The 55,355-nt window shown below is 65.8% G+C and carries 63 protein-coding genes (1 of these 63 running past the window's edge); 40 read left to right on the top strand and 23 right to left on the bottom strand.

Annotated features, from left to right (window positions below):
• A protein-coding gene (gene sthA, locus VJV41_RS04105; RefSeq protein ID WP_325331416.1) for a Si-specific NAD(P)(+) transhydrogenase crosses the window boundary here: on the top strand, positions 1-161 show its 3' end. Its footprint begins 1,246 nt before the window's first position; only the last 161 of its 1,407 coding nucleotides appear in the window; the start codon falls outside the window, past its left edge; it ends in the stop codon at positions 159-161.
• On the opposite strand, the gene VJV41_RS04100 is transcribed toward sthA, so the two are convergent.
• On the bottom strand, positions 158-967 hold the full coding sequence (locus tag VJV41_RS04100; protein WP_325331364.1) for a trypsin-like serine peptidase: 810 nt from the start codon (positions 965-967) through the stop codon (positions 158-160). The two genes, sthA and VJV41_RS04100, sit on opposite strands and share 4 nt — an antisense overlap.
• Positions 968-1,192: 225 nt before the next feature.
• Here VJV41_RS04100 and VJV41_RS04095 point away from each other — a divergent pair, with 225 nt between their 5' ends.
• Genes VJV41_RS04095 through VJV41_RS04085 form a run of 3 tightly spaced genes read left to right on the top strand, consistent with a single transcriptional unit; the run spans position 1,193 to position 3,965 of the window.
• Positions 1,193-2,164, top strand: a complete 972-nt coding sequence (locus VJV41_RS04095; RefSeq protein WP_325331362.1) for a PAC2 family protein — start codon at positions 1,193-1,195, stop codon at positions 2,162-2,164.
• Positions 2,165-2,224: 60 nt separating this feature from the next.
• A complete protein-coding gene (locus VJV41_RS04090; protein ID WP_325331360.1) occupies positions 2,225-3,247 on the top strand; it encodes an alpha/beta hydrolase in 1,023 nt (340 codons plus the stop codon).
• A gap of 34 nt (positions 3,248-3,281) precedes the next feature.
• Positions 3,282-3,965 carry a PhzF family phenazine biosynthesis protein gene (locus VJV41_RS04085; protein WP_325331358.1) on the top strand — a complete coding sequence of 228 codons (684 nt, stop codon included), beginning with the start codon at positions 3,282-3,284 and terminating at the stop codon, positions 3,963-3,965.
• 11 nt (positions 3,966-3,976) lie between these two features.
• Here VJV41_RS04085 and nrdR read toward each other — a convergent pair whose 3' ends face one another.
• Together nrdR and VJV41_RS04075 are read right to left on the bottom strand one after the other, a co-directional pair.
• A complete protein-coding gene (nrdR, locus tag VJV41_RS04080) occupies positions 3,977-4,441 on the bottom strand; it encodes a transcriptional regulator NrdR (protein WP_325331414.1) in 465 nt (154 codons plus the stop codon).
• 163 nt (positions 4,442-4,604) lie between these two features.
• A complete protein-coding gene (locus VJV41_RS04075; RefSeq protein ID WP_325331356.1) occupies positions 4,605-5,054 on the bottom strand; it encodes a LysM peptidoglycan-binding domain-containing protein in 450 nt (149 codons plus the stop codon).
• A gap of 209 nt (positions 5,055-5,263) precedes the next feature.
• Between VJV41_RS04075 and lexA the strand changes: the two genes are divergently transcribed.
• The gene (gene lexA, locus VJV41_RS04070) at positions 5,264-5,968 is read left to right on the top strand and encodes a transcriptional repressor LexA (RefSeq protein WP_325331354.1); all 705 of its coding nucleotides are present in this window, start codon (positions 5,264-5,266) and stop codon (positions 5,966-5,968) included.
• A 3-nt stretch (positions 5,969-5,971) separates the two neighbouring features.
• On the opposite strand, the gene VJV41_RS04065 is transcribed toward lexA, so the two are convergent.
• Together VJV41_RS04065 and VJV41_RS04060 are read right to left on the bottom strand one after the other, a co-directional pair.
• Entirely contained in the window at positions 5,972-7,918 is a 1,947-nt protein-coding gene (locus VJV41_RS04065; RefSeq protein WP_325331352.1) for a hypothetical protein, read from the bottom strand.
• A gap of 124 nt (positions 7,919-8,042) precedes the next feature.
• On the bottom strand, positions 8,043-9,203 hold the full coding sequence (locus VJV41_RS04060; protein WP_325331350.1) for an acyl-CoA dehydrogenase family protein: 1,161 nt from the start codon (positions 9,201-9,203) through the stop codon (positions 8,043-8,045).
• Positions 9,204-9,326: 123 nt separating this feature from the next.
• On the opposite strand from VJV41_RS04060, the gene VJV41_RS04055 reads away from it, so the two are divergent.
• Both VJV41_RS04055 and VJV41_RS04050 read left to right on the top strand, forming a co-directional pair.
• Complete coding sequence (locus VJV41_RS04055) at positions 9,327-11,612, top strand: molybdopterin guanine dinucleotide-containing S/N-oxide reductase (RefSeq protein ID WP_325331348.1); 2,286 nt, start codon at positions 9,327-9,329, stop codon at positions 11,610-11,612.
• On the top strand, positions 11,609-12,112 hold the full coding sequence (locus VJV41_RS04050; protein ID WP_325331346.1) for a hypothetical protein: 504 nt from the start codon (positions 11,609-11,611) through the stop codon (positions 12,110-12,112). The genes VJV41_RS04055 and VJV41_RS04050 overlap by 4 nt, the downstream gene beginning before the upstream one ends.
• Before the next feature lie 69 nt (positions 12,113-12,181).
• On the opposite strand, the gene hflX is transcribed toward VJV41_RS04050, so the two are convergent.
• From hflX to VJV41_RS04025, 5 genes are read right to left on the bottom strand one after another with little or no spacing between them, the layout of a single operon-like run.
• Complete coding sequence (hflX, locus tag VJV41_RS04045; protein WP_325331344.1) at positions 12,182-13,597, bottom strand: GTPase HflX; 1,416 nt, start codon at positions 13,595-13,597, stop codon at positions 12,182-12,184.
• Between the two features lie 45 nt (positions 13,598-13,642).
• Positions 13,643-14,515, bottom strand: coding sequence for a diaminopimelate epimerase (dapF, locus tag VJV41_RS04040; protein WP_325331342.1), 873 nt, complete (start codon positions 14,513-14,515; stop codon positions 13,643-13,645).
• Positions 14,516-14,519: 4 nt separating this feature from the next.
• On the bottom strand, positions 14,520-15,428 hold the full coding sequence (gene miaA, locus VJV41_RS04035) for a tRNA (adenosine(37)-N6)-dimethylallyltransferase MiaA (RefSeq protein ID WP_325331340.1): 909 nt from the start codon (positions 15,426-15,428) through the stop codon (positions 14,520-14,522).
• Complete coding sequence (locus VJV41_RS04030) at positions 15,425-16,111, bottom strand: hypothetical protein (protein ID WP_325331338.1); 687 nt, start codon at positions 16,109-16,111, stop codon at positions 15,425-15,427. Before VJV41_RS04030 ends, miaA begins: the two co-directional genes overlap by 4 nt.
• A gap of 17 nt (positions 16,112-16,128) precedes the next feature.
• Entirely contained in the window at positions 16,129-17,007 is an 879-nt protein-coding gene (locus VJV41_RS04025) for a DMT family transporter (protein ID WP_325331336.1), read from the bottom strand.
• Positions 17,008-17,165: 158 nt separating this feature from the next.
• On the opposite strand from VJV41_RS04025, the gene VJV41_RS04020 reads away from it, so the two are divergent.
• Entirely contained in the window at positions 17,166-18,485 is a 1,320-nt protein-coding gene (locus VJV41_RS04020) for a DUF349 domain-containing protein (protein ID WP_325331334.1), read from the top strand.
• On the opposite strand, the gene VJV41_RS04015 is transcribed toward VJV41_RS04020, so the two are convergent.
• The gene (locus VJV41_RS04015) at positions 18,482-19,093 is read right to left on the bottom strand and encodes a hypothetical protein (protein ID WP_325331332.1); all 612 of its coding nucleotides are present in this window, start codon (positions 19,091-19,093) and stop codon (positions 18,482-18,484) included. The two genes, VJV41_RS04020 and VJV41_RS04015, sit on opposite strands and share 4 nt — an antisense overlap.
• A complete protein-coding gene (locus tag VJV41_RS04010; protein WP_325331412.1) occupies positions 19,081-20,697 on the bottom strand; it encodes a MiaB/RimO family radical SAM methylthiotransferase in 1,617 nt (538 codons plus the stop codon). The genes VJV41_RS04015 and VJV41_RS04010 overlap by 13 nt, the downstream gene beginning before the upstream one ends.
• A gap of 157 nt (positions 20,698-20,854) precedes the next feature.
• On the opposite strand from VJV41_RS04010, the gene VJV41_RS04005 reads away from it, so the two are divergent.
• The 5 genes from VJV41_RS04005 (at position 20,855) to VJV41_RS03985 (ending at position 25,000) form a co-directional block, all read left to right on the top strand.
• Positions 20,855-21,583, top strand: a complete 729-nt coding sequence (locus VJV41_RS04005) for an amino acid ABC transporter ATP-binding protein (RefSeq protein ID WP_325331410.1) — start codon at positions 20,855-20,857, stop codon at positions 21,581-21,583.
• Positions 21,584-21,613: 30 nt separating this feature from the next.
• Entirely contained in the window at positions 21,614-22,426 is an 813-nt protein-coding gene (locus VJV41_RS04000; protein ID WP_325331330.1) for a glutamate ABC transporter substrate-binding protein, read from the top strand.
• 15 nt (positions 22,427-22,441) lie between these two features.
• Complete coding sequence (locus VJV41_RS03995) at positions 22,442-23,122, top strand: amino acid ABC transporter permease (RefSeq protein ID WP_325331328.1); 681 nt, start codon at positions 22,442-22,444, stop codon at positions 23,120-23,122.
• Positions 23,123-24,007 (top strand): amino acid ABC transporter permease, encoded by an 885-nt coding sequence (locus VJV41_RS03990; RefSeq protein WP_325331326.1) that lies wholly within the window; start codon positions 23,123-23,125, stop codon positions 24,005-24,007. It abuts the gene before it with no gap.
• A 168-nt stretch (positions 24,008-24,175) separates the two neighbouring features.
• Positions 24,176-25,000: a hypothetical protein gene (locus VJV41_RS03985; protein WP_325331324.1), complete on the top strand. Its 825-nt coding sequence runs from the start codon at positions 24,176-24,178 to the stop codon at positions 24,998-25,000.
• Here the strand turns inward: VJV41_RS03985 and recX are convergent.
• Both recX and recA read right to left on the bottom strand, forming a co-directional pair.
• Complete coding sequence (gene recX, locus VJV41_RS03980; protein WP_325331322.1) at positions 24,997-25,521, bottom strand: recombination regulator RecX; 525 nt, start codon at positions 25,519-25,521, stop codon at positions 24,997-24,999. The two genes, VJV41_RS03985 and recX, sit on opposite strands and share 4 nt — an antisense overlap.
• Positions 25,487-27,619 carry an intein-containing recombinase RecA gene (gene recA / locus VJV41_RS03975; RefSeq protein WP_325331320.1) on the bottom strand — a complete coding sequence of 711 codons (2,133 nt, stop codon included), beginning with the start codon at positions 27,617-27,619 and terminating at the stop codon, positions 25,487-25,489. Before recA ends, recX begins: the two co-directional genes overlap by 35 nt.
• Positions 27,620-27,856: 237 nt before the next feature.
• On the opposite strand from recA, the gene hypA reads away from it, so the two are divergent.
• The 19 genes from hypA to hypD all read left to right on the top strand — a co-directional run bounded on the left by hypA (position 27,857) and on the right by hypD (position 43,704).
• Positions 27,857-28,186 (top strand): hydrogenase maturation nickel metallochaperone HypA, encoded by a 330-nt coding sequence (gene hypA / locus VJV41_RS03970; RefSeq protein ID WP_325331318.1) that lies wholly within the window; start codon positions 27,857-27,859, stop codon positions 28,184-28,186.
• A 2-nt stretch (positions 28,187-28,188) separates the two neighbouring features.
• On the top strand, positions 28,189-28,962 hold the full coding sequence (hypB, locus tag VJV41_RS03965) for a hydrogenase nickel incorporation protein HypB (protein WP_325331316.1): 774 nt from the start codon (positions 28,189-28,191) through the stop codon (positions 28,960-28,962).
• Positions 28,963-29,072: 110 nt separating this feature from the next.
• Entirely contained in the window at positions 29,073-30,128 is a 1,056-nt protein-coding gene (locus tag VJV41_RS03960) for a hydrogenase expression protein HypE (protein ID WP_325331314.1), read from the top strand.
• 87 nt (positions 30,129-30,215) lie between these two features.
• Positions 30,216-32,012 (top strand): nickel-dependent hydrogenase large subunit, encoded by a 1,797-nt coding sequence (locus VJV41_RS03955; RefSeq protein ID WP_325331312.1) that lies wholly within the window; start codon positions 30,216-30,218, stop codon positions 32,010-32,012.
• A gap of 3 nt (positions 32,013-32,015) precedes the next feature.
• On the top strand, positions 32,016-32,909 hold the full coding sequence (locus VJV41_RS03950) for a NifU family protein (protein WP_325331310.1): 894 nt from the start codon (positions 32,016-32,018) through the stop codon (positions 32,907-32,909).
• Positions 32,906-33,538 (top strand): DUF5947 family protein, encoded by a 633-nt coding sequence (locus VJV41_RS03945; protein ID WP_325331308.1) that lies wholly within the window; start codon positions 32,906-32,908, stop codon positions 33,536-33,538. The genes VJV41_RS03950 and VJV41_RS03945 overlap by 4 nt, the downstream gene beginning before the upstream one ends.
• Positions 33,535-34,179, top strand: coding sequence for a DUF6084 family protein (locus VJV41_RS03940; RefSeq protein ID WP_325331306.1), 645 nt, complete (start codon positions 33,535-33,537; stop codon positions 34,177-34,179). The genes VJV41_RS03945 and VJV41_RS03940 overlap by 4 nt, the downstream gene beginning before the upstream one ends.
• The gene (locus VJV41_RS03935; protein ID WP_325331304.1) at positions 34,176-35,513 is read left to right on the top strand and encodes a hypothetical protein; all 1,338 of its coding nucleotides are present in this window, start codon (positions 34,176-34,178) and stop codon (positions 35,511-35,513) included. The genes VJV41_RS03940 and VJV41_RS03935 overlap by 4 nt, the downstream gene beginning before the upstream one ends.
• Complete coding sequence (locus tag VJV41_RS28935) at positions 35,504-35,623, top strand: DUF6893 family small protein (RefSeq protein WP_414684877.1); 120 nt, start codon at positions 35,504-35,506, stop codon at positions 35,621-35,623. Before VJV41_RS03935 ends, VJV41_RS28935 begins: the two co-directional genes overlap by 10 nt.
• Positions 35,589-36,122 carry a hydrogenase maturation protease gene (locus VJV41_RS03930; protein WP_414684876.1) on the top strand — a complete coding sequence of 178 codons (534 nt, stop codon included), beginning with the start codon at positions 35,589-35,591 and terminating at the stop codon, positions 36,120-36,122. Before VJV41_RS28935 ends, VJV41_RS03930 begins: the two co-directional genes overlap by 35 nt.
• A 3-nt stretch (positions 36,123-36,125) precedes the next feature.
• On the top strand, positions 36,126-36,380 hold the full coding sequence (locus VJV41_RS03925) for a HypC/HybG/HupF family hydrogenase formation chaperone (protein WP_325331300.1): 255 nt from the start codon (positions 36,126-36,128) through the stop codon (positions 36,378-36,380).
• The gene (gene hypF / locus VJV41_RS03920; RefSeq protein ID WP_325331298.1) at positions 36,377-38,665 is read left to right on the top strand and encodes a carbamoyltransferase HypF; all 2,289 of its coding nucleotides are present in this window, start codon (positions 36,377-36,379) and stop codon (positions 38,663-38,665) included. The genes VJV41_RS03925 and hypF overlap by 4 nt, the downstream gene beginning before the upstream one ends.
• 31 nt (positions 38,666-38,696) lie before the next feature.
• A complete protein-coding gene (locus VJV41_RS03915; protein WP_325331296.1) occupies positions 38,697-39,395 on the top strand; it encodes a DUF6390 family protein in 699 nt (232 codons plus the stop codon).
• A gap of 84 nt (positions 39,396-39,479) precedes the next feature.
• Complete coding sequence (locus VJV41_RS03910) at positions 39,480-39,686, top strand: hypothetical protein (protein WP_325331294.1); 207 nt, start codon at positions 39,480-39,482, stop codon at positions 39,684-39,686.
• 109 nt (positions 39,687-39,795) lie between these two features.
• The gene (locus VJV41_RS03905; RefSeq protein ID WP_325331292.1) at positions 39,796-40,518 is read left to right on the top strand and encodes a hydrogenase assembly protein HupF; all 723 of its coding nucleotides are present in this window, start codon (positions 39,796-39,798) and stop codon (positions 40,516-40,518) included.
• Complete coding sequence (locus VJV41_RS03900; protein ID WP_325331290.1) at positions 40,518-41,195, top strand: SIS domain-containing protein; 678 nt, start codon at positions 40,518-40,520, stop codon at positions 41,193-41,195. The genes VJV41_RS03905 and VJV41_RS03900 overlap by 1 nt, the downstream gene beginning before the upstream one ends.
• Positions 41,192-42,277: a hydrogenase expression/formation protein HypE gene (gene hypE, locus VJV41_RS03895; protein WP_325331288.1), complete on the top strand. Its 1,086-nt coding sequence runs from the start codon at positions 41,192-41,194 to the stop codon at positions 42,275-42,277. The genes VJV41_RS03900 and hypE overlap by 4 nt, the downstream gene beginning before the upstream one ends.
• A 14-nt stretch (positions 42,278-42,291) precedes the next feature.
• Entirely contained in the window at positions 42,292-42,564 is a 273-nt protein-coding gene (locus VJV41_RS03890) for a HypC/HybG/HupF family hydrogenase formation chaperone (protein WP_325331286.1), read from the top strand.
• Positions 42,565-42,576: 12 nt separating this feature from the next.
• Positions 42,577-43,704, top strand: a complete 1,128-nt coding sequence (gene hypD / locus VJV41_RS03885) for a hydrogenase formation protein HypD (RefSeq protein WP_325331284.1) — start codon at positions 42,577-42,579, stop codon at positions 43,702-43,704.
• Between the two features lie 78 nt (positions 43,705-43,782).
• Here the strand turns inward: hypD and VJV41_RS03880 are convergent, their stop codons facing one another.
• Together VJV41_RS03880 and VJV41_RS03875 are read right to left on the bottom strand one after the other, a co-directional pair.
• Positions 43,783-43,974: a DUF3046 domain-containing protein gene (locus VJV41_RS03880; RefSeq protein WP_325331282.1), complete on the bottom strand. Its 192-nt coding sequence runs from the start codon at positions 43,972-43,974 to the stop codon at positions 43,783-43,785.
• A 10-nt stretch (positions 43,975-43,984) separates the two neighbouring features.
• On the bottom strand, positions 43,985-45,157 hold the full coding sequence (locus tag VJV41_RS03875; protein WP_325331280.1) for a glycosyltransferase: 1,173 nt from the start codon (positions 45,155-45,157) through the stop codon (positions 43,985-43,987).
• Positions 45,158-45,199: 42 nt separating this feature from the next.
• On the opposite strand from VJV41_RS03875, the gene VJV41_RS03870 reads away from it, so the two are divergent.
• Positions 45,200-45,640, top strand: a complete 441-nt coding sequence (locus VJV41_RS03870) for a limonene-1,2-epoxide hydrolase family protein (RefSeq protein WP_325331278.1) — start codon at positions 45,200-45,202, stop codon at positions 45,638-45,640.
• Positions 45,640-46,056 carry a DUF5313 domain-containing protein gene (locus tag VJV41_RS03865; RefSeq protein ID WP_325331276.1) on the top strand — a complete coding sequence of 139 codons (417 nt, stop codon included), beginning with the start codon at positions 45,640-45,642 and terminating at the stop codon, positions 46,054-46,056. The genes VJV41_RS03870 and VJV41_RS03865 overlap by 1 nt, the downstream gene beginning before the upstream one ends.
• Here VJV41_RS03865 and pspM read toward each other — a convergent pair.
• The 5 genes from pspM to pgsA all read right to left on the bottom strand — a co-directional run bounded on the left by pspM (position 46,053) and on the right by pgsA (position 49,371).
• A complete protein-coding gene (pspM, locus tag VJV41_RS03860; RefSeq protein ID WP_325331274.1) occupies positions 46,053-46,874 on the bottom strand; it encodes a phage shock envelope stress response protein PspM in 822 nt (273 codons plus the stop codon). The two genes, VJV41_RS03865 and pspM, sit on opposite strands and share 4 nt — an antisense overlap.
• An 11-nt stretch (positions 46,875-46,885) precedes the next feature.
• Positions 46,886-47,698, bottom strand: coding sequence for a phage shock protein PspA (pspA, locus tag VJV41_RS03855; protein WP_325331272.1), 813 nt, complete (start codon positions 47,696-47,698; stop codon positions 46,886-46,888).
• Positions 47,699-47,808: 110 nt separating this feature from the next.
• On the bottom strand, positions 47,809-48,135 hold the full coding sequence (gene clgR / locus VJV41_RS03850; RefSeq protein ID WP_325331270.1) for a transcriptional regulator ClgR: 327 nt from the start codon (positions 48,133-48,135) through the stop codon (positions 47,809-47,811).
• 170 nt (positions 48,136-48,305) lie between these two features.
• Positions 48,306-48,797 carry a CinA family protein gene (locus VJV41_RS03845; RefSeq protein ID WP_325331268.1) on the bottom strand — a complete coding sequence of 164 codons (492 nt, stop codon included), beginning with the start codon at positions 48,795-48,797 and terminating at the stop codon, positions 48,306-48,308.
• A complete protein-coding gene (gene pgsA / locus VJV41_RS03840) occupies positions 48,775-49,371 on the bottom strand; it encodes a CDP-diacylglycerol--glycerol-3-phosphate 3-phosphatidyltransferase (protein ID WP_325331266.1) in 597 nt (198 codons plus the stop codon). Before pgsA ends, VJV41_RS03845 begins: the two co-directional genes overlap by 23 nt.
• A gap of 56 nt (positions 49,372-49,427) precedes the next feature.
• On the opposite strand from pgsA, the gene VJV41_RS03835 reads away from it, so the two are divergent.
• A complete protein-coding gene (locus VJV41_RS03835) occupies positions 49,428-49,940 on the top strand; it encodes an amino-acid N-acetyltransferase (protein ID WP_325331264.1) in 513 nt (170 codons plus the stop codon).
• A gap of 4 nt (positions 49,941-49,944) precedes the next feature.
• Entirely contained in the window at positions 49,945-50,187 is a 243-nt protein-coding gene (locus tag VJV41_RS03830) for a hypothetical protein (protein WP_325331262.1), read from the top strand.
• Here VJV41_RS03830 and VJV41_RS03825 read toward each other — a convergent pair.
• Positions 50,184-52,670 (bottom strand): DNA translocase FtsK, encoded by a 2,487-nt coding sequence (locus VJV41_RS03825; protein WP_325331260.1) that lies wholly within the window; start codon positions 52,668-52,670, stop codon positions 50,184-50,186. The two genes, VJV41_RS03830 and VJV41_RS03825, sit on opposite strands and share 4 nt — an antisense overlap.
• Before the next feature lie 132 nt (positions 52,671-52,802).
• On the opposite strand from VJV41_RS03825, the gene VJV41_RS03820 reads away from it, so the two are divergent.
• From VJV41_RS03820 to VJV41_RS03805, 4 genes are all read left to right on the top strand, one after another.
• The gene (locus VJV41_RS03820) at positions 52,803-53,117 is read left to right on the top strand and encodes a putative quinol monooxygenase (protein WP_325331258.1); all 315 of its coding nucleotides are present in this window, start codon (positions 52,803-52,805) and stop codon (positions 53,115-53,117) included.
• A gap of 31 nt (positions 53,118-53,148) precedes the next feature.
• Positions 53,149-53,967 (top strand): mycofactocin-coupled SDR family oxidoreductase, encoded by an 819-nt coding sequence (locus VJV41_RS03815; RefSeq protein ID WP_325331256.1) that lies wholly within the window; start codon positions 53,149-53,151, stop codon positions 53,965-53,967.
• Complete coding sequence (locus tag VJV41_RS03810; RefSeq protein WP_325331254.1) at positions 53,967-54,842, top strand: SAM-dependent methyltransferase; 876 nt, start codon at positions 53,967-53,969, stop codon at positions 54,840-54,842. The genes VJV41_RS03815 and VJV41_RS03810 overlap by 1 nt, the downstream gene beginning before the upstream one ends.
• A gap of 150 nt (positions 54,843-54,992) precedes the next feature.
• The gene (locus VJV41_RS03805; protein WP_325331252.1) at positions 54,993-55,220 is read left to right on the top strand and encodes a hypothetical protein; all 228 of its coding nucleotides are present in this window, start codon (positions 54,993-54,995) and stop codon (positions 55,218-55,220) included.
• Here the strand turns inward: VJV41_RS03805 and VJV41_RS03800 are convergent.
• Positions 55,221-55,355 (bottom strand): hypothetical protein (locus tag VJV41_RS03800; protein ID WP_325331408.1); only part of this gene is annotated, 135 nt, incomplete at its 5' end. It abuts the gene before it with no gap.

Here is a 55,355-nt window from a genome sequence, read left to right as displayed (position 1 = left end):
CTGAACTGGTGCACATCGGCCAGGCGGTGATGGGCTGCGGCGGCACCGTCGAATACCTCGTCGACGCGGTCTTCAACTATCCGACGTTCTCGGAGGCCTACAAGGTCGCGGCGCTTGACGTGATGAACAAACTGCGCGCACTGAGCCAGTTCCGCAGCTAGCCGCAGTCGTCGTCGAACACCGTCGGCGCCGCATCTGCCGGACCACCGGCTTCGGCGCGTGTCAGCAGCTGCCTGATCGCGTCGTCGAAAGGTGGTGAGTACGAGACGCTTTCGTCACAACCACCCCCCTCCAGTCCGCCGATCAGACCCACTGCCGTCGAGCCGGTGATCCAAGGAGACCCCGACAGACCATCGGCCACCGCGCCGCATGGAAAGGACGGAAAGCCCTTGGCGGCCGGCGCTGTAGCGCCCTGACAGCCGATCGGCCCGCCGCCCTCGCCCATTGCATAGCCGGTGACGGTGACGACGGTGCCTGGCTTTGGGGCCGGACCCAGTGTCAGGCCGCCGCCGGCCTGCGCCTGGATCGTTCCGCCCTTATCGCGGCTCACCCGTGCGATCGCGAAGTCGGCGATCGGGTCCTGGTTGGCCACCCAGCGAGGGTCCAGGTAGACCGCGTCGATGTGCCAAACATCTTCCGGCGGGGCGTCATTGAGCAAACCAGCGACGAAGTTGACGTCGAGACCCTCGGCCACGCAGTGCGCGGCGGTGAGGATCAGATCACCTCCGGCGGAGTCAAGCACGGCGCCGGTACAGGTGTGCAGTGAGCCACCACCCAGGAACACCGCGCCGACCCGCGGATCCGGCGGTACGGGGTTGGCCGTCGGCCCTGTGGCCGAGTGCACTGGGCTGGCCGCCGTGCTTGAGCGCGACGACGGCGCTGCCGGAGCGGGGCGCGCGCAGGACGAAGTCAGCCCGACGAGCAGTGCGGCCGCCAGCGCCATAGGGGCGACCGCGGATGTGCGCATCTGACGATCTTGCCCGAACCCGGCGGCCGCGGCATTTGGCAAACATTGCACCGGTGCGTTCAGTACTGCCGAAAACGGGCATCAGACGTGGAATGCGGCGTGTTGAGTGTCGCGTTGGCACAGGTAGGCGGGGCCGCAATAGCATCCTCCGCAAAATGCGCGACACTAGTGGTCTCGGTGACGCGGCCGGCTGGTCGCGGCATCGAGGCGAGGAGGCAAGGCGAAATGTCTGACAACGCAGATGGCCCACAACAGCACTACCAGCCCGAACAGACCGGGATGTATGAGCTGGAGTTCCCGGCCCCGCAACTGTCGTCCGACGACGGGCGCGGACCGGTGATGATCCACGCCCTGGAGGGCTTCTCCGACGCCGGGCACGCGATTCGGCTGGCCGCCGAGCACCTCAAGAACACGTTGGACACGGAGCTTGTGGCGTCGTTCGCGATCGACGAACTGCTCGACTACCGGTCGCGGCGCCCGCTGATGACGTTCAAAACCGACCACTTCACCCACTATGAGGAGCCCGAGCTCAACCTCTACGCCCTGCACGACAGCGTGGGAACACCGTTTCTGCTCCTTGCCGGCATGGAGCCAGACCTGCGCTGGGAGCGGTTCATCACAGCCGTACGGCTGCTGGCCGAGCGGCTCGGCGTCCGGCGGGTCATCGGTCTGGGCACCATCCCGATGGCGGTGCCGCATACGCGCCCGATCACGATGACCGCCCACTCCAACGACAAGGAGCTGATCGCCGATCACACACCGTGGGTGGGCGAAGTGCAGGTGCCCGGAAGTGTGTCCAACCTGCTCGAGTTCCGGATGGCCCAGCACGGCAACGAGGTCGTCGGGTTCACCGTGCACGTTCCGCACTATCTGGCACAAACCGACTATCCAGCCGCCGCGCAGGCACTGCTGGCGCAGGTCGCCACGAGCGGCTCGTTGCAGATTCCGCTGGCCGCGCTGACAGAAGCTGGTGTGGAGGTGCACGACAAGATCAACGAGCAGGTCGAGGCGAGCCCCGAGGTCGCTCAAGTGGTGGAGGCGTTGGAGCGACAGTACGATGCCTTCGTCGCCGCTCAGGAGAACCGGTCGCTGCTGGCACGCGACGAGGACCTGCCCAGTGGCGACGAACTCGGCGCCGAGTTCGAACGGTTCCTCGCCCAACAGGCCGGCGACAAGTTCAAAGAGGACGACAAGTAGCCCTCACCCGGCCCGACAACGAAGTTGGCGAATTATGACCGCGACAGCCCAGTGGGCGAAATGAGCGAGCGAAAACCCAACCTGCGCCCCGTGCGTGAACTCACCCCCACGCTGCAGTTCTGCACCCTCCACGGGTACCGGCGCGCATTCCGGGTGGCCGGCTCCGGGCCAGCGATTCTGTTGATCCACGGCATCGGCGACAACTCCACCACCTGGAGCACGGTGCAGACCAAGCTGGCGCAGCGGTTCACCGTCATCGCCCCCGATCTGCTGGGCCACGGCAAGTCCGACAAGCCGCGCGCGGACTACTCGGTCGCGGCCTACGCCAACGGCATGCGCGATCTGCTCTCGGTGCTCGACGTCGACCACGTCACTGTGATCGGCCATTCGCTGGGCGGCGGAGTGGCCATGCAGTTCGCCTACCAATTCCCGCAATTGGTGGACCGGCTGATCCTGGTGGGCGCCGGCGGGGTGACCCACGACGTCAACATCGCGCTGCGGTTCGCGTCGCTGCCGATGGGTAGCGAGGCGCTGGCGCTGCTGCGCCTGCCACTCGTGCTGCCGACTCTGCAGGCGGCCGGCCGCGCCGCAGGTGCGCTGTTCGGGTCGACGGGCTTGGGTCGCGACCTTCCCGACGTGCTGCGCATCCTTGCCGATCTGCCGGAGCCCACCGCGTCGTCGGCGTTCGTTCGCACTTTGCGCGCGGTGGTGGACTGGCGCGGCCAGGTGGTCACCATGCTGGACCGATGTTATTTGACGCAATCCGTTCCGGTTCAATTGATTTGGGGCAGCCGGGATTCGGTGATTCCGGTGAGCCACGCCCGGATGGCACACGCCGCAATGCCGGGTTCGCAGTTGGAGATCTTCCAGGGCTCAGGGCATTTCCCGTTCCATGACGATCCGGACCGCTTCGTCGAAGTCGTCGAGCGGTTCATCGATTCCACGGAGCCCGCGAAATACGACCAGGAATACCTTCGCAGTCTGCTGCGCGCCGGCATCAGTGAAGGCGCCATCACCGGATCCGTCGACACCCGCGTCGCGGTCCTTGACGCGATGGGCGCCGACGAGCGCAGCGCCACCTGACTAGGCGTCTCGCCTCACCACGTAGCATCGGCGCATGGCCATCGACGTGACAGTGTTGCGCGTTTTCACCGATCCTGACGGCAACTTCGGAAACCCCCTCGGCGTCGTCGACGCCAGTGCAGTCGAGCCTGGCGATCGGCAGCGGATTGCCACCCAATTGGGTTACAGCGAAACGATATTCATCGATGTGCCGCAGCCGGGAGCTAACACGGCACACGCGCGGATCTACACCCCAGCCACCGAGCTGTCCTTCGCCGGACATCCGACCGTTGGCGCTTCATGGTGGCTGCGCGATCGAGGTACACCCATCCACACGCTGCAGGTGCCGGCCGGCATCGTCCAAGTCGCCTACGAGGACGATGTGACGGCTGTAAGCGCGCGCTCCGAGTGGGCGCCGGAGTTCGCGATCTACGAATTGACGTCAACCGATGAGCTGTTCGCCGCGGATCCCGACGACTACCCCGACGACGTTCAGAACTACCTGTGGACATGGACCGATCGCGACCAGGGTGAGCTACGCGCGCGCATGTTCGCGGCGAATCTGGGCGTACCCGAGGATGAGGCGACCGGCGCCGCCGCCGTGCGGATCACCGACTACCTCAGCCGCGACCTGACGATCGTGCAGGGCAAGGGTTCGGTGATCTACACCCAGTGGAGCCCGGAGGGTTGGGTCCGCATCGCCGGTCGCGTAGTCAGCGACGGCATCAAACAGATCTGACGGCGGGGCGGTCAGCCCTGCGTCGCGACGTTGCGGGCCGCGCGCAGCGCTTCGATCTCGCGTTCGAAGTCCTCCGCCGATTCGAACGAGCGGTACACCGACGCGAAGCGCAGGTACGCGACCTCGTCGAGCTCACGCAGCGGCCCCAGAATGGCCAGACCGACTTCGTGGCTGGCCACCTCGGGTGAGCCCGTCACCCGCACGGCGTCCTCCACCTGCTGGGCAAGGAGGTTCAGGGCGTCGTCGTCGACCTGTCGGCCCTGGCAAGCCCGGCGCACGCCCCGGATCACCTTCTCTCGGCTGAACGGCTCGGTGACGCCGCTGCGCTTGACGACGGCCAGTACCGCGGTCTCGACCGTGGTGAAGCGACGACCGCACTCCGGACACGACCGTCGGCGCCGAATCGCTTGACCCTCGTCGGTTTCGCGGGAATCGACCACCCGAGAGTCGGGATGGCGACAGAACGGACAGTGCATCACCGCTCCTTCGCCGCGCCGACGGACAACTACCTCGAACGTCTCTGAGCGTACCTGCGCGGCCCCCGAGTAGCCCAGCACCGCGGAGTTTGGCCTGCATACGACCGAAGCAGTCACCAGAGCCGTTGTGCGGCAGCATCTTTCACTGCTCACCGGCCCGCCGTCAGCCGATCGGCGCGATCAGGGTTTGACCGGCGTCCAGCGCCACGGAGTCGAGCCGGTTGAGTTCGCGGATGCGCTCTACGACCTGACCCACCGGTGCGTCCGGGGCGACACGATGCGCGACCTGCTGCAACGTCTCCCCCATCTGGACCTGGACCACGGCCAACCGGTCCGGTACCGCGGCCGTCCCGGACGCCATCTCACCGAACTGCGCGATCAGTCCGAGCCACACGGTGATGGCCGCCGCGATGAGCGCCAAAACCACCGTCGTCGCCGGGGTGATCGGCCGCCGGCGATGCGAGGCCCGCGACACCAGGACGCCGCTGCCCCTGTACCTCATCGGCGCCCCGCCCGGACGATGCGACTTCGGCCGCCGGCGGGTGTCTGCCGGCCGGAATCCCGGCCTGACCACCGGAGTCGCCTGGAAATCTCGGGTGTCGAGGATCGTCATGTGCCTGCCTTCCGCTCCGCTGCTCTCGCTCTTGTGTTCGAATATACTCGATCACATGTTCGATTAATAGAACGTGTGATCGAACTGTTGCCAAACGATAGAGCGACCCACCGACAAATTTCGGCGGCCGATTGCAGGGCAGACCGGGAACGCGACACGCCTCGAACACATGTTTGATTATCTTCTCGGCGCGGACTAGATTCGGCGCCATGAGCGACGACAGCAGCGACAGCGGGGCCGGCACGGTCGGCACTGGGCGCAGGAGCCCCAGCGAAGGACTGACCGAGCGTCAGCGCACCATTCTGGAGGTCATCCGCTCCTCGGTCACCTCGCGTGGGTATCCGCCCAGCATCCGGGAGATCGGCGACGCGGTAGGCCTGACCTCGACGTCGTCGGTGGCCCATCAGCTGCGCACGCTCGAGCGCAAGGGCTATCTGCGGCGCGATCCGAACCGGCCAAGGGCAGTCGACGTCCGCGGCTCGGAGGACTCCGTGACGCCGATCGTCACCACCGACGTGGCCGGTTCCGACGCGCTACCGGAACCGACGTTCGTGCCGGTGCTCGGCCGAATCGCCGCAGGCGGACCGATTCTGGCCGAAGAAGCCGTGGAGGACGTCTTCCCGCTGCCGCGGGAGCTGGTCGGCGAGGGCTCGCTGTTTCTGCTCAAGGTGGTCGGCGACTCGATGGTCGACGCGGCCATCTGCGACGGCGACTGGGTCGTCGTGCGTCAGCAGAACGTCGCCGACAACGGCGACATCGTCGCGGCGATGATCGACGGCGAAGCCACGGTGAAGACGTTCAAGCGCACGCGTGGTCAGGTATGGCTGATGCCACACAACCCCGCATTCGACCCGATTCCCGGCAACGACGCTGCCGTGCTCGGCAAGGTCGTCACGGTCATCCGCAAGATCTAGCGATCAATTCGCCCTGACGAAGCCGTTCGTGATGGCGAATTCCTCACTGGCGAACCAGACTTCAGCCCGCGCATCGTCGTAGAGCTCGCTCCCCGGGGCCCAGTAAAGCCCGGATTTGGTGTCCGCCTTGATCGGGTAGCCCTCCGGTGCCTGTTCGGGGTCGTCCAGTGGCAGCCGTAGCGCGATATCCGAGGGCGCCGGTTCTTCGATGACGATCCGGGTATGGCGGCCTGTATCGGTGAGAGGGTCGCGCTCGACGCGGGTCGGCGTCGTGTCGACCTTGTCGGGATCATCCTCCTGCGCTCGCGCGGCAACCGGTTCCTGCGGCTGTGCCACAACGGGTTCCTGCGTCGTGACTGCGTCGTCGGCGTGATCGGTGTGCTCGGGTGATCCCCACATGCTCATAGACGCCGGCGGATAGTCGTGACTCACCGATGAGGGCGGCGGTAGCGAGCCCAGCCCCTCCTGCGCATAGCGGTCACCGAACAGCGCGGTGGCCTGCTCGCCGTCGGACGATTCGTACCCGGCCATTGCCGGAACCGCGTCATATGAGGGCGGCGCGTCGAGGCCGGCACCGGCATCGTCGATCTCCGGCCGGTCTTCGCCTCGGCGGCGGCCGCGGTTGCGCGTCACCGCGAAGGCGACGAGTACGACCAACACAAGAATCGGGATGATGGCCAGCAACCACCACCAGTTGGGCTCAAACCACTTGTGATCCTTGGTATTTGAGGCCGCAGGACTGTTGGGCGCCTTGGGGACGTCCTGTCCAGGCACCTGCAGACCGGCGAGCTTGGACGCCAGATTGGCCGGCTCGGTACTGAACGTGTTCTTCGACCGGTCCCAGTTGATCACCCCGCCGCTGAATCGCTGTGTGATGACATTGCCGCTCTCGGTCTGGTCGGCCATCGGCGCGCCGAGCGGACCCTTGGCTCCGTCCAGCTTCTGCCAGGCAGCGTTCATGGCGCCGCGCACGATGACCGCACCGTAGTCGGGCGTCCAGAAAATGACCGGCTTGTCCTTGGCGGCGAAGCTGGTCATCCGGCTCTCGGTCGGCAGGCCGCCGTCGACCTCATCGGAGGCCGGGAAGCCCAGGTCGCCCTGCGGCCCTCCAACGCTCTCGTATTTGGCGAGCACCTGACCCGTGACGACGTTGGCGCCGGTGGCAGGGCTGTAGAAGATCTTGCCGCCGGCAAAGTTCTGGCCGAGGCCGTCCTTGCCGACCGGATACGGCGCGCCCTGGGCGGCGCCCAGCGGACCCAGCGCCCCGCCAGCGGCGCGCCGCGCAGCGTTGATGGCCGATGTCGGGTCTTCAGGGATGGTCAGCTCGCCCAGCTGGCCGGCCAGTTCGGGCGGAACAGTGGTGAACGTCTTGGCCTTGGTGTCATAGGACAGCTCGCCGCCGGTGAACGCCTGCGTGACGGTGCCGCTGCGGTACATCTCGTCCTCTGCCGGCACCCCGAGCTGTCCTGCCGAGCCTCCGAGTTTGTCCCAGGCGGCGTTGATAGCCCCGCGAACCACCCGCGCGCCGGTGCCGGGGGTCCAGAAGATCACGGGATTGTCGGCCGCGCTGAACGTGGTGTTGCGGCTGTCGGGTGCGCGTCCTGCGCCCTCGTCGATGGTCGGAAATCCGAGGTCGCTGTCGGCGGGCCCGCCCAGCGACAAGTACTTCTCGAGGATCGCGCCGGTCATGACGTGGGCGCCGGCGGCCGGGGTGAAGAAGATCTTGCCCCCGGCGAAGTTCTGGCCGAAGCCTTCGCCGACGGGATAGACGTCACCGTCCTTGGGGCCGAGTGCACCGGTGGGGCCGCCGCCGGCGTCATACGCGGCGTTGATCGCGTCGTTGGCGTCACTCTCCGGTGTTGCCGCCGCGACCGGCGCCAGCAGAACGGCCGCTCCGAATGCGAGCAGGCCGATGGCCACCCGCACGAGCACCCCGCTACGCCCGCTCATTTATCCTCCCCGCAATCGGCACAAAAAATTCCTTGAAAAGTATCGCGCCCGTCAACTCTGCGTCAGCAGACGTCGAATACCAAGGAGCATCGCCGATCTTGGACAGAAAATACTCTGGCCGGGTCTAGACCCCCATACTGCGCCCGATGATCTCTTTCATGATTTCAGTCGTGCCGCCGTAAATGGTCTGCACGCGCGAATCGAGATAGGCCCGAGCAACCGGATATTCACGCATATAGCCATAGCCACCGTGCAATTGCAGACAGCGATCGATCAGATGCACCTGCTTTTCGGTGGAATACCACTTGGCCATCGCGGCCTGCTCGGCGGTCAGCTTCTCGTCGAGGTGCAGCTTGAGAAACTCGTCGACCATGATCCGCACGACGGTGGCCTCGGTCGCCAGCTCGGCGAGCAGGAATCGGCTGTTCTGCTGGCTGCCGATCGGACGTCCAAATGCCTTGCGCTCCTTGGCATATTGCAGTGTGTCCTCGAGCACGGCTTCCATCGCGGTAGCGGCCATCACCGCAATGCTGATGCGCTCCTGCGGCAGGTTCTGCATCAGGTAGACAAAGCCCATGCCCTCCCCGCCGAGCAGGTTCTCGGCAGGCACCTTCACATCGGTGAACGACAACTCGGCGGTGTCCTGCGCGTCGAGGCCGATCTTGTCGAGTTTGCGACCGCGCTCGAAGCCCTCCATGCCCCGCTCGACGACGAGCAGAGAGAAGCCCATCGCACCCTTGTCAGGGTCGGTGCAGGCCACCACGATCACCAGGTCGGCGTTGATGCCGTTGGTGATGAAGGTCTTCGCGCCGTTGAGCACGTAATGGTCGCCGTCCTTGACGGCGCGGGTTTTGATGCCCTGCAGGTCGCTTCCGGTGCCCGGCTCGGTCATTGCGATCGCCGTGATGATTTCGCCGGTGCAGAACTGCGGCAACCACCGCTGCTTCTGCTCCTCGTTGGCCAGCCGCAGCAGATAGGGGGCGACGACGTCGTTGTGCAGCCCGAATCCGATGCCGCTGTATCGGCCCGCGGTCGTTTCCTCGGTGATGATCACGTTGTATCGGAAATCGGGATTGCCGCCGCCGCCATATTCCTCGGGCACGGCCATCCCGAGAAAGCCCTGCTTACCCGCCTCGAGCCACACACCGCGGTCGACGAGCTTGTCGGCTTCCCACTGGTCGTGGTTCGGCGCGACGTGCCGGTCCAGGAACGCGCGATAGGACTCGCGGAACAGATCGTGCTCGGGCTCGTACATTGTGCGCTCGTAGTGGACGACGCCGCCCATGGGCTGACCTCCGGTGACTGGTACGGGCTGTTACCGCGAACTTACCCCATCCAACCGGATGGTTGGTCGGGAGTCGTGTCGTAGGCGGCGCGGTGCCGCCGGTCGCCAATAGACTCTGGCCTCATGGCCGCCCCCACAAGCCTCACGCATTGGGGCGCCTTCGCCGCGGGGATCGAAGCCGGTGACATCGCGTCTGTCACACCGTTCGACGGCGACACCGATCCATCGCCGCTACTGGGCAACCTGCCCGGTTCCATTCGGCACCGCTCGCGCATCGCCACCCCGGCCATCCGGCGGGGCTGGCTGGACGACGGGCCAGGCCCGACCACACGACGCGGCGCCGACGAATTCGTGGCCGTCTCGTGGGACGAGCTCACCGAACTGCTGGCCACCGAGCTGCGGCGGGTCGTCGATACCCACGGAAACGAAGCCATCTACGGCGGCTCATACGGCTGGGCCAGCGCGGGCCGGTTTCACCACGCGCAGAGCCAGGTGCACAGATTTCTCAAACTCGTTGGCGGCTATACCTTTTCGCGGCATTCCTACAGCCTTGGCGCCACCGGAGTGATCATGCCGCGAGTCGTCGGTGCCCACGACGATCTGTTCAAACGGTCCACCGAGTGGGACGTCATCGTCGAGCACACCGATCTTTTGGTGTGCTTCGGCGGGCTCGCGCTGAAGAACACCGCCATCAATCACGGCGGTACGACGGCACATCCGGCGCGTGACGCGCTGCGGCGATTCCGTGAGCGCGGCGGCCGCATCGTCTCGTTCTCACCGCTGCGTGACGACGTCGAGGGCGACTGCGAGTGGCACGCGCCGGTACCGGGCACCGACGTGGCGATCATGCTGGCGCTCGCATACGTGTTGGCACGAGAATGGCTGGCCGATCGTCAGTTCTTGAGCACCTACTGCACCGGTTATGACCGCTTCGAGCGCTATCTGCTCGGCACCGAGGACGGTGTGCCCAAGTCGCCGCAATGGGCGGCGAAGATCTGCGGGCTGGCAGCCGAAGACCTCACTGCATTGGCACGGCGGATGGCGGCCAACCGCACGATCGTCACGGTCAGCTGGTCGCTGCAGCGCATCCGGCACGGCGAACAGGCGCCGTGGATGGGGCTTACCCTGGCCGCCATGCTGGGCCAGATCGGCCTTCCCGGAGGCGGTTTCGGACACGGCTACGGCTCGATGAACGAGCCGGGGCTGGCTCCGCTGCGGTTCCGGTTGCCGAAGCTCCCGCAGGGCCCCAATCCGGTTCAGACGTTCATCCCCGTCGCGGCAGTCAGTGACATGCTGCTGCACCCGGGTGAGGAATTCGACTACAACGGGCGACGGCTGACGTATCCCGACATCAAGTTGGTCTACTGGGCGGGCGGCAATCCGTTTCACCACCACCAGAACATTCCGCGCTTGCGTCGGGCGCTGAGCCGCGTCGACACCATCGTCGTGCATGACCCGTACTGGACTGCCATGGCCAAACACGCCGACATCGTGGTGCCGTCCACCACCGCGTTCGAACGTGACGACTACTCCGGCTCACGCAACGACCCGATGTTGATGGCCATGCCCAAGCTGACCGAGCCGTACGCGCAATCCCGTGACGACTACACGACGTTCGCGGCGCTGGCTGAGGTGCTCGGCTTCGGCGAGCAGTTCACCGAGGGCCGCACCGCGCGGCAGTGGCTGGCGCACCTGTACGAAAAGTGGTCAGCGGGACTGGATTTCGCGGTGCCTACGTTCGAGGAATTCTGGCGGCGTGGCGAGCTTCGGCTGCCGACCGAGAACGGGCTGACGCTGCTGGCAGACTTCCGGGCCGATCCACACACGCATCGGCTGACCACGCCGAGCGGACGCATCGAGATCTTCTCCGAAGACATCGACAGCTTCGGGTACGACGACTGCGCCGGCCACCCGAAATGGTACGAGCCGTCGGAATGGCTGCGGGGCCAGCGTGCGCAGCGCTATCCGCTGCACCTGCTGGCCAACCAGCCCTCGTCGCGGCTCCACGGCCAACTCGACGGCGGAGCCGTCAGCCAGGCCTCGAAAGTGCAAGGGCGCGAGCCGATCCGGATGCATCCCATCGACGCCGCAGCCCGCGGTCTAGTCGACGGCGACGTGGTTCGCGTGTTCAACGACCGCGGCGCATGCCTGGCAGGTGTGGTGATCGACGATCGTCTGCGTCCCGATGTGGTTCAGCTGGCGACAGGTGCCTGGTTCGACCCGGTCGACCCCGCCGATCCGGATGCGATGTGCGTACATGGCAACCCGAACGTGCTGACCGACGATGTCGGCACGTCGTCGCTCGCGCATGGCAGCACCGGTGCGCACGTCCTTGTCCAGGTGGAGAAGTTCACCGGACCGCTGCCGCCGGTGCGGGCGCACGAACCGCCGGTGATCGTCGAATCGTGACCGAGTCGCTGACGGTCGAAGAGCGCGGGCAGACACTCACGTTCACGTTCGACGACATGATGCGCTACCACGGCGGCCACTCGCCCGCTGGTGTTGCCATGGCGTTCAAGGTCATGCAACGCGCCTTCGCTGTTCTCTCCCCCGACGTGGCGCCGCAGCGCCGGTCGATCAATGTGCACACCGCGTTTCGCGGACCGGGAGCACGTGACGGCTTCGAGGCGGTGACGCGCGCCGTCGCCGACGGCCGTTACATCGTCGACCGCTCGCTGGTCCGACCCGATCTGGGCCGGCGACGAGAGGACTTCGTGTTCGTGGTCGGCATCGGCGACCGCACCGCGACCCTGGCGCTGCGCGACGGGTTCGTCACCGACGAGTTTCTCGACCTTGCCCGCGCACCGAACCGCACAGACCCCCAGGAGCGACGGCTCGACGAGCTGAAAGCGCAACTAGCCCAAAAGGTGATGGCTGTACCGGCGGAGAAGGTCTACGACGTCACCTGACGGCGCGAGCAGACGCGAAGGTCCCCAGAATTGCAGCGTGTCGGGGGCCTTTACGTCTGCTCGCGCTGATCAGAAGGTGGCGAATTCGCGCAGGCTCGCCGCCAATGGAACCGGCACCCGCGCCTTGATCCTCGTGCCGTCAGCGGTGTGCTCGGTCGCATCGACCCGCCCGTCGGCGTGCACGCGGTTGACCAGATCCCCGCGGTCGTACGGAATCGTCACGTCGACCATCGTGTCGGTCGGGGTGATCAATTCGGCCATTCGCTGCTGCAAGCGATCCAGACCATCGCCGGTGCGCGCCGAGACGAACACCGCGTCCGGCAGCGCCCGGCGCAGCTGAGCCAGCGCCAGCGCACCCGCGGCGTCGATCTTGTTGACGACCAACAGTTCTGGCGGATGCCGACCATCATGTTCGGCAATGACCTCGTTGACCACCTGACGCACTGCGTTGATCTGGGCCAGCGGGTTGACGTCGGATCCGTCGACCACATGCACGAGCAGGTCGGCGTCGACTACCTCTTCGAGCGTGGAGCGGAACGCCTCCACCAGCTGCGTCGGCAAATGCCGCACAAACCCGACCGTGTCGGTGAGTACGAACGGTCTGCCATCGGCGAATTCTCCACGGCGCGTGGTGGGTTCGAGGGTCGCGAACAACGCGTTCTCCACGAGGACACCGGCACCCGTCAGCGCGTTGAGCAGACTGGACTTACCGGCGTTGGTGTATCCGACGATCGCGATCGACGGCACGTCGCTGGCCAGCCTGCGGCTGCGCTGGGTGTCGCGGACCTTCTTCATGTCCTTGATCTCGCGGCGCAGCTTGGACATTCGTTCGCGGATACGACGCCGGTCGGTCTCGATCTTCGTCTCACCCGGGCCGCGAAGACCCACACCGCCACCGCTACCGCCCGCTCGTCCGCCGGCCTGCCGCGACATCGATTCGCCCCAACCGCGCAGCCTTGGCAGCATGTACTCCATCTGCGCCAGCGCGACCTGCGCCTTGCCTTCCCTGCTGGTGGCGTGCTGGGCAAAGATGTCGAGGATCAGCGCGGTGCGGTCGACGACCTTGACCTTGACCGCCTTTTCTAGCGCGGTGAGCTGGGCGGGGCTCAGTTCGCCGTCGCAGATCACGGTATCGGCGCCGGTCGCCAACACGATCTCCCGCAGCTCCTGAGCTTTACCCGAGCCGATGTACGTCGACGTGTCCGGCTTGTCGCGGCGCTGAATCAACCCCTCGAGCACTTCGGAGCCTGCCGTTTCGGCGAGCGCAGCGAGTTCGGCCATGCTGGCCTCCGCGTCGCGGGCGCTGCCTTCGGTCCATACGCCGACCAGCACCACGCGCTCCAGTCGCAGCTGGCGGTACTCGACCTCCGAAACGTCGGCGAGTTCGGTCGACAAACCGGCCACGCGGCGAAGTGCCGTGCGGTCTTCGAGGGCGAGCTCGCCCGCGCTGGGTACGTCGTTGACGGGAAAATCGGGATGAGTCATAAGCGATTACAGATTTGCACGGCTACAGCGGCTCGTGCACCCGAATTAACGTTGCGCAGCACGCCACCATTCCTCGGATAGCTCGCCGTGCGCCACCAGAACTGACGGCCCACGCAGATAACTGGTCGCGTCGGTGACGGTGACGGTGACTTCCCCGCCGGGGATGCGCACGCGCAGCGTCCCCGTCGTCGTGCCGGTGAACGCCAGCGCCGCTGCCGCAGCAGCGACTGTTCCTGTGCCGCAGGATCGGGTTTCACCGACACCCCGCTCGTGTACCCGCATCGACACGGCGCCATCCACCGGCGCCGTCAGCACTTCGACGTTCACCCCTTCGGGAAACTGCGTGGGGTCGAACGCCACCGGCGCCGCGACGTCGAGCGTGGCCAATTCGTCGAGGGTGAGGTCGGGGTCCACGCATGCCAGATGCGGGTTTCCCACGTCGATCGCCAGGCCCGCAAACGGGCGTCCGCCGACGATCGCCTCGCCAGCGCCGATCTGATTGGTCTTGCCCATCTCGACTGTGACGTCGGCCGTGGTGGTGTCCCACTCATGCAGCACGACGGGCCGCGGCCCGGCCAGCGAGCCGACCACGAACTCGTCGCGGCTTTCCAGTCCGCTTGCCCGCAGATAGTGGGCGAACACCCGAACGCCGTTGCCGCACATCTGCGCGATCGAGCCGTCGGCGTTCCGGTAATCCATGTACCAGTCGCCGGGCTGCACACCCTCGGGCAGATGGTCGAGCACGCCCGCCGTCAGCGCGGTCGCCGCGGTCGTCACGCGAAGCACACCGTCGGCACCCAGACCCCGGCGCCGGTCGCACAAGGCCGCCACCGCGGCAGGCGTCAGCGTGAGCCTGGCTTCCGGGTCGGGCAGCAGCACGAAATCGTTCTGGGTGCCGTGCCCCTTGGCGAACATCACCTGCTCAGAATACGTGTCGCCACACCCGCAGTGTGGTCTCGACGTTGTCGGACGCCGCGCCGTCGAGCCAGGTGATGCGGTGGTCGCGACGAAACCACGACCGCTGCCTGCGCACGTAGCGGCGAGTACCGATGAACGTCGGTTCACGAGCGGCCGTGCCGTCCCCACCGCTGTCGAGGTCCGCGATCACCTGCGCGTAGCCCAGTGCCCGCGACGCGGTCACGCCGTCACGCAGGCCGCAGCCCAACAGTGTCTGCACTTCCTCGACAAGGCCGTCGGCGAACATCTTGTCGGTGCGTTGCGCCAGACGCTCGTCGAGAACCGAAGTGTCCCAATCCAATCCGATGATTGCAGTACCCCACCGGGGTTCGCCGATCTGCGGTGCCGAAGCCGCGAAGGGCTGACCGGTCAGCTCGACCACCTCCAGCGCACGCACGATGCGCCTGCCGTCAGTGGGCAGGATCGACGACGCTGCCTCGGCGTCGACGCGAGCCAGTTCGCGGTGCAACGCGCCGACGCCAACCTCGGCGAGGCGCTGCTCGTATTTCGCCCGCACCTGCGGGTCGGTCGCGGGGAACGACCATTCGTCGAGCAGCGACTGGATGTAGAGCATCGACCCGCCGACCACGATCGGCACCGCCCCGCGCCCGGCGATGGCCTCGATATCCGCGGCCGCGGCGTCGTGGTAATGCGCGACGGTCGCGGTCTCGGTGACCTCGAGCACGTCAAGCTGGTGATGCGGGATTCCGCGGCGTTCGGCCACCGGCAGTTTGGCGGTGCCGATATCCATGCCGCGGTAGAGCTGCATGGCGTCGGCGTTCACGATTTCGCCACCGACCTGTTCGGCCACCGATAGTGCCAGCGCGGATTTTCCGGTGCCGGTCGGGCCGATGATCGCGATCGGCCGCGTCATGGCTGCCATACGCCGGCGAAATAGCCGACGCCGTATGGCGCGCCGCGGTAGAGCTCCTTGGCCGCCCGCGGGCCCGGTTCGGCGAGCCCGGCCAGCACTTGATAGGCGACCCGTCCGACGATCGTGTGCGGCAGGCGTGTCAGTGCGGCGGCATCACCGGCGGCAAGCACGTCGTCGAGTGCGGCCTGCATCGCGATGGAGTCCGGATCGTAGCCGCCGGGCGCCGATGGGGTCAGGGTGTTGGCGCCGTCGGCCACCACCAGCACGCCGACCGGGTTACCAGCCTCGTCGATCTCGGCGCGCAACCGCCGGCCGCGGGCCACCGCGGCGTCGACGTCGTGGTCGGTGGCATACACCCGCACCTCTGCGCGTGCTTCCGGTTTCGCCTGCCCGCGGATCCAGCCGGCGATCAACGCGCAGAGCGGCATCTGGGCCGGCTCTTCGGCGGGTTCGGGTGACAGGGTGATCCGCACATCGACGCCGTAGCCGCCGAAAGTTCCGACGCGCTCGTGACCGACGACCACGTCGTTCTGCCCGACGCCGATCGCGATCCACCGGTCGGGCAGCGACGCTGCGGCTGTGAGTACCGCGTCGCGAAGCTCGGCCAGCTCGGCGGCCGCGCCGGACGCCAGCTCGGGCACCATGACCGGTGCCGACGGGACGATCGCGATGGCGCTCAGCACGCCACCAAACTAACGGCTTACACCAGCTGCTTGGCGGTCGCCGCCTCGCCGAGGGCCAGCGCGGCTGTCGCCACGACCATCACCACCACCGCGACGATCAGGGTGAGCCAGCCGGCGTCGCCGGGCCGCAATGTCTCACCGAGCACGACGATGCCCAGCATGGATCCGACCACTGGCTCGGTCACGGTCATCGTCGGCAACGACGCGGTCAGCGATCCCGCACGGAACGACGACTGCTGCCACGCCGTGCCGGCGATCGCCACCAGCGCCCATGCGTAGAGCTCGGGCGTCCGCAGCAGCTCCCAGATCCCAGCCCAACTACTGAAGTCGAGCCGGTCCACGACGCCTTTCGTCAGCACCGCGAACAGACCCCACAGCGAGCCCGACACCACCGCCAGCAGCACGGCGCTGGTAGGTCCGGACCAGATCCGCGCGCCGACGATGCACAGCACCAGGGCGGGCCCGAGCACGGCGATCACCGTCGTCCACGTCTCCAAGGACGCCCGGCTGTGTCCGGCGGTCGGATTGCCGACGGTGACGATGACGGAGACCGAAACGGCCAGCAGCGCGGCCCACGTCCATTCCCATCGGGTCACCCGGCGATGCGTCATCCGCGCGTTGATCGGTAGCGCGAACAGCAACGACGTGACGAGCAGCGCCTGCACCAACAGCACCGAACCAAAGCCCAGCGCTGCCGCCTGCAGCGCGAATCCGACGGCCGACACCAGGCTGCCCAGCCACCACTGACCGTCGCGCAGTAACCGCATGAACAGTGCGACATGACTGACCGGTTCGTCGGTGACCTCATGGGCGGACCGCTGGTGGATGACGTCGCCGATCGCGATGAAGAAGGCGGCGCCGAGGGCGAGCAGGGCGGCGATATCCGCCTTGTCCATCGGCAACTCCCCTCGCTGTTGGCAAAAGCCTAGGCAATGCATCGCCCAAGGCGTGGGCGCAAGGCGCCGCAACCTGTTTGAATAGCGGTCGAGCTATCAGGCGCCGCGTCGCGCGGCAGGTGCGCGGATTCCCGCGCGGAGGGTTACGAGGAACGGATATGACAACCAGCGAACCGGGTGGAGTGCCCACCCCCAAACCCGCTCCCCGGCCCGGCCCGCCGCGCCCCGTCCCCCACCCCGGTCCGCGCACGCCGACCATTGCAGGGCCGCCCGCCAGCGACCCGCATCGGTTCGGCCGCGTCGATCCCGACGGCACGGTGTGGCTCATCACCGGTTCCGGCGAGCGCGTCATCGGCACATGGCAGGCCGGCGACACCGAAGCCGCATTCGAGCACTTCGGCAGGCGCTTCGACGACCTGCACACCGAGATCGCCCTGATGGAGACACGCCTGGAGTCGGGCACCGGCGATGCCCGCAAGATCAAGTCGGCGGCCGCGGCATTGGCGGAGACCCTGCCGGAGGCGCACGTATTGGGTGATGTCGACGCACTGGCGGCGCGACTGGCAGCGATCGCCGAACACGCCGACGAAGCTGCGCAGGCGGAGAGGGCGAAGCGTGAGGAGTATCGCGCCGCCCAGACCACGCGCAAGGAGGCTCTGGCGGCCGAGGCCGAGGAGCTGGCCTCCAATGCGACGCAGTGGAAGGTCGCGGGCGATCGGCTGCGCGAAATCCTCGAGGAATGGCGGACCATCGGCGGGCTCGACCGCAAGACCGACGACGCGCTGTGGAAGCGGTATTCGGCTGCCCGCGAAACCTTCAATAGGCGCCGCGGTTCACATTTCGCGGAGCTGGACCGTGAGCGCGCCGGTGCCCGGCAAACCAAGGAGGCGCTGTGCGAACGCGCCGAGGAGCTGGCCGACTCCACCGACTGGGGCGCCACCGGCGCGGCGTTCCGTGACCTGCTGACGCAGTGGAAAGCGGCCGGTCGCGCCGCCAAGGACGTCGACGACACCTTGTGGCACCGCTTCAAGTCGGCGCAGGACAAGTTCTTCGGTGCCCGCAATGCGGCCAGCGCTGAACGTGACGCCGAGTTCCGCGCCAACGCCGAGGCGAAGGAAGCTCTACTCGCCGAGGCCGAAAAGCTCGATACCTCCGACCTGGACGCGGCCCGGGCCGCGCTGCGCGCTATCGGCGAGCGCTGGGATGCGATCGGCAAGATTCCGCGGGAGCGCGGGGCCGAGTTGGAGCGGCGGCTGCGCGCGGTCGAGAAGAAGGTCCGCGACGCGCCCTCCGGTGGCGTCGATCCTGAGGCTCAGGCGCGGGCCGACCAATTCCGCGCTCGTGCAGAACAATTCGAGCGGCAGGCCGAAAAGGCAGAAGCCGCCGGTCGAAGCAAGGACGCCGAGGAGGCACGGGCCAACGCTGCACAGTGGCGTCAGTGGGCCGAGGCCGCGGCCGACGCGCTGGGCAGGCGCTAAGGCTTTTCCGGCCCCTGGTCGTCGTTGTCGTCGTCGATGCTGTCCAGAAGGCCCTTCTTCTGACGTTCGCCGGCCACCCGGCGACGCTCCTCTTCGGCTGCGAGCTGCAGCGCGGTGCGCGCCCATACCGCGCGCGCCCAGTTGATGGTCAGCGCGATCACGGCGAGCCAGGCGACGATCAGACCGATTCCAGGTCCGGGGAGGTGTTCGGGCGCGGTTTGGCGCGACCAGACCGCCAGCAATCCAACGAAGGACGCCACCGTCGAGCCGGCCAGTGCGACCCATGCCAGCGCCCAGCGCCGCGTCAGCAGTGCGAGCATCGAGAACCCGACGCCGAACACGAGGACGAGCCACGTGAACACGCGCGACGGCAACGCGATCCCGTTGCGCAGCGCCGTGTCGTCACCGACCAGCACATCCCATCCGCGAGCGCCGCCGGTGTGCGGCAGGATGAACGTCAGCAACAGCACGAACACGCACACGGCGATCACCAAAGCCCGTGCGCCTGGGTCGATTTCCCCTGCGATGCGGCGTTCGGCGGCCTCGATGTCGCCCTTGAACTCTTCGAAGTCTCCGTTGCCGTTGTTCCCGGCGCTCACCTGGCACATCCGGTAGCCGTCGGCTGTTCGGCGGGTATGCCGATACCCGGCATGCCCAGACCGACTCCGGTGCGCGGTTTCCGGCCCGTTGCGTGCGCGTCGCCCGCTGTGGTGTGCCGATGAGTGTGCAGTTCGGCGTCGGCGATCAGGTGGTGAGGCGCCGCGCTGGTGACCGTGGTGGTGACCACGTCGCCGGGCCGGATGTCACGCCCCGCGGGATTGAAGTGCACCAGCCGGCCATCGCGGGCACGTCCGGACATGCGCGCGGTGGTGGCGTCCTTGCGGCCCTCGCCGGTGGCGACCAGAAGTTCCACCGTCCGCCCGATCTGCGCGGCATTCTCCTCCAGCGAGATCTTCTCCTGGAGATCGATGAGCCGCTGATAGCGTTCGGCCACAACGGTTTTCGGGATCTGATCGGCCAACTCGGCGGCCGGTGTACCCGGCCGTTTGGAGTACTGGAACGTGAACGCACTGGCGAACCGCGCCTGCGCCACCACGTCGAGCGTGGCCGCGAAGTCATCCTCGGTCTCGCCGGGGAATCCGACGATGAGGTCGGTGGTGATCGCGGCGTGCGGAATGGCTGCGCGCACCCGGTCGATGATGCCGAGGTACTTCTCGGCGCGGTATGACCGGCGCATCGCGCGAAGGATGCGGTCGGAGCCCGATTGCAGCGGCATGTGCAGTGTCGGGCAGACATTCGGCGTTTCAGCCATCGCCTCGATCACGTCGTCGGTGAACTCGGCCGGATGCGGCGAGGTGAACCGCACCCGCTCGAGGCCGTCGATGCGCCCGCATGCGCGCAGCAGCTTCGCGAACGCGCCGCGGTCGCGCGGCTGGCCCGCCCATGTCGTCGGGTCTCCCCCTGCGCTGCGCGCGGGAGGTGCCCCCACGCGCAAGCGCTCGTCCGTGGCGAACGACACCCCGTAGGCGTTGACGTTCTGGCCCAGCAAGGTGACCTCCAGGACACCCTGGTCGACGAGCGACTGCACTTCAGCCAGAACATCGCCGGGCCTGCGGTCGACTTCCTTGCCGCGCAGCGCGGGCACGATGCAGAAGGTGCACGTGTTGTTGCAGCCGACGGAGATTGAAACCCATGCGGCATAAGCGGATTCACGCGCCGCGGGCAGCGCGGACGGGAATTCCTGCAGTGCCTCGACGATTTCGACTTGAGCGGCCCGGTTGTGTCGGGCACGGTCGAGCAGTGTGGGCAGCGAACCGATGTTGTGTGTGCCGAAAACGACGTCGACCCACGGCGCCTTCTTCAGCACAGCGTCGCGGTCTTTCTGCGCCAGGCAGCCACCGACGGCGATCTGCATGTCGGGATCGGACTGCTTGCGAGGCGCGAGGTGGCTCAGATTGCCGTACAGCTTGTTGTCGGCGTTCTCCCGCACCGCGCAGGTGTTGAAGACGACGACGTCGGCATCGGAACCCTCGGGCGCGCGTTCGTATCCGGCGGCCTCCAGCAACCCGGCCAGCCGTTCGGAGTCATGCACATTCATCTGGCAGCCGTAGGTGCGGACCTGATAGGTGCGACGTACCTGGCGAACGTCCGATGAGCGCTCGCGCGAAGAGGTGACGGCGCGACTGGCTCCGTTCGCTTGCGGCGTCACCATTGAAGTCACGGCACCATGGTACGGAGGTCCCGACGCGGCGACTTGAGTGGATTCTCGAGTTCCAGGCAAGCTGGGCGTTCCCTGGGTAAGGTCTGCACACATGGAGCGCGGCGGGGCGGACGTAAGGGATGCCGGTTCGACTCTTACAGGCGTCCCGATGGTCTCGATGAAGGCGGTCAACAAGCACTTCGGTGCCCTGCACGTGCTCAAGGACATCAACCTGGAGGTCGATCGCGGAGAGGTGATCGTCGTGCTGGGGCCGTCTGGGTCGGGTAAGTCGACGTTGTGCCGCACCATCAATCGTCTCGAACCCATCGACTCGGGAACGATCGCGATCGACGGTGAGGTGCTGCCCGCCGAAGGAAAGAAGTTGGCGCAGCTGCGGTCCGATGTCGGCATGGTGTTCCAGTCGTTCAATCTGTTCGCGCACAAGACGATTCTGCAAAACGTCACGCTTGCGCCGATGAAGGTGCGCAAGAAGTCGAAGGCCGAGGCCCGCGAAAAAGCGATGGCACTACTGGAGCGGGTTGGCATCGCCAACCAGGCGGACAAGTATCCGGCGCAACTGTCCGGAGGCCAGCAGCAACGGGTGGCGATCGCGCGGTCACTGGCGATGAACCCGAAGGTCATGCTGTTCGACGAGCCCACCAGCGCGCTGGATCCCGAGATGATCAACGAAGTCCTCAACGTGATGACGTCGTTGGCCAAGGAGGGGATGACGATGGTGGTTGTCACCCACGAGATGGGTTTCGCCCGCGGCGCCGCGAACCGCGTCGTGTTCATGGACGGCGGGGCAGTCATCGAGTCCGCCGAACCGGCTGAATTCTTCGGCAACCCGAAAACCGATCGCGCCAAAGACTTTCTCAGCAAGATTCTCAAGCATTGAAAACCTGAAGCCCGGCGAAAGGAACCGAACATGCCGTCCCTCAAAGTGCGTGTCGCAGCGGCCATTGCACTCGCGATCGCATTGCCCTTCTCGGCAACCGCTTGCGGCGGCGGTGGTGGCGGAGGCGACAAGATCGTCATCGGCACGAAGTTCGATCAGCCCGGCCTCGGGTTGAAGAACCCGGACGGCACGATGAGCGGCTTCGACGTCGACGTCGCCAAGTACGTTGCCCAGCAGCTCGGGTACGGCGAGGACAAGATCGAGTGGAAGGAATCGCCTTCCGGGCAGCGCGAGACGCTGATCCAGAACGACCAGGTGAAGTTCATCGCCGCCACATACTCGATCACCGATGCCCGCAAGCAGAAGGTCGACTTCGCCGGCCCGTATCTGCTGACCGGTCAGAGCCTGCTGGTGCGCTCGGACAACACCGACATCACCGGACCGGAGTCCCTGCAGAACAACAAGAAGCTGTGCTCGGTTTCGGGTTCGACGCCGGCGCAGCGCATCAAGGACAAATACCCCGGGGTGCAGCTGCAGCAGTACGACACCTACTCGGCGTGCGTCGAGGCGCTGAAGAACGGCGCGATCGACGCGGTGACCACCGACCAGGTGATCCTGGCCGGCTACGCGGCACAGAGCCCGGGCGCGTTCAAGGTCGTCGGTGGGACGTTCTCCGAGGAGCGCTACGGCATCGGCCTGAAGAAGGGCGACACCGAACTGCGGACCAAGATCAACGACGCGATCACCAAGATGGAGCAGGAAGGCGCGTGGAAGGCGGCCTGGGACAAGAACCTCGGCCCGGCGGGCATCCCCGCCCCGACGCCGCCGCCCGTCGACAAGTAGTCGAGCCGCCCCCACGTGGAGATCTTCACCAAGTACCAAGACCAGATCTTCGAGGCGTTCTGGACGACCATCCAGCTGACGGCTTTCTCGGCCGGCGGAGCGCTGATCCTCGGCACAGTGCTTGCGGCCTTCCGGCTGTCCCCGGTGCCGATGCTCAGCTGGATCGGGACGGCTTATGTCAACGTGGTGCGCAACACGCCGTTGACGCTGATCATCCTGTTCTGCTCGTTCGGGCTGGCGCAGACGTTAGGGATCACGCTCGTCGATTCGAAGTCGCTGACGTCGATCGAGGACAGCAACTTCCGGCTGGCCGTGCTCGGGTTCACCGTCTACACCGCGGCGTTCGTGTGTGAGACGGTGCGGTCCGGTGTGAACACAGTCCCGCTGGGCCAGGCGGAGGCGGCGCGGTCGCTGGGCCTGACATTCGCGCAGAATTTGCGAATCGTGCTGCTGCCGCAGGCGTTTCGCGCTGTGATCAGTCCGCTCGGCTCGGTGCTGATCGCATTGACGAAGAACACCACGATCGCGTCGGCGATCGGCGTCGCGGAAGCGGCGTTGCTGATGAAGACGATGATCGAGAACGAGGCCGCGCTGATTTACATCGGCGCGATCTTCATGGTCGGGTTCGTCATCTTGACGCTGCCGATGGGCCTGTTCTTCGGCTGGCTGGGTAAGCGACTGGCGGTGGCACGGTAGATGGCGGGTTCGGTTCTCTTCGACGCACCAGGACCGCGCGCACGGGCACGGAACCGCATATTCAACGTCGTCACGGCGCTGGTCATCGCGCTGGTGATCTGGGTGGTGTACTCCCGGCTGAACGCGAAGGGGCAACTAACTGCCGCGAAGTGGGAACCGTTCCTGACGGTCAACCTGTGGAAGACCTACATCCTGCCCGGTGTGCAGGGCACGCTCACCGCCGCCGCGGTGTCGATCGTGTTGGCGCTGGCGCTGGGCTTCCTTCTCGGCGTAGGCAGGCTTTCCACTCACGCCGCGATCCGCTGGCCGTCCGCGGTGTTCGTGGAGTTCTTCCGCGCGGTGCCCGTGCTGATCATGATGATCTTCGCGTACTTCCTGTACGCGCAGTACGACGTTTTCCCGTCCAAGCATCTGGCGCTGGCGGGCGTCATCACCGGCCTGACGCTGTACAACGGCGCCGTCATCGCCGAGATCGTCCGCGCCGGAATCAACGCGCTGCCCCGCGGACAATCGGAAGCCGCGTCGGCGCTCGGTCTGCGCTGGGGGCAGACCATGCGGTCGATCCTGCTGCCGCAGGCGGTCACCTCGATGTTGCCGGTGCTGATCTCGCAGATGGTGGTGGTCCTCAAGGACACGGCGATCGGCTACCAGATCACCTTCCTCGAGATGGTGCGCCAAGGCACCCAGGTCGGCGCGTCGTACGGCAACTACGTCCCCGCGCTGATCGTCATCGCGGTGTTGATGATCAGCGTCAACTTCACGCTGTCCTGGTTCGCGACATGGTTGGAGGGCCGAATGCGCCGCTCCCGTAAGGGCCCGGAGCCCATGCATATCCAGCCCGTCACGCAGGGCACATTCGGCGCCGGCGCCGGCGGCACAATTTGAGCACCAATTGAACCCAGCGATCGTCTGGTTCGTGCCCAGAGAGTGGTTCGGGCCGTTTCGATTGTCGCCATCGTCGCAGTGATCGCGCTGAGCGGCCTTGTTCGAACACCGTCAGTGCCGCGCAGCCCTCTAACCGGGCCTTCTCGGCCAGCTGTTGCGCTGACCGCGGTGACGCAGCCGCTGACGGCACCCACGACGCTCGCACCGATGCCACCTCAGGACCCGCTCACCCAGCAGATCAACTTCCACATCGCATTTGTCGGGGACTTCCTTGCGACAGGCGCAGCACTCTTCGCGCGCGAGTTTGCGATACCCACCACCCTGCTGCAGAACATCCAGCAAGGCACTCCGATACCCGACGCACTCGGCCGGGCACTCGTGGACTTCGCGCAGGTCGAACTTGACGCCGGCCGCGAGTTGGTGAGATTTGCCGTGCAGTACGTGAGCTTTCAGATTGGATTTGTGGCCGACATCCTGCGCAACGTCGTCACGTTCGTGATGGCCATACCCACCGCGATCGGTGCATTCTTCACGGGTTTGACGCCTCAGCCCATTACCGAGCCGAGCGTGCCGACTCCGACGCTGTCCATCACCGCGCCCCGATCGAGCCAGACACCTGGGGCCGATACAGCTGACGCCCCGACCTCACGGACTATGGTCGCGGCGGCGTCATCACATGATGACACGCGTAAAGGTGAGCCTTCCTCGGAGACGGGACCAGCCACCGCAACTGCGAGCGCGGCCCTGAAGGAGCCGAAAGAGGCTGCGGCCGTCGAGGATCCCGTGAGCCACGCAACGGTGAGCGCCCAGGGTGAGGTCAAGGGCGCGGCGACAGAACCCCGCAGAACCGACCGCACTAACGCTGTCGATCCCACATCCGAGGTCCACCAATCCGACTCACCAGAACCGCCCCGCAAGCACGACGCGACGCATGACGCCGGTGACCGCAAGGATGCGGCGACCCCGAGCAAGCGGGACGACTCAGTCCGCTAGACCCGCCGCCGTTCACGCTCGCCTGCCAGCTCACTGGTGACCACGTCCAACGCCATCGACTGACTGTAGCCCCGGCGCGCCAGCATCCCGACGAGCCTGCGCGCGACTTTGGTGTCGTCAGCGTCGCCGAGCTTCTCGCGGCGCAGCTTGTCGCGAACCAGTTGCTCGGCCCGCTCCCGCTCCGCTGCCGCGTCGATGTCGCTCAGCGCTGCGGTGATCACATCGTTGTCCACGCCTTTGTTCCGCAGCTCAGCGGCCAAGGCGCGCTTGCCTTTTCCGGCGTTCACCCGTCGCGACCGGACCCACTGCTCGGCGAAGTCTTCGTCGTCGACCAGACCTACCTGCGCCAGCCGATCGAGCACTCGCTGGCTGACCTCGTCGGGGTATCCCCGCGTGGCCAGCTGCCCTTCGAGCTCGGCGCGGGTTCGTGCCCTCGCGGTGAGCAGACGAAGACACAACGCCCGCGCCTGCTCCTCGCGGGAGACCTCAGAAGTCGACGGGGGCGGGCAGTACTTCGTCATCGGTGATCACGGCGCCAATGCCGAGCTTTTCCTTGATCTTCTTCTCGATTTCGTTGGCCACGTCGACGTTCTCGATCAGGAACGTGCGGGCGTTCTCCTTGCCCTGGCCCAGCTGCTCACCTTCGTAGGTGAACCAGGAACCGGACTTGCGGATGAAGCCCTGCTCAACACCCATGTCGATGAGCGAGCCTTCCCTGCTGATGCCCTTGCCGTAGAGAATGTCGAACTCGGCCTGCTTGAACGGCGGCGACACCTTGTTCTTGACCACCTTGCATCGGGTGCGGTTGCCGACCGCATCGGTGCCGTCCTTGAGGGTTTCAATCCGCCTGACGTCCAACCGAATCGAAGCGTAGAACTTCAAAGCCTTTCCGCCAGTTGTCGTTTCGGGCGAATTGTGCACCATTACTCCGTCAACGAAGTAGTTGTGGTTGCCCTCGACCTCGATATCGAATCGATTCATCGACCGGGTGTGCGGTTTGACATGGACGTCGAGGATCCGTGCCGGCACCAGCCGCTGCGTGGGTTCGACGAACTGCGGCGTGACTGAGCTCTGGCCGCGGAACCGTGGCAGCAGCTTGTGCTCCATCGACGGGGCCATGTAGGGGGCAACCAGTTCCTGGAACTTCGCCGTCGACGCGGTGGAGAACACCAGTACCGCCTTGCCTGCCGCACCCGACAAACGCAGTCTCACATCGAGCCCGTGAGTATCGCGTAGGTAGTCGCGGAGGCGCACTCGGGATCCTTCGCTCATCGCCTCCACGCAGATCTCGATGCGGCCACTCCCACCGGCTGTGCGCTCCTGAAGCCCCTTGGACCGAACAGTGAACGAGCCGTCGTCCATGTACCAAATAGCCAAAGCCAGCGGCGTCAGCGCCTTGAGGTACTCCTCGGAGAGGAACTTCTTGCCGTCGCCCAGGTACATCGCACGCTGCAACTCCGCCAGCTCGGGAAGCGGGGTGAAGTCGACAAACCGTGCGCCCTTTGCGTTTTCACTGACAGAGTGCTTGATGTTGCCCATCAGCGCGGTCTTCCATTCCAGGTACTCCGCCTGCTTGGCACCGTGTCCGAGCCGGAAACGCACACCGTTACGGTCTCGCCGGTTAGGCGACAGGTTTCCGTCGCCCATCAGCGAGCCAAGTACCACCTGGAACTGCTGATCGCTCAGCCGGTGCGGTTCGGCAGCCAGCACCCGATCACCGGCGATGAGATCGCCGGCCTCGGTCCAACCACCCGGGGTGCGGATGAGGTGGTTGGGCGTCGCGGCGAACTGCGACTTGCCGTTGCCGCCCGACTTCTCGACCGTGAACTGCAGGAATTGTTCGGCGGGGCCGTTGTTGAACCAGTTCACCACCTTGCGGGGGACGATCCGGTCAGTGTCCGGGTCGTAGGACAGCACCTCGACGTCCATCTTGTTGTTGACGATCTTGCCGATCTTCTCGGTGGTACCGTCTGCCAGCTGGACCCGAGTGCTGTAGTTAAAGCACCCGAACATCACCCCGATCTTCTCGCGAAGCTGGTTGATGAAGATCGCAGTGGTGCCCGAATTATTCAGCGCGCCAGTCATCTTCCGCAGCGCCTGGCTCATCAGCCGAGCCTGCAGACCGACGTGACTGTCGCCCATCTCGCCCTCGATTTCCGCCCGCGGCACCAGCGCCGCGACCGAGTCGATGACCAGGATGTCCAGCGCACCCGAGCGGACCAGCATGTCGGCGATCTCCAGCGCCTGCTCACCCGTGTCGGGCTGGGACACCAGAAGCGAGTCGGTGTCCACGCCGAGCTTCTTGGCGTACTCCGGATCCAGTGCGTGCTCGGCGTCGATGAATGCCGCGATCCCACCGGCGGCCTGGGCGTTGGCCACCGCGTGCAGCGCGACGGTGGTCTTACCCGACGACTCCGGGCCGTAGATCTCGACCACCCGGCCGCGTGGCAGCCCGCCGATGCCGAGCGCCACGTCCAGGGCGATCGAACCGGTGGGGATGACCGAGATGGGCTGGCGCACCTCGTCGCCGAGCCGCATCACCGAGCCTTTACCGAAGTTCTTGTCGATCTGTGCGAGCGCCAGGTCGAGGGCTTTCTCGCGGTCAGGTGCCTGACTCATGGGGTGGTCTCCGTCCTCGTGGGGTGTTCGGTGATCGGTTTCGATCAGTTGGCCGTGACGCTAGAGGCCGCCACCGACAAGTCGGCCTCACCCGCATCTCGCTGCCCTCACATTAGACGAACACGTGTTCGACTCAAGCTGACACGCCGGTCGCGAACCGGTGCGATTTTTCGGTCCCCTGCGAGCGGGCGAAGCACCGGCCTATCGTGGGATCATCCGGCCCGGAACGGGGCAGACATGCATGAGATGGCGATAACACAGAGCGTCGTCGATGCGGTGTGCGAGCACGCCGCCGGCCGCCGCGTGCACAGCGTCAAGCTCGAGATCGGCGCCCTGTGCGCCGTAGTACCAGACTCGATGCAGTTCTGCTTCGAACTCGCCACCGAAGGCACCGTCGCCGACGGCGCACGTCTCGACCTGAATGTGCAACCCGGCACCGCCCGCTGCCACACTTGTGCCGGGGAATTCGAATTGCACGACTTGATCTTGTTGTGTCCCTGTGGAAGTGCTGATGTGGAAGTGCTCGCCGGGCGCGACCTGAAGATCCTCTCGATGGAAGTGAGCTGACCATGTGCGCGACGTGTGGCTGCGGCGACGAGTCAGCAGTGATCACCCTGGCCGGCGACGGCCACCACGACCATCAGCACCACCATCCGCATGACCACGTCCACACCGAAACCATCTCCCTGGAGCAGAAGGTTCTGGCGAAGAACGACCTGATCGCCGAGCAGAACCGCAAGTGGCTGGCCGGGCGGAATGTTCTTGCGGTCAATATCACCAGCTCGCCAGGTGCCGGCAAGACGACACTGCTCGAGAAGACGATCGGCGAGCTAACCCCGCGTCGTCACATCTGCGTCATCGAAGGCGACCAGGAGACGCTGCTCGACGCCGAACGCATTCGCGCGGCCGGCGCGAAAGCTGTCCAGGTGAACACAGGCGCGGGTTGCCATCTCGATGCCGAGATGGTGCGGCGTGCACTCGAGACGCTGGGCCCTGCGCCGGGATCGTTGCTGTTCATTGAGAACGTCGGAAACCTGGTGTGCCCCGCGCTGTTCGATCTCGGTGAGTACAGCAAACTGGTCGTGATCTCAGTAACCGAGGGTGCGGACAAACCGCTCAAGTACCCCCACATGTTTGCCGCCGCCGGGCTCATCTTCCTGAACAAAATCGACCTGTTGCCGTACGTAGACTTTGATCTTGAAAGTTTTCGGAACTTCGTCAGATCGGTCAACCCCACCGCGGAGATTTTGCCGATATCAGCGAAGACCGGCGATGGTATCGCTGCGTGGTACGACTGGATCGACGTTCGCGCAAACCAGCACCATGTCACAACGATCCGTTGACAAGACATTCGGTCGGGAGTAGACCAAAAACTTAGCGCTAGAGAAGCTGGCGCAAACGTCGACATCTCTGAACAGGGGCCGCCAGCCCCGGCCCCAGAAAGCTGTGACGCATGCCAAGTGAGGCAGCAGTCAAAGCGGAAGAGGCATTGATCCACGTTCTCTGGATCAACGCCGGATTGAGTTGTGACGGCGATTCTGTGGCGCTGACTGCCGCCACCCAACCCAGCATCGAGGAAATCGCGCTCGGCGCGCTTCCCGGTCTGCCCAAGATCGCCGTCCACTGGCCCCTTATCGATTTCGAGTGCGGACCAAACGGGGGCGCAGACGATTTTCTGGAGTGGTTCTTCAAGGCCGACCGGGGCGAGATCGACCCATTCGTCCTTGTCGTCGAGGGGTCGATTCCCAACGAGCAGATCAAGGACGAAGGCTACTGGTGCGGGTTCGGCAACAACCCCGCGACCGGTCAGCCCATGACCACAAGCGAATGGCTGGATCGGCTCGCACCGAAAGCCACCGCCATCGTCGCGGTCGGTACCTGCGCGACCTACGGCGGCATTCACGCGATGGCCGGCAACCCGACCGGAGCGATGGGAGTGCCCGACTATCTGGGGTGGGACTGGAAGAGCAAGGCAGGCATCCCGATCGTCTGTGTTCCCGGCTGCCCGGCCCATCCGGACAACATGGCCGAGACGCTGACCTACCTGCTCTACATGGCGACCGAACAGGCGCCGATGATTCCGCTGGACGAGGCATTGCGGCCCAAGTGGCTGTTCGGTCAGACGGTGCACGAGGGGTGTGACCGAGCGGGCTACTACGAGCAGGGCGATTTCGCGACCGAGTATGGGTCGCCGAAATGCATTGTGAAACTGGGCTGTTGGGGCCCCGTGGTGAAATGCAATGTGCCGAAGCGCGGTTGGATCAACGGCATCGGCGGCTGCCCGAACGTAGGCGGGATCTGCATCGGCTGCACGATGCCCGGCTTCCCCGACAAGTTCATGCCGTTCATGGATGAACCACCGGGCGGCAAGCTTTCCAGCGCGGCGTCCGGGCTCTACGGGTCGGTGATCCGCAGCCTGCGTCACGTCACCGGCCGCACAGTCGACAAGGAGCCACGCTGGCGGCATCCAGGCACGAAACTCGATACCGGCGCGACCCGCACCTGGTAGCGCGACACTTCGGCGCGCTCGGCGATTGAGTTCGCGAAACTCCGGATCGTCTTGTGGCGCAGTGGATCAACCAGAGAGAGAAGTTCGATGACAACCACCATCCCCGAGCCGTCACACGTGAAGCGGGATCCCGGCCAACTGGTGGAGATGGCGTGGGACCCGATCACCCGGATAGTCGGTAGCCTCGGCATCTACACGAAGATCGACTTCGACAACCGCGAGGTCGTCGAGTGCCACAGCACGTCATCGATCTTCCGCGGGTACTCGCTGTTCATGAAGGGCAAGGACCCTCGCGACGCCCATTTCATCACCAGCCGCATCTGCGGCATCTGTGGTGACAACCACTGCACATGCTCGGTGTACACGCAGAACATGGCATACGGCGTGCGCCCACCCCACCTCGGTGAGTGGTTGATCAACCTCGGCGAGGCCGCGGAATACATGTTCGACCACAACATCTTCCAGGAGAACCTGGTCGGCGTGGACTACTGCGAGAAGATGGTGGCCGAAACCAATCCCGGTGTGCTCACCAAGGCCGAGAACACCGAGGCGCCGCACGCCGACATGCACGGCTACCGGACGATCGCCGACATCATGCGGGCGCTCAATCCGTTCACCGGCGATTTCTATCGAGAGGCCCTGCAGGTCAGCCGGTGGACACGAGAGATGTTCTGCCTCATGGAAGGCAGGCACGTGCATCCCTCGACGTTGTATCCGGGCGGAATCGGCACCACCGCAACGGTTCAGCTGATGACCGACTACATGACCCGGCTGATGCGCTATGTCGAGTTCATGAAGAAGACCGTGCCGATGCACGACGACCTGTTCGATTTCTTCTACGAAGCCCTGCCGGGTTACGACCAAGTCGGTCTGCGTCGCACACTGCTGGGCTGCTGGGGTTCATTCCAGGATCCCGAGCACTGCAACTTCGCCTACAAGGACATGGAGAACTGGGGCCGCAAGATGTTCGTGACCCCCGGCGTGGTCGTCGACGGCAAGCTCGTCACGACGTCGCTGGTGGACATCAACCTGGGCCTCCGAATCCTGTTGGGCAGCTCGTATTACGACGACTGGTCCGATCAGGAGATGTTCGTCAAGACCGACCCGTTGGGCAATCCGGTTGATCGGCGCCACCCGTGGAACCAGCACACCAACCCCCACCCGCAGAAACGGGACATGGAGGACAAGTACAGCTGGGTGATGTCACCACGGTGGTTCGACGGCAAGGACCACTTGGCGCTGGACACCGGTGGCGGCCCCCTGGCGAGGCTGTGGGCGACGGCGCTGGCGAATCTGGTCGACATCGGATACGTGAAGGCAACAGGCAACAGCGTGCAGATCAACTTCCCGAAGACTGCGCTCAAGGGGCCGGTCTCGTTCGAGTGGAAGGTGCCGAAGTACGGCAGCAACACGATCGAGCGCAACCGCGCCCGCACGTACTTCCAGGCCTACGCCGCGGCCTGCGCACTGCATTTCGCCGAGAAGGCGCTGATCGAAATCCGTGCCGGCCGGACCAAGACCTGGGAGAAGTTCGAGGTGCCCGACGAGAGCATCGGCTGCGGGTTCACCGAAGCGGTCCGCGGCGTGCTGAGCCACCACATGGTGATCCGCGACGGCAAGATCGCGAACTATCACCCGTATCCCCCGACGCCGTGGAACGCCAGTCCCCGCGACAGCTACGGCACACCAGGGCCGTACGAGGACGCGGTTCAGGGCCAACCGATCTTCGAGGAGAACGACAGGGAGCACTTCAAGGGCATCGACATCATGCGCACTGTGCGCAGTTTCGACCCGTGCCTGCCGTGCGGCGTGCATATGTATCTGGGCAAGGGAAAGACATTGGATCTATTGCACTCCCCCACCCAATCCGCGACCGGGGAATAGCCAATGGCCCATCGCCCGGATGAAACCCAGGATGACGCGCAATGGCGCTCGGCGGGCGATCGGATACAGATACTGCTCGACGCCAGCGCGGCCGGTGGCGCGGCTGCGCGTGAGCGCGCCGAACAGTTGGTGCGTGAGGTAACCGACCTCTACGGCGCTGGTCTCGAGCGGATGATGCACGTGGCCGTCGCCGCGAATCCCGAACTCGCCGAGGCGTTTACCCGGGACGACTTGGTGGCCAGCCTACTGTTGGTGCACGGGCTCCATCCGCACAGCGTCGAACGCCGGATTTCCGACGCGCTGGACACTGTGCGGCCGTATCTGGGCTCGCACGGTGGCGATGTGTCACTGCTCGAGGTTGACGATGACATCGTCCGCCTGCGGTTCTCGGGCAGCTGCAAGACCTGTCCTTCCTCTGCGGTGACGTTGGAACTCGCTGTCGAGGACGCGGTGCGGGCGGCCGCGCCGGAGATCTCCTCCATCGAAGTGGTTGCGGCAGAAAAGGACCCGAGCTCCGGGGTGATCCCGGCACAGTCACTGCTGACCCGGTTGCACAGCAACGGGCATCGGCCGACGGCGTGGCAGCCGACCCCGGAGCTCGCCCAACTTGCGCCTGGCGAGGTCGGCGGGTTTCTGGTCGCGGACGCGCCGGTGCTGGCCTGCAGGGTGGGCGAGAACCTGTTCGCCTACCGCGACCGGTGCGGCAACTGCACGGGCTCGTTGGCCGGTGCCGAGCTCGACGGTGCTGCGTTGCGATGCCCCAGGTGCGACGCGGTTTTCGACGTTGTGCACGCCGGCGCGGGCGCCGACGGAACCGGCCATCTCGAGCCCATCCCGGTGCTCGTGCGCGAGGGCGTGCTTTCGATGGCGGTCGTCGAAGAAGCGGTCGCACAATGACGACGAACGCCTACGACGTCCTCGCGCGAATCCGGGCCAACCGTCAGGCACCGAATCCCGGCGAGCGCTGCGAGATGTGTTCGGAAACTATCGGTGCCGAACACCAGCATGTGGTCAATATCGAAGGCAGACAACTGATGTGCGTGTGCCGCGGCTGCTACCTGCTCTTCACCGACACGCATGCCGAACTGCGGTACCGGGCGGTGCCCGATCGTTACCTCGCATTCGGAGACTTCGCCATCGACCGGCGCCGCTGGGAAGCGTTGCAGATCCCCGTCGGTTTGGCGTTCTTCTTCCGCAATTCTGCCCTGGACCGCATGGTCGCGTTCTACCCCGGGCCGGCCGGTGCCACGGAATCGGAATTGGACATGGCGGCCTGGACCGACATTCGCATCGCCGACCCACGCGTGGACATGCTCGCCGACGACACCGAGGCGCTGCTGGTTCGGGTGCCCGACAATGACACCGAACCGCCCGAATGTCATCTGCTGCCGATCGACGCGTGTTACGAGTTCGTCGGCCGGTTGCGAATGCTGTGGCGCGGCTTCGACGGCGGCCAGCACGTGCGCACCTTCATGGACGAGTTCTTTGAGGCGATCGCCGACCGCAGCAGGGTGGTCACCCGATGACGGAGGTGACGTTCGCGGTACTAGAGGTGGCGCCCGAACCGTACGCGGTGACGCCGATACTCATGGCGCGGGTCGGTGTCGCCGCGGTCGGTGACGAACCGATCCACGCCATTGCACTGCGTTGTCAGGTCCGCATCGATCCGTTGCGGCGGCCATACTCCGACGCTGAGGCCGACGGGCTGACTGACCTGTTCGGGCCGCGCGAACGCTGGGCCGCTACCCAGCACACCTTTCTGTGGCAACACTGCGCCGTCATGGTCCCCGGCTTCAGCGGTGCCACGCAGGTCAACCTCCCCCTTGAGTGCACCTATGACTTCGAAGTCGCTTCGGCCAAGTACCTGCACGCCCTGCGCGACGGGTCGCTACCACTGCAATTCCTGTTCAGCGGAACGATTTTCGTACAGGGCGCCAAAGGCTTCGCGGTCCAGCAGGTGCCGTGGGACCGCGAGGACCGCTACGACATGCCCGTGTCGATCTGGCGTGGACTGATCGCCCAGCATTTCCCCAACACCGGATGGCTCCGCCTGAGCCACGACACCATCGACGCGTTGGCGGCCTATCGATCCTCAAGGGGCCTCCTGTCGTTCGACGACGCCATCGCCTCACTGCTTCCCGCCAGCACAAGCGGTGATCGCCGATGACTGCGGACTGGGCCCGGGCCCGCGCCGTCGCAGACGCGGTGCTGTACGAGGGATACCTGCTCTACCCCTATCGGGCCACCTCGGGAAAGAACCAGTCGCGGTGGCAGTTCGGAGTCTTGGGACCGCCCGGCGCAGAAGACGCCGGAATCGGGGAGAACGACACGCTTTCCGCGCAAGTGCTGACGCAACTGACCGGCTCCGCAGGTGTATCGGGCGTGGTGCGTTTCCTGCAATTGCAACACCGCGACGCGCAGCGCGCGCTGCCCGACGGTGCATTCGAACCAGTCGACGAGCTGGTTTCCGGGCCACGCTCGTGGCTGAGTTGGGATGAGGCCGTCGCCTGCGAAGTGCCGTTCGGGCCGTTCAGTGTGACGAGCCTCCCTCGAGTCCTTGACATCTCGGTGCCGGAAGGCATGGATGTCGAGGCTGTCGAAACCGGCCGGCTGGTGCGCAGCCGGCTGGCCCTACGCGGACAACTCGCGATCTCCGCCGAGCCGGAGGGCGAACTAATCCGGTTGACGTTCAATGTGCGCAATACCGCGGCGCCCGCGGCCGACAAGGATGCGGCGATCGCCGCTTCGATGATTGGCACACATCTGCTGATCGAAGCCTCCAATGGCGAGTTCGTGTCGCTGCTCGAGCCGCCTGAGTCCGCCGCTGACGGAGTGGCCAAATGCCGTCAGCACCGGTGCTTCCCGGTGCTCGCCGGCGCACCGGGCGAGCGCGACCTGGTGCTGGTGTCACCGATCATCCTCTACGACCATCCCGAGATCGCCGAGCAGAGCGAAGGCGCGCTGTACGACTCGACGGAGATCGATGAGATCCTCACCCTGCGCGTGATGACGATGACCGACGAGGAGAAGGCCCAGGCCCGCGCCACCGATCCACTCGCGGCACAGATCATCGACCGCTGTGACTCGATGTCACCGGAGGCGATGCTGAATCTGCACGGCGTGCTGCGCAATCCACACGTGGCGAGCGAGGACGCCGGCTTGATTCCCGAGATTCCCGAGGGCATCGACTGGTGGGATCCGTTGGCCGACACCGCTGTGCGCCCCGAGATCGACGCGGTCCTGGTCAACGGTGTCCGCGTCACCCGCGGAAGCAGGGTCAGGCTGAGGCCGTCGCGCAGGGCCGACGCCCAGGATCTCTTCTTCGCCGACAGGGTCGCGCGAGTGACGTCCGTGCACGAGGACGTCGACGGTGAGCAGCACGTCGGTGTCGTCCTGGAGGACGACCCGGCGGCCGACCTACACGACTGGTACGGCCGCTACCTGTACTTCGCACCCGATGAGGTTGAACCGCTGGTTGAAAGGAGTTCGAGATGGAAGTAGTGGGGTGGATCGCCGTGGTCGTTGCTGCGATCATCGTTGTCGGCGGAGCCGTGATTGGCGTGCGCTCAGTACCCGATGCCCGGCGTTACCTCAAGATGCGCCGCATGTAACACCAGCGAGGTGCAAACCACGTCCGACATCCTGGTAGCCGGAATCGGCAACATCTTCCTCGGCGACGATGGCTTCGGCCCCGAGGTGATCCGTCGCGTCCCGGCGCACCTCGCCGGTCCGCAAGTCATGCTGACGGACTACGGGATTCGGGGCATGCACTTGGCATATGACTTGCTCGACGGTTGGCAGGCGCTTGTCCTGATCGACGCCCTACCGAGCCGCGGCTCACCCGGCACGTTGCACGTCTTTGAAGCCGACCACCAAACGCTGACCGCCGCGGCAGGGCTCGATGCGCACGCCATGGATCCCGCCGCGGTCTTCGCAAGCCTCAATGCGCTGGGTGGCAGCCCGCCGTACACCGTGGTAATCGGTTGCGAGGTCGACAATGTCGAGAAAGGAATTGGCCTGTCCGAGCGAGTCGAAGCCGCCATACCGCAAGCCCTGCAGGCCATCGAGGATGTCGTGGCGCGACTGCTGGAACCCGTGAAAGAAGGCTGAACCATGTGTCTGGGAATCCCGGGGCAGGTCGTCCGGATGCTGGACGGCTACGGTGGACAGCTCGCGCTCGTCGACGTCGCCGGTGAGAACCGCAAAGTCAACGTGGGGATGCTGCCCGACGAGACGTTTGCGCCCGGCGAATGGGTGATCATCCACATGGGATTCGTCGTCGAGAAGACCGACAAAGCCGGAGCGGATGCCGCGATGGCCGGACTCGAGCTGATGGGCCGGCCTCGCGATGCCGAGGCGTCGCCATGACCACACGGCGCAGGCTACGCGTGTGCGTGCGGGGGGTGGTTCAGGGCGTCGGGTTCCGGCCGTTCGTCTACTCCACCGCCTCGTCGCTTGGCTTGACCGGCTCGGTGCGCAACGACAGCTCAGGAGCCATCATGGAGGTCGAGGGCGAAGCCCGCGACATCGATGAATTCCTGACTCGGCTGCGTGACCGTCCGCCCCCGCTGGCGGTCATCGAATCCATTGATGCCCAACAGATTCCGGTCAGAGGTGGCACGGGCTTCGCTATCGCCGACACCTCACGCACCGACGGTGGCCGCACACTGACCTCCCCCGATGTAGCGATGTGCGACGAGTGCGCCGCCGAGCAACGCGATCCCCGTAACCGACGCTACCGCCATGCGTTCGTCAACTGCACCAATTGTGGCCCGCGCTTCACGATCATTGCGTCCTTGCCGTATGACCGTGCGTCCACAACGATGGCCGGCTTCGCGATGTGTGCCGAATGCGCCCGTGAATACACCGATCCCGCCGACCGGCGGTTCCATGCCCAGCCCGTGTGCTGCCCCGGCTGCGGGCCTGATCTTGTCTATCGGGACGGTAGGGGCGGAACCGCAGACGGCGAATCCGGCCTGAACCAAGCCCGCCGCGTGCTCCGCTACGGTGGCGTCCTGGCCGTCAAGGGTATCGGCGGATATCACCTCGCCTGCGACGCCGGCAATCACCGCGCGGTGGCAGAACTGCGTGCCCGAAAACGCCGCGGCGACAAGCCGTTCGCTGTGATGGTGCCAGATCTGAAGACCGCCCACGACATCACGGACATCGACGACGCATCGACGCGCACGCTAACAGGACCGCAACGCCCGATCGTGCTCCTGCCGCGGCGGGCGGGCGCACCGGTGGCCGACTCGGTCGCGCCGCACAACCCCGACCTCGGCGTCATGCTGGCGTACACGCCATTGCACACGCTGCTGTTCGGGCTTCCCGGTGATGAGCCGGGACCAACCGTTCTGGTCATGACCTCCGGCAACCTCACCGGTGAGCCCATCTGCTTTGACGACGATGATGCACTCGACCGGTTATCGCATCTTGCCGACGGTTGGCTGATGCACGACAGGGCGATCCTCGTGCCGTGCGACGATTCCGTCGTCCGCGTCGTCGACGGTATCGAGCTGCCGATCCGGCGCTCGCGCGGGTATGCGCCGCTACCCATCGCGTTACCGGTAACAGTTCCGCCGACCCTGGCAGTCGGGGGCGATCTGAAGAACACGATGGCGGTCGCCGACGGCGAGTACGCCTGGTTGAGTCAGCACATCGGCGATATGGACGATCTGACGACGTTGTCCGCGTTCGATTCCGCCCAACAGCACCTGCAGGCCCTGACCGGTGTCGCCCCGGAAATCCTTGTCGCCGATGCACATCCGCTCTACCGATCCAGCGGCTGGGCGTACCGCAACGCCGCGGGCCGACCAGTCCGCACCGTGCAGCATCACCACGCGCACATCGCCGCGGTGATGGCCGAACACGGCCTCGACGGATCGCAGCGCGTGCTCGGGTTCGCCTTCGACGGAACGGGATATGGCCCCGACGGCGCAGTGTGGGGCGGCGAGGTGTTGCTCGCCGATTACAAGGACTATCAGCGATTGGCCCGCCTCAAATACGTGCCGTTGGCCGGGGGCGACGCCAGCGTGCTCAGGCCCTACCGGATGGCGCTGGCGCACCTGTGGGCAGCCGGTCTGCCGTGGGACCACGAGTTGGCGCCCGTGCGGGCCTGTCCGCCCGACGAACGCCGCGTGCTGATGCGTCAGCTCGAGACCGGCCTGGGCTGCGTCCCGACGTCGAGCATGGGCCGGCTGTTCGACGCCGTGTCAGCGCTGGTGGGCGTTCGGCAGGTGGTGGCTTACGAGGCCCAGGCAGCGATCGAATTCGAAGGGCTCGCACGCAATGCCGAGTGCGGCAGCAGAACGTACGCATTTGCCATCGACCGCTCCCAGTCTCCCGCCGACATTGATCCCACTCCGGTTCTCACCGCGATCGTGGCGGACCTGCATGCGGGTGTACCCGCAGCAGTCATCGGTGCGCGGTTCCACCGCGCGGTGGCCGACCTGATCGTCGACCTTGCCGAGGCCGAGGCCGCCGGTATCCACACGGTCGCCCTATCGGGCGGCGTGTTTCAGAATGCGATCCTGTTGCGATCAGCACGGGATGGCCTGCGCCACAAGGGCTTCGAGGTGATAACCCATCGGCTGGTGCCACCAAACGACGGTGGCATCGCGCTGGGACAGTTGTTGGTGGGCAATGCCGGATAAGCAGACCCTGATCGCACCACAATCGCAACGGATGCCGCTGGGGCACTCACTGTTCGCTCGTTACGCGTTGCCGCCCAACGAGCTTGGATACTGCGGCCCCGCAGGCGCGAGCGCGACGGACATCGCCGCGCATGCGCGTGAGTTCGATGGGACATGGCCGTACCTGACGGCGATCGCCGAGGCCGCCGGCGTCGATGACCCTCTCGACGCTGACGTGGTCGAAAGTTATTGGGTCGGCGGGGCGTTGCTTGAGCGGGTTGACTCCGCGACGCTGCTCGACAGACTCCGCGATGCCTTCGCTGGCCAAGTCACCGGCCTGCTCGAAGACCTGACAGATTCCGGCGGTGCCCTCGCCCACCACAGCTTCCACGTCTTCATCGTCTATCCATGGATACGGTTTCTGAGCCGAGACGCCACGACGGCGCTACATGTGATGCAGAACTGCCGGATCCGTTGGGGCAAAGTTCAATCCGTCGACGGGGACACTGCCGTCATCCTGTCGCGTCCGCTGGTTTTCGACGCAGGCGTGATCACTCTCGGAGACGCCACTACCGAAGCGGTGCAATGGGAACTAGACGGAGGCCCGTCGAGCTTGCCTCAGCCCGGCGATACGGTTTCGGCGCACTGGCACCGCGTCTGCGACACGCTGAGCGACTCCCAAGCCGACGCATTGGCGGCTGCGACACAGACCACTCTGGACCTGATCAACGCTACGAGAAATAGATCTTGAACTGCGCAAACGGCGCATCCGATGAGTTTCTGCGCAGGCAAGGAGGGGTAGCCCACAACATCACCCACCATGAGAAGAGACGGCATGACCGGACCTGGCGAACACATAACCGAAGAACCACAATCCGATCGCGGGGAACCGGGCTCACGGGACACGGGCTCTGATCAGCCGTCCGGCGGACCTGCAGACCGGCCGTCGGGGACCTACAAAGGCGACGAGTCGGTTCCCGACCACAGCGAGCACGGCAAAGCCGACGCCACCGGCAGCGGGGAGGCCGGCCAGAAGCAGTAGCGGTCACGAGAGGGTTAATTGGGCATATCGACGATCGCACTTCACGATGTCGGAGGACACTGGAAGAGCAGCGACTTCAATGTCCCCTGCGGAGAGGGCAGGTTCGACCATGACGGCTCCCGCACCCCCTAGCGGGCCCTTCGTCGACGAGGGCCTGTCCACCGATTTGGCCGTGGCCGCACTCGATCTCGCCCGCAGGTTCCACGACGGCGCGACGTTGTGGGTCATCTCGCCGCAGTGGGAGCCGCACGCTCATCACGTCGCAGTCGAATTCGTCCACCCGGTGATCGTGGGCAAGCGAGCCCTGCCGTCGGTCGCGCTGGTCGAACCGGATCCGGTGGCCCAGGCCCGGGTGGCATCCAACCCTGGCGACCTGCTGTTGGCCGTCGCGTCTGCCGATGAGCCCGCCGTGGTCGACGCCATGCGGCGCGCCCCGGCGTGGGGCGTCCTGACACTGTGGATCGGATCGGGGCCGCGGCCGCCCGCGGGTGCAGCCAACCACGTGCTATGGATCGACTCCGACGATCCGATGGTGCCGGCCACCGGCAGGTTCGTGCTGATGTATCACCTGCTGTGGGAGCTCACGCACGTCTGCTTCGAGCACCCCGGCCTGCTCAAGCCCGGTGAGGAACGCGCCGATCAGTCGTGCGTGACGTGCAGCGACGAGGGCCGGGTCGGTGAGGTGGTGCTCGAGCCCGCCGACGGTCAGGCCCTCGTCCGCACCGCCAAAGGCGAGGAATGGGTGGACACCAGCATGCTTCGAGAAGTCCGCCGCAACGATCTTGTGCTTGTACACGCAGGCGCCGCCATCACACGGTTGGAGGTGGACTGATGACGACTGACAAATCCGAAAGCACTAGCTTCCTCTACCCGTTCATAGAGTCGGAGGAGACTGACGCCGCAAGCCTCCTCGACGACCTCGCTGCGTCGGCGCGGGGAAAGGCCGCCGAAAGCGCACGGCTGCAGCGGGAATCGCTCGACGAGTACGCAGCCGGGTTGACCGCGGCGGGAACAGAGATGGCCGAGCGGTTCTTGCGTGGCGGCCGGCTCTACACGCTGGGCAACGGCGGCAGTTCGACCGACGCCGCGACGCTCGCGTCATTGTTCAGCCGTCCGGCCAGGGGCAGGCCGGTGGCGGCGTGGTCGCTGGCCGCCGACGAGGCGGTGGTGACGGCGCTCGGCAACGACGTCGGGTTCGACCTGATCTTCAAGCGCCAGATCATCGCCCATGCTCGCGAGCGCGACGTCGCGATCGCGCTGTCGACGTCCGGCAACTCGGAGGACCTGATGACGGCGATCACCGAGGCCAAGCACCGCGGGCTGCTGACAATCGGGTTCTCCGGGCACGACGGAGGCAGGATGGCCGCAGCCGATGACTTCGACTTCTGCTTCACGGTGCACTCGCAGAGCATTCACCGCATCCAGGAGAGCCACGCGATGCTCGGATACCGGCTCTGGTCGGTCACGCAGGAACACATGGCCCGTCCACGGTCGGAGGCATCCGCATGAGCACCACCGCTGACCGCGAAGACCGCGTGCTGGAACGGATCGACAAGTTCCGCCAGCGCCGGCCGCGGCTGCTCGACGATGTGGTCACACTCGCGCACGGCGCGGGCGGCAAATCGTCGGCGGCACTGGTCGACGGGGTGTTCCTTGAGGCGTTCCGCAACGATGAACTCGAACAGCTCGGTGACGCCGCGGCGCTGGTGACTCCGTCGGGAGACCGCCTGGCGTTCTCCACCGATTCATATGTTGTTCAGCCGCTGCGCTTTCCGGGCGGTTCGATCGGTCAGGTCGCAGTGCACGGCACCGTCAACGATCTCGCCGTCTCGGGTGCCCTGCCGCGATGGTTGTCCGCGGGCTTCGTCATCGAGGAGGGTTTCCCGATCGCCGAATTGCGCGAAATCGTCGCGGATATGAGCGAAGCCGCCGCCAGGGCCGGCGTTCAGATCGTCACCGGTGACACCAAGGTCGTCGGCAAAGGCGCGGCGGATGGTGTGTACATCACCACGACGGGCGTGGGTGTGATCCCCGAAGGCCGGCGGCTCTCTCGGGACCTCGTCCAGCCGGGAGACAAAGTGGTGCTGTCCGGTACGATCGGCGAGCACGGCATGGCGGTCATGCTGGCGCGCGGCGACCTCGCGATCGACGCCGACATCGATTCCGACACAGCGCCTGTCAACGAACTCGTCGAGCTACTGCTGGATGCGGCGCCGTCGACACGCTGGATGCGGGATGCGACGCGTGGCGGTGTCGGCACCGTGTGCAATGAACTCGTCAAGGGCATGCCGTTTGCGCTGATTCTCGACGAAGCCAGCCTGCCCGTTGAACCGCAGGTGCTCGGCGCCTGCGACATGTTGGGCATCGACCCGCTGTATGTCGCCAACGAGGGAAAGTTCGTTGCGATCGTCGCTGCCGACGACGCCGATGCGGCCATTGCCGCGTTGCGCACGCATCCACAGGGGGCGCGGGCCATCATTGTCGGCGAGATCGTGCCAGAACCTCCCGGAATCGTCGCGCTGCGAACATCATTCGGTGGCAGCCGCATTGTCGACATGCTCGTCGGCGACCCGCTACCGCGAATCTGCTGAAGAGGAGAACGCCGATGTGTTTAGGGATACCGGGCCAGGTGGTCGAGATCGTCGACGCCGAACAGCATCTGGCCAAAGTCGACGTCAACGGAGTTCGCCGGAACATCAGCGTGCGGTTGCTCGCCGATGACAACCTGCAGGTGGGTGACTGGGTACTTGTGCATGTCGGTTTCGCGATGGCCAAGATCGACGAACGCGAAGCCAAGATCACATTGGATCAGGTGCAGAAGATGGGCGAGAACTACCAGCAGGAGATCGAAGCCTTCAACGAATCCGAAATCGCCTGAGAGGCTCGCAAAATGAAGTTCGTCGACGAATTCCGCGACCCGGCCGCCGCACGGGCCCTGGTGAAGTCCATCACCGACCTGGCCGGTGGTGACGAGTTCAAGTTCATGGAAGTCTGCGGCGGCCACACGCACACGATCTACCGGCACGGGATCGAGCATCTGCTGCCGGAATCGGTTGGACTCGTGCACGGGCCGGGATGTCCCGTGTGCGTCATCCCGATGGGCCGGGTGGACGACGCGATGTGGCTGGCCGAGCAGCCCGGCATCATCTTCACGACCTTCGGCGACATGATGCGTGTGCCGGGATCAAAAGGAAACCTGATCGAGGCCAAGGCGCGCGGCGCCGATGTGCGATTCGTCTACTCCCCGCTCGACGCGCTGAAGGTCGCCATCGAAAATCCGGACCGCCATGTGGTGTTCTTCGCCGTCGGTTTCGAGACCACCGCGCCGTCGACCGCGGTGACGCTGGTCCGCGCCCGCAACCTGGGCGTCAAGAACTTCAGCGTGTTCTGCAACCACGTCACGATCGTGCCTCCGATCAAGGCCATCCTGGAGTCACCCGATCTGCGGCTCAACGGCTTCCTTGGCCCCGGCCACGTATCGACCGTCGTCGGTCTGCGGCCATACCGGTTCGTCCCTGAGGTGTACGGAAAGCCCATGGTGGTCGCAGGGTTTGAACCACTCGACATCCTCGCGTCCGTGCACATGCTGTTGCAGCAGATCCGCGACGGGCGGTGCGAGGTCGAGAATCAGTACACCCGTGTGGTGCGCCCGGAGGGCAACACCCAGGCGCTGAAACTGATGGCCGAGACATTCGAATTGCGCCCGCACTTCGAATGGCGCGGACTGGGATTCATCTCCCAAAGCGCTCTGAAGGTGCACTCGGACTACGCCGAGTTCGACGCGGAGCGGACGTTCGACATGCCCGGCGTTCGCGTAGCCGACCCCAAAGCGTGCCAGTGCGGCGAGGTACTCAAGGGTGTGATCAAACCGTGGGAATGCAAGGTGTTCGGCACGGCCTGCACACCCGAAACCCCGATCGGCACATGCATGGTCTCCCCCGAAGGCGCATGCGCGGCGTATTACAACTTCGGCAGGCTGCACCGCGAAACCGCCCAACTGTTGGGCCAGAGGGGCTAGGTCTTTCGGCGAGCAGACGCAAAACTGCCTCATTTCGGCAAGAAATGGGCAGTTTTGCGTCTGCTCGCGCGAAGGAAGTCACCACTGGTCGCGCGGCACGTCGAACTCCGAGCACAGCGCCCGCCACACGTCGCGAGGGTCGACGCCGTCCTCGATGGCCTGGGCGGGGGTACGCCCGAATCCGGTCAGCACGTGGTCGACGAGCAGGGACGCGCCACGCACCGGTCCGAACTGTCCCTCGACGAGTTCATTGAATTCCGTCAGCCGCACTCGATCCAACTTACGCCGACGGAGCCAGCGCTTCATGGCACGCCCGTACCGGATCAACCACCTCCGACACCGACGCTCCGGCCCGCCGGGCCGCCTCCCGGTATCGCGGCGAGGACAACACTTCGGTGACCGCGGCGGCCAGCGCCTCGGCGGTCAGTGGCCGCACCAGCTGCGCACTGCCTTGGCGCACAACGCGATTGGCGATCTCCCACTGGTCGCCGCCGCCTGGGACCACGACGAGCGGCACACCCGCGAGCAGCGTCTTGGACACCATGCCGTGCCCTCCGCCGCAGATCACCAGATCGGCATGCGACAGCAGTTCGTCCTGACGGCCCAGTCCGACCACCGCCCACGGCGGCACCTCCACGTCGGGTCCGCCCAGCCGCGACACCACGACCCTGGCGCCGTCGGGCAGCACCTCGCCCGGCGTCAACGCGTCCAGTGCGAGTTCGGTGAGCCCGCTGGCACCGGTCATTGCCGTCGATGGCGCGACGACGACCACCGGCCCGACTCCTGCGGGGATCTCGAGCACCGACGACGTCGGCTCGAAGTGCAGTGGTCCCACCACCACGGCCTCCGACGGCCAATCCGGGCGGGGCACCTCCAGGGCCGGCAGGGTAGCGATGAGGCGCCGCAGCGGGCCAGGATCCTCGGCGGGCAAACCGATTTCAACCCGGACCGCCGAACGCTGGCGCAGCCCCTCACGCCACGACCGGGCGGTGAGTGCGCGCATCACCGCGTCACGCAGCCGGCCGCCGATGCCCGTTCCCGGGGCCAACCCGCTGCCCAGCGGCGGCAGTCCCTTCGACGGCCGGTACAGCGGGTGCGGATTCAGCTCGACCCACGGGACGCTCATCAACTCTGCTGCCAGGCCTCCGCAGGCCGTGATCACGTCCGACACCACCAGGTCGGGCGCCAGCTCATGCAGCCGCGGCACGTTCAGCACGGCCATCCGCGCCGCGCGCTGATGAATCTTGGCGCCCGCGTCGGTGTCGTCGTCGGACTCGGTGGGATCCAGCCCGTCGAGCTCAACCGCGTCCACCCCGGCTCGCCGCGCGGTGTCCAGCCATTCAACGCCTGTGAGCAGCGTCGCCGCGTCACCGGCAGCGAGAAACCGGCGGCACAGCGCGAGGGCCGGAAACGCATGCCCGGGATCCGGCCCGGCGACCACGGCGACCCGCACGGGCCTACCCTGCCACAGCGCCCGACCACTACGCTGGCAGCTATGACCGACCGAGCTTCCCCAGCGATTTCGGACGTCGACAACGCCCGTACCGTCGAGAACTTCCTGTACGCGCTGCAGGACGAGGACTTCGCGACGGCCGATTCCACGCTGGCAGACAACATCGTGTGGCAGAACGTCGGCTGGCCGACAATCCGCGGTCGCGAGCGGATCATGAAGCTGCTTCGCCGCGGCCAGGGTCGGATGGGCTTCGAGGTGAAGATCCATCGCGTCGCCGCGGACGGTAACTCGGTGCTGACCGAACGCACGGATGTGCTGGTATTCGGGCCCCTGCGTCTGCAGTTCTGGGTCTGCGGGGTGTTCGAAGTCCATGCCGGGCAAATCACACTGTGGCGGGACTACTTCGACATGTTCGACTTCGCCAAGGCCACTCTGCGCGCCGTCGCCGCGACGGTGTTCCCCTCATTGAGACCGACACTGTAGTGACGGGCGACACCACACGCACCAAGCCGAACCTGCTGCAGTACATCGGCTACTGCTACGGGAAGCGGCTACCCGACTCGATGCGCGAGTGGGTGCGCAACGACCTTGCCGGAAAGGGTGCCACCATTCGGACGATGGTGCGCGCCGCGATTCCGGCCGTCATAGTGCTGTCACCGTTCTGGTTCATCCCGATGTCGCTCTATCTCCATCTGAGCACGACGCTGCCCATCTTCATCCCGTTCGTGCTCTTCTCGCACGCGCTGAACAAGGTGTGGCGCCGACACCGACTCCGTCAACACGGGCTGGACCCCAATCTTGTCGACGAGCTGTCGCGGCAGAAGAACGCCCACATTCACCAGGCGTATGTCGAGAAGTACGGCCCCCGATCAGGGCCGTCAAGCAGTCACGACATTTAGGCGCGGCGCAGGTGGCCCAGCTCGTCGAACGCCTGCGCCCATCCCATCAGCCGATCGGTCGCGTTGACGAGCTCGTCGCGGAAACGCTGCTGAGTCATCGGTGAGCTGGACAGCGAGCCGGAGTTGGTCGCCGACACCAATTGGGCTGCAGCGGTGACCATTTCGTTGTACTGCCGGGCACCGTTGTTCAACTGAGCGGTGAACGCGTTGATGGTGGGCGCCAAATGAGAACGCGACTGCGGCGCTGAACGTACCGCCCGCTCCATCGACACCACGTCGTTGGCCGTCGCAGCCATCGTCGCTGAGGTTTGATCGGCCGCCGCGGTCAGCTCGCGAAGCTCGTCGGCGGGCAGCATGCGTCCGCGGTCCAGCACACCGAGCAGCGAGAACAACGCCCGCTCGGACGCCGCCAACGCGGCCATCGGCTGGCGAGCCGCCGAACCAAACGGCGGGAGTCGCCGCGCTGCGCGGGATCGCTGCGGCGGCAACGGCTCTCCGCGCAGCCACCGGTAACGCAGGAACGATAACGTCGCCAGGAACGCCGCACCGACCGCGATCGGCGCTGGGATGAACAGCGCCCACACCGGCGTGCTCCACGACGCCAGCAGCGCCGTCACCAGCACCCAGAACCCGCAGGACACCGTGAAGAACAGGGCGAGGCGCAGGGCCCAGCGCCGCTTGCGCAGTAGCTTGGCGCGCGGGTCGGCGGCGGCATTGAGTCTTTCGGCCAACACGTCCGACCACTCTGCGGCGGTGTCCACCCCGCGCTGCACCAACGACCGCCAAGCCTCTGGTCGACCCGTGTGGTTCACTGTCATACCTACGAAAGTTATTGCGACAGCGGATTTTCCGGTGTCGCTTGCTGGTTGGTCGCCGGCGCGGCTGGTGCAGTGGCTGCCGTACCACCCGCAGGCAGCTGCTCACCGCGCATCGAGGCGCGGATCTGCTCCAAGCGGGAATGCCCGGCCATCTGCACACTGGCCTGCTGCACCTCGAGCATGCGGCCCTGCACCGAGTTCTGCGCCAACTCCGCCGAGCCCATGGCGTTGGCGTAGCGGCGTTCGATCTTGTCGCGAACCTCGTCGAGGCTGGGGGTGGTGCCCGGCGCGGCGATCTCACTCATCGACCGCAGCGACGCGCTGACCTGCTCCTGCATCTTGGCCTGCTCGAGCTGGGACAGCAGCTTGGTGCGCTCGGCGATCTTCTGCTGCAACACCATCGCGTTTTGCTCGACGGCCTTCTTGGCCTGACCGGCGGCCTGCAGCGCCTGGTCGTGCAGGCCCTTGAGGTCTTCGACACTCTGTTCGGCGGTGACCAGTTGCGCGGCGAACGCTTCAGCGGCGTTGTTGTACTCGGTGGCCTTGGCGGCATCGCCCGCGCTGGTGGCCTGATCGGCCAGGGTGAGCGCCTGGCGCACGTTTACCTGCAGCTTCTCGATGTCGGCGAGCTGACGGTTCAGCCGCATCTCCAGCTGACGCTGGTTGCCGATGACCTGCGCGGCCTGTTGCGTCAACGCTTGATGCTGGCGCTGGGCCTCCTCGATGGCCTGCTGGATCTGCACCTTCGGATCGGCGTACTCGTCGACCTTGGAGCTGAACAGCGCCATGAGGTACTTCCACGCCTTGACGAACGGATTGGCCATCGGTTCATTCCGCCTTCGTGTCGTTGAGTTGCACTAGTGCCAACTTATCGGTTTCGCGCAGATCACCACACCCCTGCAGGTGTTTTCCAAGATCGGACAGGCAGCCTAGCTCAGGCGACCGCCATCGAGACGACCTGCGGGATGACAACCTTCGTCGTGGCGTCGATATTGGCCGAGCGGACACGCGTGAGCGCGGCCAGTTCCTCGCGGGCCAGATCCTCGCCGGCATCGGAAAGCACGCGCGACAGCGGAATGTCCAGGGCACCGCAGATGGCGCTCAGCAATTCGCTCGATGCCTCCTTGCGGCCGCGTTCCACCTCCGACAGGTAGCCGAGGCTGACTCGAGCGGTATCGGACACCTCGCGCAGGGTGCGGCCCTGCTCGGTGCGGGCACGACGCAGCACGTCGCCGATCACCTCGCGCAGCAATGTCGTCATCGTTGTCTGCTCTTCGCGCAAGCGCTCATCGGTGTGCTCCCCTTCTTGACTGGGCTCCGTTATTAGGGCAACGCTGCGCGGACCCACGTTGGTTCCCGGATGGCCCAGATCATCACGCTCTGCTCTTCGCGCAAGCGCTCATCGCTGTGCTCTGCTCTTCGCGCAAGCGCTCATCGCTGCCGCCCGACGAGCGACCGCAGCCGCGCGACGGCCTCGCGCACCGCCGCGACGCGGATATCCCAGCGTGAGCCGGTGAGCGCCAGCTCGACGACCTCGGTGTCGACAGGGCCCGCGACCCCGATGAACACCGTTCCCACCGGATGACCGCCATGCGGCTCCGGGCCCGCCACACCCGTCAGGCCCACACCCCACGTGGCAGCGCAGCGCTGCCTCGCGCCGACGGCAAGGGCCTGCGCCGTGGGTGCGGCGACGGGACCCACCGCCTCGAGCAGCTGCGGCGGGACCCCCGCCAATGCGATCTTGGTCTCCTCGATGTAGGTGACCAGCCCGCCGCGCAGCACCACGCTGGCGCCGGGCACACCCGCGAGCGTGGCGGCCAGCAGCCCGGCCGTCAACGATTCGGCGGTGGCCACGCTCTGGCCGCGCGCGGTCAGATCCGCGACGAGCGCACGGGCATCCTCAGTGACCAGCGGGTCGTCCACGTGAATCCCTGATCGCCGAGACGACGTAGTCCACGCCGGTGATCAGCGTCAGCACGACGGCCGCCCACATCACCACCCACGCGGCGGCCAGCCATGGTCCCGATAGAGGCAACACGAACAGGCCGATCGCCACGGCCTGGACAAGGGTCTTGAGCTTGCCTCCGCGGCTGGCCGGAATGACGCCGCGGCGCAGGACCGCGAAACGCAACGCGGTGACGCCGATCTCACGAACCATGATCACGACGGTCACCCACCACGGCAGGTCACCCAGCATCGACAGCCCGATCAGCGCCGCGCCGATGAGAGCCTTGTCGGCTATCGGGTCGGCCAGCTTCCCGAATTCGGTCACCATGCCGTAACTGCGGGCCAGGGCACCGTCGAATCGGTCGGTGATAACCGCAACCGTGAATACGACGAATGCGCCTATCCGCCAGGGCGTTTCATGGCCATCGCCGACGAACAACAAAACGAGGAAGACGGGAACCAACGCGAGCCGCACGCCCGTGAGCATGTTTGCGATATTCGCCACCCGGGCGCGCGGAACCACCGGATCGATATGAGGTTGGCCCGACACCGCAACAGAATATCCGGTTGCCAACCTTCGACCTGTGAGCCGATACCCTCGCACGTGTGAACGAGCGGCTTATCGTGCGGCGTGCCCGGACGTCAGACGTGCCGGCCATCAAGGCGCTCGTCGACATTTACTCCGGCAAGATCTTGCTGGAGAAGAACCTGGTGACGCTCTATGAGGCGGTCCAGGAGTTCTGGGTCGCCGAACTCGACGGTGAGCTGATCGGGTGCGGTGCCTTGCACGTGTTGTGGTCAGACCTCGGCGAGGTGCGCACTGTCGCGGTGCACCCGAAGGTCCGCGGCCACGGTGTCGGTCATGCGATCGTCGACCGATTGCTCGACGTCGCCAAAGAGCTGCACCTGGAGCGGATATTCGTGCTCACGTTCGAGGTCGAGTTCTTTTCCCGCCACGGCTTCAAGGAGATCGAGGGCACGCCGGTCACCGCCGAGGTCTACGAGGAGATGTGTCGCTCCTACGACACCGGTGTCGCGGAGTTCCTCGACTTGTCCTACGTCAAGCCGAACATCCTCGGCAATACCCGAATGTTGTTGGCGCTGGAGGTCGTATCGTAGAGCTGTGCGTCGCATCGTGGTCTGCGTCGTCGTGGCTTTGGCAACTGCCGCGACGATCGCGACTGGGCCGGCTCAGGCCGACCCACCCCAGTGCGACAACGGCCCGATCGTCCTGGCCGGCTGCCCGGGCCCAGGAGTCTGCACCGCTGTGATCGAGGACCAGTGCGTCGGAGTCCAGCCGCCACTGCTCCCGCCGCCACCCCCCGTCAGGGTCGGCATCGAAGGCGGCGTCGGCGTCGGGATCTAGTCGACCTCGTCATCCCCGCCGTTGGCATCCGAGCCGCCGCGGATCAGCGCCAGCGTGCCCGCCAACTCGTCAGGCTTGACCAGCACCTCGCGCGCCTTGGAACCCTCGCTCGGCCCGACGATGCCGCGGGTCTCCATCAGGTCCATCAGTCGGCCGGCCTTGGCGAAGCCCACTCGCAGCTTGCGCTGCAGCATCGACGTCGACCCGAACTGGCTGGACACCACCAGCTCGACGGCCTGCAGGAATACGTCCATGTCGTCGCCGATGTCCGGATCGACGTCGGTGCGCTCGCTGGTGGTCTTGGCCTTCGTGACGCCCTCGTTGTACTCGGGCTCGGCCTGATCCTTACAGGCCTGCACGACGGCGTGGATCTCGTCGTCGGTGATGTACGCGCCTTGCAGGCGGATGGGCTTGTTGGCGCCCATCGGCAGGAACAACCCGTCGCCCATGCCGATCAGCTTCTCCGCGCCCTGCTGGTCCAGGATGACGCGGCTGTCGGTCAGCGAGGACGTCGCGAACGCCAGCCGCGACGGCACGTTGGTCTTGATCAGGCCGGTGACGACGTCGACCGACGGCCGCTGGGTGGCCAGCACCAGATGGATGCCCGCCGCGCGCGCCTTCTGGGTGATGCGCACGATCGCATCCTCGACGTCGCGCGGCGCGGTCATCATCAGGTCGGCCAGCTCGTCGACGATCGCCACCACATACGGGTATGGCCGGTACACACGCTGGCTGCCCAGCGGGGCGGTGATCTCGCCGGAGCGCACCTTCTTGTTGAAGTCGTCGATGTGACGGACGCGCGACGCCTGCATGTCCTGGTAGCGCTGCTCCATCTCCTCGACGAGCCATGCCAGCGCGGCGGCGGCCTTCTTCGGCTGCGTGATGATCGGCGTGATCAAGTGCGGAATGCCCTCGTAGGGCGTGAGTTCCACCATCTTCGGGTCGATCAGGATCATCCTGACCTCCTCCGGCGTGGCGCGCGCGAGCAGCGACACCAGCATCGAGTTGACGAAGCTGGACTTACCTGAGCCTGTCGAGCCCGCCACCAATAGGTGGGGCATCTTCGCCAGGTTGGCCGAAATGTATTCGCCCTCAATGTCCTTGCCGAGGCCGATCACCAACGGATGATGATCACCACGGGTGCTCGGGTCGGTCAGCACATCGGCCAGCCGCACCATTTCGCGGTCCACGTTGGGAACCTCGATGCCGACCGCGGACTTGCCAGGGATCGGCGCCAGCATGCGCACGCTCTCGGTGGCCACCGCATAGGCGATATTGCGTTGCAGCGCAGTGATTTTCTCCACCTTGACGCCGGGGCCGAGCTCGACTTCGTAGCGCGTAACGGTCGGGCCGCGGGTGCAGCCGGTGACGGCGGCATTCACCTTGAACTGCTCGAGCACCTCGGTGATTGCCTCGACCATGCGGTCGTTGGCCGGGCTCCGGCGCTTAGGCGGATCGCCTGCAATCAGCAGATCCAGCGGCGGCAGTGTGTACGGCCCTTCGACGACTCGATCAAGTGACAGCGTCTGCTGCTTCTTGGCGGGCTTCTTCTTTCGTACCTTGGCGGTCGGCTCCGGGACGGTGGGCGCCTCGTCGTCGATGGGATAGTTCTCCATCGGTGTGCCGGTCGGCCACGCCTGCGGCTCGTCGTCGCTATAGGCCGACGGGTCGTCGTAATAGCCGTCGGAAAAGTCCTCCGACTCTTCGACATACGGCTGTTCGTCTTCGTAGTCCTCGTCGTATGCCTCGCCGTGGAAGGCCCGTGCGGAGAACATCCTCTGCAGTGTGGACGGCACCTCGCGGATCGTCGTGCCCGTCACCAGCAGCACGCCGAACAACGCGCCGATGAACAGCAACGGCGCAGCGATCCATTCGGTCAGCCCATCCGCGAGCGGACCGCCGATCGCGAACCCGAGAAATCCGGCGGCGTGCTGCCGTGCGGTGGGATCGGTCGGCGACCCGGACCACAGATGCCACAGGCCGAGCGTCGGCAGTGCGATCATCGCCACGCCCAGGATGAGCCGGGGTCGTGCTTCGGGGTCGGGTTCGGTGCGCATCAGCACGACGCCGATCGCTGCCAGCGCGAGCGGCACCAGCACCACCGCGGAGCCGATGAGCACCCGCAGGAAGGTGTCGATCCACTGGCCGACGGGACGGGCGGCGTCGAACCAGGAACTGGCTGCGACGACGACCGCGAGGCCGAGCAGCGCCAAAGCGATGCCGTCGCGGCGGTGGCCTGGCTCGATGTCGCGGGCACGGCCCACCGAGCGGGCGGTGGAGCCTGCGCCCTTGGCCAGCATCAGCCAGCCCGCGCGAACGCCCCGGCCGACAGACGCGCCAGCCGACGAGATCGGCGACGGATGAGCGCCTCGCGCGGGCTTCCGGCGGGGCGCCGAGGAGCGCGCCGAGCGGGATCCGCCCCTCGAGCCGGCCTTTGACCTGGTCGAACGGGCGCCGGAGCGCGCGGCGGTCTTACTAGGCATGGTTGTAAGCCTAGTCGCAAGGGCCCCATATTCACCATCTGCCACACGGGTCACAGATAGGTATCGGAATTTAGTTAGATTCACTGAGTAGGGTGGACAGTCGTCCAGTTCGCACTCGCCGAGGAGTAGCCCGTGGCCGTCACCGTCGTCGCAACCATGAAAGCCAAGCCGGAGTCCGTCGACGCCGTACGGGAGGCATGCGTTAAGGCCATCGAGGCCGTGCACTCCGAACCTGGCTGCGATCTCTACACCTTGCACGAGGCCGACGGCACGTTCGTCTTCGTGGAGCAGTGGGCGGATGCGGACGCGCTGCAGGCCCACAGCACTGCCCCCGCGGTCGCGACGCTGTTCGGCACGGTCGGCGAGCACCTTGACGGTGCACCCGACATCAAGATGCTGAAACCGATCGCGGCCGGCGATCCAGCGAAGGGTCAGCTGCGGCCCTGACGAGCGCCTGCGCGAGGAAGCGAGGACACCGTTGGCATCGCTAGCAGGCAAGGTTGCCTTCATCACCGGCGCCGCCCGCGGCCAGGGTCGCGCGGAGGCCGTCAGGCTGGCCTCCGACGGCGCCAACATCATCGCCGTCGACATCTGCGATCAGATCGCATCGGTCCCCTATCCGATGGCCACGCCCGACGATCTAGCAGCGACGGTCAAGCTCGTCGAAGACACCGGCGCACGAATCGTCGCCCAGCAGGCCGACGTTCGCGATCAGGCGGCCTTGCAGACGGCGCTTCAGGCCGGTCTCGACGAGTTCGGCAGGCTTGACATCGTCGTCGCCAACGCCGGTATCGCGCCGATGGAATCGGGTGCCGACGGATGGAGGGACGTGGTCGACGTCAACCTCACCGGCGTTCACAACACCGTCGAGGTGGCGATGCCGCGATTGATCGAGCAGGGTGACGGGGGATCGATAGTCCTGACCAGCTCCGCAGCCGGTTTGGTCGGCATCGGCGGCGGCGACCCCGGCTCAGTCGGTTACACGGCGGCCAAACACGGCGTAGTCGGATTGATGAGGGCCTACGCCAATCACCTTGCACCGCACAGCATCCGCGTCAATTCTGTGCACCCCAGCGGCGTGAACACACCGATGATCGACAACGACCACACCCGTCAATGGCTCGCCAACGTGATCGCCAATTCGGAACGACCGCCGGACATGGGCAACGCGTTACCGGTTCAGGTGCTCGAAGCAGAAGACATTGCCGCAGCGGTCGCGTGGCTGGTCTCCGACGAGGCGCGCTATATCACCGGCGTGACACTCCCGGTTGACGCGGGATACGTGAACAAGCGCTGATGGCGCGAAACACCGCTGCGCAAACCGCCTTCGGACCGATTGTGCAGGCGGCCATCGAGCAGTACGAGCCGCCCGAGCATCGCCTGGTCTACGACGACCTCGCGGTGTCGATGTTGCCTGCCGGCCAGCGGGCGTTGGTACGCGCGATGCGCTGGCCGCTGCTGCGTCGCCTGACGATCCGGGCCGGCGAGCGCGCCGTGCCGGGCTCGTGGGCACTCATTGCGTGCCGCAAACGCTTTATCGACGACAAACTGGACGAGTCGCTCTCGGGCATCGACGCCGTCGTCATTCTCGGTTCGGGCATGGACACCCGGGCGTATCGCCTCGCGCGTCGCTCCGACATCGGCGTCTTCGAAGTCGACCTGCCGGTCAACATCGCGCGCAAGAAGGCCGCCGTCGGGCGTGCACTCGGCCCGGCACCCACGTCAGTTCACTTGGTGCCGTTGGACTTCGAACGCGACGATCTGATCGGCGCGCTAACAAGTGACGGCTACCGCACCGACGCCCGCACGTTGTTCATCTGGGAAGGTGTCACGCAATACCTCACCGAGGACGCTGTTCGCGCAACGCTCGGCGCCTTGGCGTGCACACCCCCGGGCAGTCGGCTGGTGTTCACATACGTGCGGCGGGACTTCATCGACGGGTCGAACATGTACGACGCGGCAGTGCTGTACAAGCGTTTCAGACAACGGCAGCAGGTGTGGAAGTTCGGGCTGAACCCCGATGACGTCGCCGCTTTCATCGGCGAATACGGCTGGCGTCTTGCCGAACAGGCGGGCCCCGAGTACTACATGCGCAACTACATCGAGCCGGCCGGTCGCAGGCTCACCACCTCTGATCTGGAGTGGACCGCGTACGCGGAGAAGCCGGCGTAGTGGACAACCATCCCCTAACCCCCTAACGGCAACGGCTGCGGTATCCCCCAGGCACGGCCCACAGCAAAGGGCACATGTCCCGTTTCCGCGGCTTGACGGCACCTCGCATCATGGCAGGCAACATCATCACACCGGACTTAGGAAATGCCCATGTGCACGAGCTACCCCGAGGAGGTCACGTCGGCCGCCGACGGCAAGTCGGTCATCGAGCCGGGGCTCGTCGTCGTCCACCGCGTCGGCATCGGACATTCCTATGCGACGTGCTCGTGCGGCTGGTCGGGTTCGCGTCGGCTGCTGAAAGCGGCGGCGTGCCAGGACGCCTGGGGCCACGCCGTCGAAAACCGGTGTGTCGTGGCCTTTCCGATGGTGGTTGCGTGACTAGATCTCGATGACCGTCGGCACGATCATCGGCTGGCGCCGGTAGGCCTCCCCCACCCACTTGCCCACGACGCGACGGACGCCCTGGGCGATTCGCGTGACTTCGGTAATGTTGTCGGCCGCAAGTATTTCCAG

It is taken from the genome of Mycobacterium sp. (assembly GCF_035274705.1).
Taxonomy (GTDB): Bacteria; Actinomycetota; Actinomycetes; order Mycobacteriales; family Mycobacteriaceae; genus Mycobacterium.
Note: the sequence above shows the minus strand (reverse complement) of the source record. Positions and strands in the feature narration are given on the sequence as shown.

Excerpts from the sequence above, each read along its gene's own strand:
- VJV41_RS03825 (WP_325331260.1), bottom strand. The coding sequence starts at position 52,670 with ATGCCTAGTAAGACCGCCGCGCGCTCCGGCGCCCGTTCGACCAGGTCA.
- clgR (WP_325331270.1), bottom strand. The coding sequence starts at position 48,135 with ATGACGACATTGCTGCGCGAGGTGATCGGCGACGTGCTGCGTCGTGCC.
- VJV41_RS04015 (WP_325331332.1), bottom strand. The coding sequence starts at position 19,093 with ATGTGCCAGGTGAGCGCCGGGAACAACGGCAACGGAGACTTCGAAGAG.
- VJV41_RS03900 (WP_325331290.1), top strand. The coding sequence starts at position 40,518 with ATGACGACTGACAAATCCGAAAGCACTAGCTTCCTCTACCCGTTCATA.
- VJV41_RS04005 (WP_325331410.1), top strand. The coding sequence starts at position 20,855 with ATGGTCTCGATGAAGGCGGTCAACAAGCACTTCGGTGCCCTGCACGTG.
- VJV41_RS03915 (WP_325331296.1), top strand. The coding sequence starts at position 38,697 with ATGCCGCTGGGGCACTCACTGTTCGCTCGTTACGCGTTGCCGCCCAAC.
- VJV41_RS04020 (WP_325331334.1), top strand. The coding sequence starts at position 17,166 with ATGACAACCAGCGAACCGGGTGGAGTGCCCACCCCCAAACCCGCTCCC.
- VJV41_RS04055 (WP_325331348.1), top strand. The coding sequence starts at position 9,327 with ATGGCCGCCCCCACAAGCCTCACGCATTGGGGCGCCTTCGCCGCGGGG.
- VJV41_RS03935 (WP_325331304.1), top strand. The coding sequence starts at position 34,176 with ATGACTGCGGACTGGGCCCGGGCCCGCGCCGTCGCAGACGCGGTGCTG.
- VJV41_RS04065 (WP_325331352.1), bottom strand. The coding sequence starts at position 7,918 with ATGAGCGGGCGTAGCGGGGTGCTCGTGCGGGTGGCCATCGGCCTGCTC.
- VJV41_RS03905 (WP_325331292.1), top strand. The coding sequence starts at position 39,796 with ATGACGGCTCCCGCACCCCCTAGCGGGCCCTTCGTCGACGAGGGCCTG.
- VJV41_RS03910 (WP_325331294.1), top strand. The coding sequence starts at position 39,480 with ATGACCGGACCTGGCGAACACATAACCGAAGAACCACAATCCGATCGC.
- miaA (WP_325331340.1), bottom strand. The coding sequence starts at position 15,428 with ATGACGCGGCCGATCGCGATCATCGGCCCGACCGGCACCGGAAAATCC.
- VJV41_RS03805 (WP_325331252.1), top strand. The coding sequence starts at position 54,993 with ATGTGCACGAGCTACCCCGAGGAGGTCACGTCGGCCGCCGACGGCAAG.
- VJV41_RS03960 (WP_325331314.1), top strand. The coding sequence starts at position 29,073 with ATGCCAAGTGAGGCAGCAGTCAAAGCGGAAGAGGCATTGATCCACGTT.
- VJV41_RS04100 (WP_325331364.1), bottom strand. The coding sequence starts at position 967 with ATGCGCACATCCGCGGTCGCCCCTATGGCGCTGGCGGCCGCACTGCTC.
- VJV41_RS28935 (WP_414684877.1), top strand. The coding sequence starts at position 35,504 with ATGGAAGTAGTGGGGTGGATCGCCGTGGTCGTTGCTGCGATCATCGTT.
- recA (WP_325331320.1), bottom strand. The coding sequence starts at position 27,619 with ATGAGTCAGGCACCTGACCGCGAGAAAGCCCTCGACCTGGCGCTCGCA.
- VJV41_RS03940 (WP_325331306.1), top strand. The coding sequence starts at position 33,535 with ATGACGGAGGTGACGTTCGCGGTACTAGAGGTGGCGCCCGAACCGTAC.
- hypE (WP_325331288.1), top strand. The coding sequence starts at position 41,192 with ATGAGCACCACCGCTGACCGCGAAGACCGCGTGCTGGAACGGATCGAC.
- VJV41_RS03990 (WP_325331326.1), top strand. The coding sequence starts at position 23,123 with ATGGCGGGTTCGGTTCTCTTCGACGCACCAGGACCGCGCGCACGGGCA.
- pspM (WP_325331274.1), bottom strand. The coding sequence starts at position 46,874 with ATGACAGTGAACCACACGGGTCGACCAGAGGCTTGGCGGTCGTTGGTG.
- VJV41_RS04060 (WP_325331350.1), bottom strand. The coding sequence starts at position 9,203 with ATGGGCGGCGTCGTCCACTACGAGCGCACAATGTACGAGCCCGAGCAC.
- hypF (WP_325331298.1), top strand. The coding sequence starts at position 36,377 with ATGACCACACGGCGCAGGCTACGCGTGTGCGTGCGGGGGGTGGTTCAG.
- VJV41_RS03950 (WP_325331310.1), top strand. The coding sequence starts at position 32,016 with ATGGCCCATCGCCCGGATGAAACCCAGGATGACGCGCAATGGCGCTCG.
- pspA (WP_325331272.1), bottom strand. The coding sequence starts at position 47,698 with ATGGCCAATCCGTTCGTCAAGGCGTGGAAGTACCTCATGGCGCTGTTC.
- hypD (WP_325331284.1), top strand. The coding sequence starts at position 42,577 with ATGAAGTTCGTCGACGAATTCCGCGACCCGGCCGCCGCACGGGCCCTG.
- VJV41_RS04000 (WP_325331330.1), top strand. The coding sequence starts at position 21,614 with ATGCCGTCCCTCAAAGTGCGTGTCGCAGCGGCCATTGCACTCGCGATC.
- VJV41_RS04085 (WP_325331358.1), top strand. The coding sequence starts at position 3,282 with ATGGCCATCGACGTGACAGTGTTGCGCGTTTTCACCGATCCTGACGGC.
- VJV41_RS03810 (WP_325331254.1), top strand. The coding sequence starts at position 53,967 with ATGGCGCGAAACACCGCTGCGCAAACCGCCTTCGGACCGATTGTGCAG.
- VJV41_RS04010 (WP_325331412.1), bottom strand. The coding sequence starts at position 20,697 with ATGGTGACGCCGCAAGCGAACGGAGCCAGTCGCGCCGTCACCTCTTCG.
- VJV41_RS04025 (WP_325331336.1), bottom strand. The coding sequence starts at position 17,007 with ATGGACAAGGCGGATATCGCCGCCCTGCTCGCCCTCGGCGCCGCCTTC.
- hypA (WP_325331318.1), top strand. The coding sequence starts at position 27,857 with ATGCATGAGATGGCGATAACACAGAGCGTCGTCGATGCGGTGTGCGAG.
- VJV41_RS04095 (WP_325331362.1), top strand. The coding sequence starts at position 1,193 with ATGTCTGACAACGCAGATGGCCCACAACAGCACTACCAGCCCGAACAG.
- VJV41_RS03925 (WP_325331300.1), top strand. The coding sequence starts at position 36,126 with ATGTGTCTGGGAATCCCGGGGCAGGTCGTCCGGATGCTGGACGGCTAC.
- lexA (WP_325331354.1), top strand. The coding sequence starts at position 5,264 with ATGAGCGACGACAGCAGCGACAGCGGGGCCGGCACGGTCGGCACTGGG.
- VJV41_RS03870 (WP_325331278.1), top strand. The coding sequence starts at position 45,200 with ATGACCGACCGAGCTTCCCCAGCGATTTCGGACGTCGACAACGCCCGT.
- VJV41_RS04090 (WP_325331360.1), top strand. The coding sequence starts at position 2,225 with ATGAGCGAGCGAAAACCCAACCTGCGCCCCGTGCGTGAACTCACCCCC.
- VJV41_RS03945 (WP_325331308.1), top strand. The coding sequence starts at position 32,906 with ATGACGACGAACGCCTACGACGTCCTCGCGCGAATCCGGGCCAACCGT.
- nrdR (WP_325331414.1), bottom strand. The coding sequence starts at position 4,441 with ATGCACTGTCCGTTCTGTCGCCATCCCGACTCTCGGGTGGTCGATTCC.
- hflX (WP_325331344.1), bottom strand. The coding sequence starts at position 13,597 with ATGACTCATCCCGATTTTCCCGTCAACGACGTACCCAGCGCGGGCGAG.
- VJV41_RS03890 (WP_325331286.1), top strand. The coding sequence starts at position 42,292 with ATGTGTTTAGGGATACCGGGCCAGGTGGTCGAGATCGTCGACGCCGAA.
- VJV41_RS03955 (WP_325331312.1), top strand. The coding sequence starts at position 30,216 with ATGACAACCACCATCCCCGAGCCGTCACACGTGAAGCGGGATCCCGGC.
- hypB (WP_325331316.1), top strand. The coding sequence starts at position 28,189 with ATGTGCGCGACGTGTGGCTGCGGCGACGAGTCAGCAGTGATCACCCTG.
- VJV41_RS04075 (WP_325331356.1), bottom strand. The coding sequence starts at position 5,054 with ATGACGATCCTCGACACCCGAGATTTCCAGGCGACTCCGGTGGTCAGG.
- recX (WP_325331322.1), bottom strand. The coding sequence starts at position 25,521 with ATGACGAAGTACTGCCCGCCCCCGTCGACTTCTGAGGTCTCCCGCGAG.
- VJV41_RS03930 (WP_414684876.1), top strand. The coding sequence starts at position 35,589 with ATGCCCGGCGTTACCTCAAGATGCGCCGCATGTAACACCAGCGAGGTG.